Origin of the sequence: Citrobacter sp. CK188, from assembly GCF_030333525.1 — a bacterium.
GTDB lineage: Bacteria > Pseudomonadota > Gammaproteobacteria > Enterobacterales > Enterobacteriaceae > Citrobacter_B > Citrobacter_B koseri.
Genome location: NZ_JAOWFU010000001.1, coordinates 230,686 through 288,356, shown reverse-complemented (window position 1 = coordinate 288,356; position 57,671 = coordinate 230,686). Strand labels below are relative to the sequence as shown.

43 protein-coding genes and 1 riboswitch (2 of these 44 only partly in view) are annotated in these 57,671 nt (G+C 56.2%); of the genes, 21 read left to right on the top strand and 22 right to left on the bottom strand.

Annotated features, from left to right (window positions below; translation table 11 throughout):
• The 3 genes in view from nikD to nikR are tightly spaced (at most 5 nt apart) and all read left to right on the top strand, a layout consistent with a single transcriptional unit that may run on beyond the window.
• Window positions 1-568, top strand: partial view of a nickel import ATP-binding protein NikD gene (gene nikD / locus OGV67_RS01290; protein WP_115181015.1) — the 3' portion only. The gene continues 197 nt to the left of window position 1, outside the view; the window shows 568 of its 765 coding nt (coding positions 198-765); its start codon lies off the left edge, out of view; its stop codon occupies window positions 566-568.
• A complete protein-coding gene (gene nikE, locus OGV67_RS01285; protein WP_012135615.1) occupies window positions 565-1,371 on the top strand; it encodes a nickel import ATP-binding protein NikE in 807 nt (268 codons plus the stop codon). Before nikD ends, nikE begins: the two co-directional genes overlap by 4 nt.
• 5 nt (window positions 1,372-1,376) lie before the next feature.
• Window positions 1,377-1,778 carry a nickel-responsive transcriptional regulator NikR gene (nikR, locus tag OGV67_RS01280; RefSeq protein ID WP_012135616.1) on the top strand — a complete coding sequence of 134 codons (402 nt, stop codon included), beginning with the start codon at window positions 1,377-1,379 and terminating at the stop codon, window positions 1,776-1,778.
• Between the two features lie 103 nt (window positions 1,779-1,881).
• On the opposite strand, the gene OGV67_RS01275 is transcribed toward nikR, so the two are convergent.
• From OGV67_RS01275 to OGV67_RS01265, 3 genes are read right to left on the bottom strand one after another with little or no spacing between them, the layout of a single operon-like run.
• Window positions 1,882-3,006, bottom strand: coding sequence for an ABC transporter permease (locus OGV67_RS01275; protein ID WP_115614335.1), 1,125 nt, complete (start codon window positions 3,004-3,006; stop codon window positions 1,882-1,884).
• Window positions 3,006-5,753, bottom strand: coding sequence for a ribosome-associated ATPase/putative transporter RbbA (rbbA, locus tag OGV67_RS01270; RefSeq protein WP_115614334.1), 2,748 nt, complete (start codon window positions 5,751-5,753; stop codon window positions 3,006-3,008). The genes OGV67_RS01275 and rbbA overlap by 1 nt, the downstream gene beginning before the upstream one ends.
• On the bottom strand, window positions 5,750-6,817 hold the full coding sequence (locus OGV67_RS01265; protein ID WP_012135621.1) for an HlyD family secretion protein: 1,068 nt from the start codon (window positions 6,815-6,817) through the stop codon (window positions 5,750-5,752). Before OGV67_RS01265 ends, rbbA begins: the two co-directional genes overlap by 4 nt.
• Before the next feature lie 414 nt (window positions 6,818-7,231).
• A riboswitch (M-box (ykoK) riboswitch) is annotated at window positions 7,232-7,415 on the top strand.
• A 56-nt stretch (window positions 7,416-7,471) separates the two neighbouring features.
• Here OGV67_RS01265 and OGV67_RS01260 point away from each other — a divergent pair.
• Window positions 7,472-8,485, top strand: a complete 1,014-nt coding sequence (locus OGV67_RS01260; RefSeq protein ID WP_104868068.1) for a magnesium transporter — start codon at window positions 7,472-7,474, stop codon at window positions 8,483-8,485.
• Between the two features lie 37 nt (window positions 8,486-8,522).
• Here the strand turns inward: OGV67_RS01260 and OGV67_RS01255 are convergent, their stop codons facing one another.
• Entirely contained in the window at window positions 8,523-9,716 is a 1,194-nt protein-coding gene (locus tag OGV67_RS01255; RefSeq protein WP_047460455.1) for a BaiN/RdsA family NAD(P)/FAD-dependent oxidoreductase, read from the bottom strand.
• A gap of 230 nt (window positions 9,717-9,946) precedes the next feature.
• Here OGV67_RS01255 and pitA point away from each other — a divergent pair, with 230 nt between their 5' ends.
• A complete protein-coding gene (gene pitA / locus OGV67_RS01250; protein WP_012135626.1) occupies window positions 9,947-11,443 on the top strand; it encodes an inorganic phosphate transporter PitA in 1,497 nt (498 codons plus the stop codon).
• A 142-nt stretch (window positions 11,444-11,585) separates the two neighbouring features.
• Here the strand turns inward: pitA and uspB are convergent, their stop codons facing one another.
• Complete coding sequence (gene uspB, locus OGV67_RS01245; protein WP_012135627.1) at window positions 11,586-11,921, bottom strand: universal stress protein UspB; 336 nt, start codon at window positions 11,919-11,921, stop codon at window positions 11,586-11,588.
• Window positions 11,922-12,312: 391 nt separating this feature from the next.
• Between uspB and uspA the strand changes: the two genes are divergently transcribed.
• From uspA to nadS, 4 genes are all read left to right on the top strand, one after another.
• Window positions 12,313-12,747 (top strand): universal stress protein UspA, encoded by a 435-nt coding sequence (gene uspA, locus OGV67_RS01240; RefSeq protein WP_000323571.1) that lies wholly within the window; start codon window positions 12,313-12,315, stop codon window positions 12,745-12,747.
• Between the two features lie 298 nt (window positions 12,748-13,045).
• The gene (dtpB, locus tag OGV67_RS01235; RefSeq protein ID WP_012135629.1) at window positions 13,046-14,518 is read left to right on the top strand and encodes a dipeptide/tripeptide permease DtpB; all 1,473 of its coding nucleotides are present in this window, start codon (window positions 13,046-13,048) and stop codon (window positions 14,516-14,518) included.
• 111 nt (window positions 14,519-14,629) lie between these two features.
• A complete protein-coding gene (locus OGV67_RS01230) occupies window positions 14,630-14,971 on the top strand; it encodes a type II toxin-antitoxin system RelE/ParE family toxin (RefSeq protein ID WP_048902455.1) in 342 nt (113 codons plus the stop codon).
• Window positions 14,968-15,255, top strand: a complete 288-nt coding sequence (gene nadS / locus OGV67_RS01225; RefSeq protein ID WP_058668245.1) for a NadS family protein — start codon at window positions 14,968-14,970, stop codon at window positions 15,253-15,255. Before OGV67_RS01230 ends, nadS begins: the two co-directional genes overlap by 4 nt.
• Before the next feature lie 65 nt (window positions 15,256-15,320).
• Here the strand turns inward: nadS and OGV67_RS01220 are convergent, their stop codons facing one another.
• Window positions 15,321-15,824 carry an RrF2 family transcriptional regulator gene (locus tag OGV67_RS01220; protein WP_012135633.1) on the bottom strand — a complete coding sequence of 168 codons (504 nt, stop codon included), beginning with the start codon at window positions 15,822-15,824 and terminating at the stop codon, window positions 15,321-15,323.
• A gap of 233 nt (window positions 15,825-16,057) precedes the next feature.
• On the opposite strand from OGV67_RS01220, the gene OGV67_RS01215 reads away from it, so the two are divergent.
• The gene (locus OGV67_RS01215) at window positions 16,058-17,260 is read left to right on the top strand and encodes an NAD(P)/FAD-dependent oxidoreductase (protein WP_012135635.1); all 1,203 of its coding nucleotides are present in this window, start codon (window positions 16,058-16,060) and stop codon (window positions 17,258-17,260) included.
• A gap of 74 nt (window positions 17,261-17,334) precedes the next feature.
• Here the strand turns inward: OGV67_RS01215 and rsmJ are convergent, their stop codons facing one another.
• Window positions 17,335-18,093: a 16S rRNA (guanine(1516)-N(2))-methyltransferase RsmJ gene (rsmJ, locus tag OGV67_RS01210; RefSeq protein WP_071259284.1), complete on the bottom strand. Its 759-nt coding sequence runs from the start codon at window positions 18,091-18,093 to the stop codon at window positions 17,335-17,337.
• A gap of 8 nt (window positions 18,094-18,101) precedes the next feature.
• The gene (gene prlC, locus OGV67_RS01205; protein WP_115614333.1) at window positions 18,102-20,144 is read right to left on the bottom strand and encodes an oligopeptidase A; all 2,043 of its coding nucleotides are present in this window, start codon (window positions 20,142-20,144) and stop codon (window positions 18,102-18,104) included.
• A 206-nt stretch (window positions 20,145-20,350) separates the two neighbouring features.
• Between prlC and OGV67_RS01200 the strand changes: the two genes are divergently transcribed.
• Together OGV67_RS01200 and gorA are read left to right on the top strand one after the other, a co-directional pair.
• A complete protein-coding gene (locus OGV67_RS01200; protein ID WP_012135639.1) occupies window positions 20,351-21,193 on the top strand; it encodes a 23S rRNA (adenine(2030)-N(6))-methyltransferase RlmJ in 843 nt (280 codons plus the stop codon).
• 104 nt (window positions 21,194-21,297) lie between these two features.
• Window positions 21,298-22,650, top strand: a complete 1,353-nt coding sequence (gene gorA / locus OGV67_RS01195; protein WP_047460436.1) for a glutathione-disulfide reductase — start codon at window positions 21,298-21,300, stop codon at window positions 22,648-22,650.
• 157 nt (window positions 22,651-22,807) lie between these two features.
• Here the strand turns inward: gorA and OGV67_RS01190 are convergent, their stop codons facing one another.
• Complete coding sequence (locus tag OGV67_RS01190) at window positions 22,808-24,202, bottom strand: cytochrome-c peroxidase (protein ID WP_115614332.1); 1,395 nt, start codon at window positions 24,200-24,202, stop codon at window positions 22,808-22,810.
• A gap of 427 nt (window positions 24,203-24,629) precedes the next feature.
• Here OGV67_RS01190 and OGV67_RS01185 point away from each other — a divergent pair, with 427 nt between their 5' ends.
• On the top strand, window positions 24,630-26,279 hold the full coding sequence (locus OGV67_RS01185) for an alpha,alpha-trehalase (RefSeq protein ID WP_012135642.1): 1,650 nt from the start codon (window positions 24,630-24,632) through the stop codon (window positions 26,277-26,279).
• A 5-nt stretch (window positions 26,280-26,284) separates the two neighbouring features.
• Here the strand turns inward: OGV67_RS01185 and OGV67_RS01180 are convergent, their stop codons facing one another.
• Entirely contained in the window at window positions 26,285-27,874 is a 1,590-nt protein-coding gene (locus OGV67_RS01180) for an STY4199 family HEPN domain-containing protein (RefSeq protein WP_114848091.1), read from the bottom strand.
• Window positions 27,875-28,158: 284 nt separating this feature from the next.
• A complete protein-coding gene (locus OGV67_RS01175; RefSeq protein WP_104868063.1) occupies window positions 28,159-28,917 on the bottom strand; it encodes an SDR family NAD(P)-dependent oxidoreductase in 759 nt (252 codons plus the stop codon).
• Window positions 28,918-29,036: 119 nt separating this feature from the next.
• Here OGV67_RS01175 and OGV67_RS01170 point away from each other — a divergent pair, with 119 nt between their 5' ends.
• The 3 genes from OGV67_RS01170 to OGV67_RS01160 all read left to right on the top strand — a co-directional run bounded on the left by OGV67_RS01170 (window position 29,037) and on the right by OGV67_RS01160 (window position 32,637).
• A complete protein-coding gene (locus OGV67_RS01170) occupies window positions 29,037-29,936 on the top strand; it encodes a LysR family transcriptional regulator (protein WP_115614331.1) in 900 nt (299 codons plus the stop codon).
• A 47-nt stretch (window positions 29,937-29,983) separates the two neighbouring features.
• On the top strand, window positions 29,984-31,012 hold the full coding sequence (gene yhjD / locus OGV67_RS01165) for an inner membrane protein YhjD (protein WP_012135646.1): 1,029 nt from the start codon (window positions 29,984-29,986) through the stop codon (window positions 31,010-31,012).
• A gap of 302 nt (window positions 31,013-31,314) precedes the next feature.
• Window positions 31,315-32,637 carry an MFS transporter gene (locus tag OGV67_RS01160; RefSeq protein ID WP_049011539.1) on the top strand — a complete coding sequence of 441 codons (1,323 nt, stop codon included), beginning with the start codon at window positions 31,315-31,317 and terminating at the stop codon, window positions 32,635-32,637.
• Window positions 32,638-32,696: 59 nt separating this feature from the next.
• Here OGV67_RS01160 and OGV67_RS01155 read toward each other — a convergent pair whose 3' ends face one another.
• Both OGV67_RS01155 and pdeH read right to left on the bottom strand, forming a co-directional pair.
• A complete protein-coding gene (locus OGV67_RS01155) occupies window positions 32,697-34,754 on the bottom strand; it encodes an AsmA family protein (protein ID WP_115614330.1) in 2,058 nt (685 codons plus the stop codon).
• 121 nt (window positions 34,755-34,875) lie between these two features.
• The gene (gene pdeH, locus OGV67_RS01150; RefSeq protein ID WP_012135651.1) at window positions 34,876-35,643 is read right to left on the bottom strand and encodes a cyclic-guanylate-specific phosphodiesterase; all 768 of its coding nucleotides are present in this window, start codon (window positions 35,641-35,643) and stop codon (window positions 34,876-34,878) included.
• Between the two features lie 232 nt (window positions 35,644-35,875).
• Between pdeH and kdgK the strand changes: the two genes are divergently transcribed.
• Window positions 35,876-36,805 (top strand): 2-dehydro-3-deoxygluconokinase, encoded by a 930-nt coding sequence (gene kdgK / locus OGV67_RS01145; RefSeq protein WP_012135652.1) that lies wholly within the window; start codon window positions 35,876-35,878, stop codon window positions 36,803-36,805.
• A gap of 85 nt (window positions 36,806-36,890) precedes the next feature.
• On the opposite strand, the gene OGV67_RS01140 is transcribed toward kdgK, so the two are convergent.
• The 9 genes from OGV67_RS01140 to bcsR form a co-directional block, all read right to left on the bottom strand.
• The gene (locus OGV67_RS01140) at window positions 36,891-38,384 is read right to left on the bottom strand and encodes a M16 family metallopeptidase (protein ID WP_115614328.1); all 1,494 of its coding nucleotides are present in this window, start codon (window positions 38,382-38,384) and stop codon (window positions 36,891-36,893) included.
• A gap of 219 nt (window positions 38,385-38,603) precedes the next feature.
• On the bottom strand, window positions 38,604-39,890 hold the full coding sequence (dctA, locus tag OGV67_RS01135; RefSeq protein ID WP_012135654.1) for a C4-dicarboxylate transporter DctC: 1,287 nt from the start codon (window positions 39,888-39,890) through the stop codon (window positions 38,604-38,606).
• 157 nt (window positions 39,891-40,047) lie between these two features.
• The gene (gene hmsP / locus OGV67_RS01130; RefSeq protein WP_024131042.1) at window positions 40,048-42,054 is read right to left on the bottom strand and encodes a biofilm formation regulator HmsP; all 2,007 of its coding nucleotides are present in this window, start codon (window positions 42,052-42,054) and stop codon (window positions 40,048-40,050) included.
• 277 nt (window positions 42,055-42,331) lie between these two features.
• Window positions 42,332-45,916: a cellulose synthase complex outer membrane protein BcsC gene (gene bcsC, locus OGV67_RS01125; RefSeq protein WP_115614327.1), complete on the bottom strand. Its 3,585-nt coding sequence runs from the start codon at window positions 45,914-45,916 to the stop codon at window positions 42,332-42,334.
• Entirely contained in the window at window positions 45,898-47,007 is a 1,110-nt protein-coding gene (gene bcsZ, locus OGV67_RS01120; protein WP_080750344.1) for a cellulose synthase complex periplasmic endoglucanase BcsZ, read from the bottom strand. The genes bcsC and bcsZ overlap by 19 nt, the downstream gene beginning before the upstream one ends.
• 3 nt (window positions 47,008-47,010) lie before the next feature.
• Window positions 47,011-49,362 (bottom strand): cellulose biosynthesis cyclic di-GMP-binding regulatory protein BcsB, encoded by a 2,352-nt coding sequence (bcsB, locus tag OGV67_RS01115; RefSeq protein WP_286464845.1) that lies wholly within the window; start codon window positions 49,360-49,362, stop codon window positions 47,011-47,013.
• Between the two features lie 10 nt (window positions 49,363-49,372).
• Entirely contained in the window at window positions 49,373-51,979 is a 2,607-nt protein-coding gene (gene bcsA / locus OGV67_RS01110) for a UDP-forming cellulose synthase catalytic subunit (RefSeq protein ID WP_012135661.1), read from the bottom strand.
• Complete coding sequence (gene bcsQ / locus OGV67_RS01105) at window positions 51,976-52,728, bottom strand: cellulose biosynthesis protein BcsQ (RefSeq protein ID WP_012135662.1); 753 nt, start codon at window positions 52,726-52,728, stop codon at window positions 51,976-51,978. The genes bcsA and bcsQ overlap by 4 nt, the downstream gene beginning before the upstream one ends.
• 11 nt (window positions 52,729-52,739) lie before the next feature.
• A complete protein-coding gene (gene bcsR, locus OGV67_RS01100) occupies window positions 52,740-52,934 on the bottom strand; it encodes a cellulose biosynthesis protein BcsR (RefSeq protein ID WP_012135663.1) in 195 nt (64 codons plus the stop codon).
• Between the two features lie 290 nt (window positions 52,935-53,224).
• Here bcsR and bcsE point away from each other — a divergent pair, with 290 nt between their 5' ends.
• The 4 genes from bcsE to megL form a co-directional block, all read left to right on the top strand.
• The gene (bcsE, locus tag OGV67_RS01095; RefSeq protein ID WP_049009737.1) at window positions 53,225-54,784 is read left to right on the top strand and encodes a cellulose biosynthesis c-di-GMP-binding protein BcsE; all 1,560 of its coding nucleotides are present in this window, start codon (window positions 53,225-53,227) and stop codon (window positions 54,782-54,784) included.
• Complete coding sequence (gene bcsF / locus OGV67_RS01090; RefSeq protein WP_012135666.1) at window positions 54,781-54,972, top strand: cellulose biosynthesis protein BcsF; 192 nt, start codon at window positions 54,781-54,783, stop codon at window positions 54,970-54,972. The genes bcsE and bcsF overlap by 4 nt, the downstream gene beginning before the upstream one ends.
• Window positions 54,969-56,648, top strand: a complete 1,680-nt coding sequence (gene bcsG / locus OGV67_RS01085; RefSeq protein ID WP_115614326.1) for a cellulose biosynthesis protein BcsG — start codon at window positions 54,969-54,971, stop codon at window positions 56,646-56,648. Before bcsF ends, bcsG begins: the two co-directional genes overlap by 4 nt.
• Window positions 56,649-56,930: 282 nt before the next feature.
• Window positions 56,931-57,671, top strand: the 5' portion of a protein-coding gene (gene megL, locus OGV67_RS01080) for a methionine gamma-lyase (protein WP_012135669.1). The gene runs 456 nt beyond the window's last position; the window shows 741 of its 1,197 coding nt (coding positions 1-741); it begins with the start codon at window positions 56,931-56,933; its stop codon lies beyond the right edge, outside the window.

Here is a 57,671-nt window from a genome sequence, read left to right as displayed (position 1 = left end):
CGATGGTCAGCCGATTTCCCCCTGCAAGCTGCGTGGAATTAAGGTCGCGACCATCATGCAGAACCCGCGCAGCGCCTTTAATCCGCTGCACACGATGGCGGCCCACGCAAAAGAAACCTGCCTGGCGGCAGGTAAACCGGCGGATGACGCCACGCTTATCGCGGCGCTGGAGGCGGTAGGTCTGGAAAATGCCGCGCGGGTGCTGAAGCTTTACCCGTTCGAGATGAGCGGCGGCATGCTGCAACGCATGATGATTGCGATGGCGCTGCTGTGTGACGCGCCGTTCATCATCGCGGACGAACCAACAACCGACCTGGATGTGGTCGCCCAGGCACGAATCCTCGATCTCCTGGAAAGCATTATGCGTAGCCGCGCGCCCGGTATGTTGCTGGTCACTCATGATATGGGCGTCGTCGCGCGACTGGCGGACGATGTGGCAGTAATGGACAACGGCAAGATCGTAGAACTGGGTGACGTTGAAACGTTATTCCGCACCCCGCAGCATAGCGTGACGCGTAATCTGGTTTCGGCGCATCTCGCGCTGTACGGTATGGAGTTAGCCTCATGACGTTACTGACGGTAAGCGGTATTTCCCATCAATACGCGCACGCTAACCTCAGCGGCAAACATCAGCATCACACGGTGCTGAAAGAGGTGTCATTAAGCCTGAAAAGCGGCGAAACCGTGGCGTTATTGGGGCGTAGCGGCTGCGGGAAAAGCACGCTTGCCCGCCTGCTGGTCGGGCTGGAATCGCCGACGCAGGGCCGTGTCTGCTGGCAGGACGAGCCGCTCTCCACGCTTAACCGGGCCAGACAAAAAGCGTTTCGCCGTGATATCCAGATGGTGTTTCAGGACTCAATCAGCGCGGTAAACCCGCGTAAAACCGTACGCGAGATCCTGCGTGAACCGATGCGCCATTTGCTGTCGCTTTCCAGAGCCGAGCAAATCGCGCGCGCCAGCGAGATGCTGCGGGCGGTGGATCTGGACGACACGCTTCTGGATAAACGTCCGCCACAGCTGAGCGGCGGGCAATTACAACGCGTCTGCCTGGCGCGGGCGCTGGCGGTCGAACCCAAATTACTGATTCTGGATGAAGCGGTCTCCAACCTCGATCTGGTATTGCAGGCGGGCGTCATTCGTCTGCTCAAAAAGCTGCAACAGCAGTTCGGCACCGCCTGTCTGTTTATCACCCACGATTTACGTCTGGTGGAACGTTTTTGCCACCGGGTAATGGTGATGGATGAAGGGCAGATTGTTGAGACGCGAACCGTAGGTGACACATTAACCTTTTCCTCTGACGCCGGGCGTGTGTTACAAAATGCGGTACTTCCCGCATTTCCCGTGCGCCGTCGCGCGACAGAAAAGGTTTAATTCAGATGCAACGTGTCACTATTACTCTCGATGACGATTTACTCGAAACGCTGGATAGCCTGAGCCAGCGCCGGGGCTACAACAACCGCTCCGAAGCGATTCGTGACATTCTGCGCGGCGCGCTGGCGCAGGAGGCCACGCAGGAGCACGGCACCCAGGGCTTCGCGGTGCTCTCGTATGTTTATGAGCATGAGAAACGCGATTTAGCCAGCCGCATCGTTTCCACTCAGCATCATCACCATGATTTGTCGGTGGCGACGCTGCATGTACACATTAATCACGACGACTGTCTGGAGATCGCCGTACTGAAAGGCGACATGGGCGACGTTCAGCATTTTGCCGATGACGTCATCGCCCAGCGCGGCGTGCGCCACGGTCATTTGCAGTGTTTGCCGAAGGAAGAGTGATTGCCCGTTTCGTTGCCGGGGGCGCTTCGCTTGCCCGGCCTACATCGTTTCCGTTGGTAGTTCACAGGCCGGATAAGGCGCAGCCGCCATCCGGCAATAATGTTTACGCCATCGTGCCAATCGTCTTTCTGAAACGCAGTAGCGCTATCAGGAAGAAAGCGCTGCCGATCGCCAGCAGCGTCAGAAACTGCGGCCAGACGATGCCAAACCCGGCGCCGCGATAAAGTATCGCCTGCGCGAGGCTGACAAAGTGAGTGGTCGGCATCGTCAGCATGATGTCCTGCACCACCTGCGGCATACTTTCACGCGGCGTGGAACCGCCGGAGAGCATCTGCAACGGCAGCAGCACCAGAATCATCAGCAGCCCCAGTTGCGGCATCGAACGCGCCAGGGTGCCCATAAAAATGCCGATAGACGTGGTGGCGAACAGGCTTAACGCGACCCCCAGCATAAACAGCGGAATGGAGCCCTCAATCGGCACGCCGAGTGCCCCCTTCACCATCAGCATCAGCGACAGCCCGGAAACCACCAGCACCACCAGCCCCATCGACCAGACCTTCGCCATCATGATCTCAAACGGGGTGATCGGCATCACCAGCAGGTGTTCAATCGTCCCGTGCTCCCGCTCGCGGATCAGCGCCGAGCCGGTCAGCACAATCGCCAGCATGGTGATGTTATTAATAATCGCCATTACGCCGCCGAACCATGCCGGGTCCAGATTTGGGTTGAAGCGCATCCGGGTTTCCAGCGAGACCAGCGGCTCGCTATTGTCGCGGTAACGCGCCACAAAGCTGTTCACCTCGCCGCTGATAATGTTCTGGATATAGCTGTTGCCGGTAAACGCCTGACTCATGCGCGTCGCATCGACGTTCACCTGAATATCCGGCTGCCGCCCCGCCAGCACATCCCGTTGGAAATTGGGCGGAATATTGACGGCAAAGGTGTAACGTCCGGCATCCAGTCCGGCGTCCATCTCATCGGCGGTGATCATCTCCGGCGGCAGGAACCACGGGCGATAGAAGCTGTTCACAATGCGATTCGACAGCTGAGACTGGTCCATATCGGCAATCGCGATTGGCGCAAAGTGCAGCGAACCCGGCAGAACGGTGGCGGAGGAGTACACCGAAATCGTGAAGGCAAAGACAATCAGCGTCAGCATTGCCTTATCCCCCAGCAGGCTGCGTAGCTCTTTGATACCGAGGTTATAAATATTGCGTAATCGGCGCATCACCCCTCCTGTTTTTTCAGCAGCAATACGCTCAGGCCAATCACCAGCGGAATGGCGATCGCCAACGGCACGAACAGCGGCCAGAGATCCATCAGATCCAGCGCTTTCGAGAACGTCCCTCGCGCGATCGTCAGAAAATGGCTGGTCGGGTAGATCTCGCCGATCCATCTCCCCGGCCCTTCCAGCGACGCCACCGGGTCGATCATCCCGGAGAATTGCGTCGCCGGGATCAGCGTAATGATCGAGGTGCCGAAAATCGCGGCGATCTGGCTTTTCATAAACGTCGAAATCAGCAGCCCCATTCCGGTGGCGATGGTGACGTAGAGCAGCGCCGCCAGGGTGAGCGTCAGGAAGCTGCCCTTATGCGGCACGCCAAAAACGAACACCGACAGCGCGCAGAGCAACAGGAAGTTCAGCATCCCCAGCGCGATGTACGGCAACTGTTTACCGAGTAAAAATTCGCTGCGGGTGGTCGGCGTCACATACAAGTTGATAATCGATCCCAGCTCTTTTTCACGCACCACGCTCAGGGCGCTGAGCATCGACGGGATCATCATCAACAGCAGCGGAATCACCGCCGGCACAATCGCTGGCAGGCTTTTCACATCCGGGTTGTAGCGATAGCGCGTTTCAATGGTCATCAGCCCGCCCTGGCTGCTGGCATTCGGCTGACGGCTCGCCACATCCTGTAGCCAGCTCTGGTGCATCGCCTGTACGTATCCCCTTACCGTTTCGGCGCGACTGGGCATTGCGCCATCTACCCACACGCCAATCTGCACCGGCGTGCCGCGGGCGATATCCCGTCCAAAATTGGGCGGAAGTTCTATCGCGACCGCCACCTCGCCCGAGCGCATACGTCGGTCAAGATCGTCATAGCTGGTGAGCGGCGACTGCTCGATAAAATAGCGAGACCCCGCCAGGTTCAACGACCAGGCCTGGCTGCTGACGGTCCGATCGCGATCGAGCACGGCAAAGCGCAGATTTTCCACATCCATGCTGATACCGTAGCCCATGATCAGCATCAAAATGACCGTCCCCAGCAAGGCCAGCGTTGACCGCACCGGATCGCGACGCAGCTCCAGCGCTTCACGGCGGCTGTAGCTGAACAGGCGTCGCAGACTAAAGCCCTGGCGCGGCGGTTTACTCGTTTTATGCGCGTCTGGCGCGTCCGCTGGCGGCAGCGGTGATACTGGCGCAGGCCCTGCGGCTTCCTGTAACCAGGAGATAAACGCCTCTTCAAGACTGGCAGCGCCCCGCCGTTCTACCAGTTCCTGCGGCGTGCCGCTGGCAAGCACCTTTCCGGCGTGCATCAGCGACATACGGTCACAGCGTTCCGCTTCGTTCATAAAGTGGGTGGAGATAAAAATGGTCACCTTATCCTGGCGCGACAGATCCACCATCAACTGCCAGAACATATCCCTGGCGACCGGGTCCACGCCGGAGGTCGGCTCATCCAGAATCAGCATTTCCGGGCGATGGATCACCGCCACCGCCAGCGACAAGCGCTGGCGAATACCGAGCGGCAGCGCCTCCGGCAGCATATCTTCGACGTCAGAGAGCATAAAACGCTCGCTCATCTGCGCTACGCGCTGCGGAATCTCTGCGTCCGGGATGTGGAACAGGCGGGCATGTAGCTCCAGGTTTTGCCGCACGGTCAGCTCGCTGTAGAGTGAAAACGCCTGCGACATGTAACCCACCCGGCGGCGGGTTTCGATATCCTTCGGGTCAACCGACTGTCCGAACAGCCAGGCTCCCCCTTCGCTGGCAGGCAGCAGCCCGGTGAGCATTTTCATGGTGGTGGACTTGCCGCAGCCGTTCGATCCCAGAAAACCAAAAATCTCTCCGCGCGGGATGCGGAAATTGACGTGATCGACGGCGACGAAATTGCCAAACCGCATGGTCAGATCTTTCGCCTCAATAGCGATCTCTTCCTGCGTCGCATCATAAGGCGGGATAACAACGGGTTTGTGCGCCTGGCGCTGCGCCTCTGGCAACAGGGCGATAAACGCCTGCTCCAGCGTGGCGCTGCCGGTTTTGTCCCGCAGTTCTTGCGCACTGCCCGTCGCCATCACTTCACCTGCGTTCATCGCCACCAGCCAGTCGAAACGCTCGGCTTCTTCCATATAGGCCGTGGCAACCAGCACGCTCATGTTAGTCTGCCGCTGACGAATGCTGTCGATCAACGCCCAGAACTGGGCGCGGGAAAGCGGGTCAACCCCGGTGGTAGGCTCATCAAGAATCAGCAGTTCCGGGTCATGGATCAGCGCGCAGCACAGCCCCAGTTTTTGTTTCATGCCGCCCGAGAGCTTCCCCGCCGGGCGATCGCGAAACGGCGCCAGCCCGGTGCTGTTCAGCAGATCGGTAATTCGCGCTTCACGCTCCGCTTTATCATGCCCGAAGAGACGCGCGAAGAAATCGACGTTCTCATACACCGACAGCGTATGGTAGAGGTTCTTTCCCAGCCCCTGCGGCATCCAGGCTATCCGTGGGCAGACATCGCGGCGGTGCGTCGCGTCGCGCATGTCGCCGCCCAGCACCCGCACATTGCCCTGCTCGATAACGCGCGCGCCGGAGATAAGCGACAGCAGGCTCGACTTACCGACGCCATCCGGGCCAATCAGCCCCACCATACAGCGAGCGGGGATATCCAGCGTGATGTTGTTCAGCGCCACCGTTGCCCCGTAATGCTGACTCACGCCGTCAAGGTGCGCCACGGTAGGAATGGGAAGACGCGCCAGGTTCGTCATTGCGGCAGCCTCACCGCCAGATCGTCAGGCCAGGGGCGCTGTTCATCCAGCCGCACCCATGCCATACCCGGCAAACCGGTTTTAACGTATTCCAGATGCTGCTGTAACAGCGCTGGCGGGATACGCGCCTTCACGCGGAACATCAGCTTCAGCCGTTCATCGCTGGTTTCGACGGTTTTCGGCGTGAACTGCGCAACACTGGCGACAAAACTGATGGTGGCCGGAATGCGCAGGCTGGGCGCGGCATCCAGCACCAGGCGCGCTTCTCCGCCAATTTTCAGCAGGCCGGCCTGCTCGGTCGGCAGGAAGAAGGTCATGTAGACATCGCTGAGATCGACCATATTCAGCACCCGGCCGCCCGCAGACAGCACCTCTCCCGGTTCGGCAACGCGGTACTGGACGCGGCCATCTCGCGGCGCTTTTAATTCACTGTCATCGATGTCCGCCACAATGCGTCGTTCGGTAGCCTGCGCCGCGTCTACGCGGGTCTGCGCCTGAATAATGCTGGTGCGGGCCGCTTCAATCGCCGCTTTCGTCGCAGAGACCTGGGCTTTGGCGGATTCCAGCGCGGCGCGAGCGCTTTCGGCAGCGGCGCGATCGTCATCCAGCTGTTGAGCGGAAACCGCACCGCGCTGCGACAGCGAGCGGGAACGCACATGACGTTTGGAGACCGAATCCAGCTCGGCTTCACGCTGCTTCACCACCGACTGGGCGGCGCGCGTTTCGCTCTGGCGTTGCTCCAGCAGGGCGCGCGCGGCGGCAACCGCGCTTTCAGCCTCTTTGATTTGCGCGATGGCTTCCAGCCGCTGTTCCTGCAACACGCGGGTGTCCATCTTCGCCAGCACCTCGCCCTGGCGCACAAATTGCCCTTCCGACACCAGAATGGTGTCAATTCGACCGGCGATTTTGGTGGCAATATCGACTTCTGTTGCCTCAATTCTGCCGTTGCTGGCGGCAAAGCCATCCGGTACGCCAGCAGGACGTAGCATCCACCACGCTACGGCTGCTATTGCCACCAGGATGCCAACACTCCACCACACCAGATGACGCTTTATTTTGTCCATATCCGACCCGCCGTGATCCCTGTTAGCCAACAATGCGTGTCACAACCCCCCCCGAACACATGTTCAGCGGGATATTCCATCCGGGATAAGAAGGAAAAAAAGAAAATGGCCAGACGGCATGCAGGCGTCAGCGCGGCGCTCGCCGTAAAGGAAAGTGAATGACGGAAATGCTCGAAAAACGGGTACTAATGTTGTCATCATCAGCGTTCCTGGCCGTAAATGAAACACGCATACTCATATGTACTATCAATGAAATACTAACACCAATACCCGTTATGTCTATTCACTTCATTCTTTAATGGGTTTCGCTGGCTTTTATTGGCAGAGAGACGATGTGGTATATCAACCGTTGATAAACCATCTAAATTATAAACATTGTGAATGGTTAACATTCTCTATACTGGCGGCTCATTTTATCGATCTCGTTATGGCGAGGCTCCTGCACAAATATAAGTTACCGCCCTGCTGGTATCGAGAGAGACCACTCAGGGAAATACAGGCATCCATCGAATCAAGGTGTTGCCAAGGTAACTTCTGACGGCGTAAACACCGGACAGATACGTTGTGCAGTGCTAAAACCAGGACGTAGGGATCTGCCTGTGCTCATCCTGTCTTGTTCGCCCCTATGAGAGCTTTTTATAGGGAATTACATCAATGTCATCCATCCACGTTTGCAACGCACATCACCCGGCTCCGGCTTTTGACGGCGATGCTATCGCGCAATATATGCGTACCGATTTTATTACGCTGCCGGATCATCTCAGCGTTCATGAGGCGCGTGAATTCTTTGTGTCGCAACTCACCTCAGATGATATTCCCGGCCAGGTGTTTGTGGTTGCGGAAAAACAGCTGCGCGGGGTTTTATCCATCAAGAAACTTTTACAGGCAAGCGACACGGCGCAATCTATCCACGCCTTAATGGACAGTTGCCTGTTTCGCGTCAAACCCGACGACGAACGTCCACACATCATTGCCGAGCTGACCGAACGCCAGCTCGATCTGGTGCCGGTCGTCGATAAAGGCGAGCTGGTCGGCTGCCTGATGGAAAAAGAGATTGCCCATCTTCTGGAAGATGACGTCACTGAAGACGTGCAGCGCCAGGGGGCGACGCTGCCGCTGGAGAAACCGTATCTGGACATCAGCCCGTGGACGCTGTGGAAGAAACGTTCTGTGTGGCTACTGCTGCTGTTTGTGGCGGAAGCCTATACCAGTAGCGTACTGCAACATTTCGAAGAGGCGCTGGAGTCAGCGATTGCGCTGGCCTTCTTCATCCCCCTGCTGATTGGCACCGGCGGCAACAGCGGCACGCAAATAACCTCTACGCTGGTGCGCGCAATGGCACTGGGCGAAGTGCGGCTGCGCGACATGGGGCGGGTCATTCGCAAAGAGGCATCGACCTCGCTGCTGATCGCCATAACGCTGGGCCTGGCGGGTTGTCTGCGCGCCTGGATGATGGGTATCGGCGTGGAAATCACGCTGATCGTCAGCCTGACGCTGGTATGCATTACGCTGTGGAGCGCGGTGGTGTCATCGGTGATCCCGATGGTGCTCAAGCGCATCGGCATCGACCCTGCGGTGGTCTCTGCGCCGTTTATCGCCACGCTGATCGACGGCACCGGACTGATTATCTATTTTAAAATCGCCCAGTATTTTCTTGGCCTGAACTGACGACTGCGCCCGACCGCTCTCTGGTCGGGCAAACCCGTTATCCTTCGCTCAGCGCCTGCGCACATGCCCACGCGCTCGACCAGGCCCACTGGAAGTTATAGCCCCCCAGCCAACCGGTGACATCCATCACCTCGCCGATAAAATAAAGTCCCGGCACTTTTCGGGCCTCCATCGTGCGCGAAGAAAGTTCATCGGTGTTCACGCCGCCAAGCGTCACTTCCGCCGTGCGATAGCCTTCCGTACCGTTAGGCTGTACGCGCCATTCGGTCAGCGTTTCAATCAGCGCTTGCTGCTCGCGTGCGTTCAACTGTTTCAGGGAAACATCCGGGATCTGCCCAAGCTGCTGTAAACATTCCACCAGGCGCTTCGGCAACTGCATCGCCAGCGTATTTTTCAGGCTTTGATTCGGGTGCGCGCAACGTTGTTCATTGAGGAAATCATCAGGATCGACCTCCGGCAGCAAATTGATGCTGACAAATTCGCCGGGCTGCCAGAAACTCGAAATCTGTAAAACCGCCGGGCCTGACAGCCCACGGTGGGTAAAGAGCAGATTTTCACGGAATACCGTACCGTCCTGCGCCGCGATCACCGCAGGCACCGAAACGCCGGATAACACCTGAAGCTGCTCCAGCAGCGGTTTATGCAACGTGAAGGGCACCAGCCCGGCGCGGGTCGGCAGGACATCCAGACCAAACTGTTCAGCAATTTTATAACCCAACGGCGACGCGCCCAGACCCGGCATGGAGAGACCGCCCGTGGCGATCACCACTTTTTTCGCCGCGACCGTCATGCCGTTCAGTTCCAGGGTAAACCCTTCGTCATCACGCGCAATGCTGAGCACTTCGCTGCGCAGGCGCATCGTCACGTTGCCCTTTGCGCATTCCGCCACCAGCATATCGACAATTTGCTGCGCAGAGTCGTCGCAGAACAGCTGGCCGAGCGTCTTTTCATGCCAGGCGATGCCGTGTTTGCCCACCAGATCGATAAAGTCCCACTGGGTGTAACGCGCCAGCGCCGATTTGCAGAAATGGGGGTTCTGGCTCAGATAGGCAGCAGGTTCGACATACAGATTCGTGAAGTTGCAGCGCCCGCCGCCGGACATCAGGATCTTACGCCCCGGTTTTTTACCATTATCGATGAGCAGCACGCGGCGCCCCGCCTGACCGGCCTGCGCCGCACAGAACATACCCGCCGCGCCAGCGCCTATAATAACGGCATCAAACCTTTCCACTTTGCGATCCTCTCTGAAAACAGGGCGTGAATTGTAAAGATTCCTCAGTGGTCGCACCAGCGCCAAAATCGATGGATATGAGTATTTAATTGAATTCTATAAGATAATTCTTTAGTGGCATGACATTAAGCAGGCGTTATATCAAAAAAAGTCTATATTTCACTTTGCCCGCGCCGCGAAAGTCACTGATAATGCGCCGCGTTCATGTCCTCAAAATGGCGTAACGTCCTATGCTACATTTGTTTGCTGGCCTGGATTTACATACCGGGCTTTTATTATTGCTTGCTCTGGCTTTTGTGCTGTTCTACGAAGCGATTAACGGCTTCCATGATACAGCCAACGCAGTGGCAACCGTGATTTATACCCGTGCGATGCGTTCGCAACTGGCGGTTGTTATGGCTGCGGTCTTTAACTTCTTTGGCGTTCTACTGGGCGGTCTGAGTGTAGCCTATGCCATCGTGCATATGTTGCCTACGGATTTGCTGCTTAACATGGGTTCCGCACATGGCCTCGCTATGGTGTTCTCTATGTTGCTGGCGGCCATTATCTGGAACCTCGGTACATGGTACTTTGGTCTGCCTGCCTCCAGTTCCCATACGCTGATTGGCGCCATCATTGGTATCGGTTTAACCAATGCAATGATGACCGGCACTTCAGTGGTGGATGCGCTAAATATACCTAAAGTTATCAATATCTTTGGGTCATTGATTGTCTCCCCTATCGTAGGCCTGGTGTTTGCTGGCGGTCTGATCTTTTTGCTGCGTCGCTACTGGAGCGGCACTAAAAAGCGCGCACGTATCCACCTGACCCCTGCTGAACGTGAAAAGAAAGACGGTAAGAAAAAGCCGCCATTCTGGACGCGTATCGCACTTATCCTCTCGGCTATCGGCGTGGCGTTCTCTCATGGCGCTAACGATGGTCAGAAAGGCATTGGTCTGGTCATGCTGGTTCTGATTGGCGTGGCGCCTGCGGGCTTCGTCGTCAATATGAACGCATCCGGCTATGAAATTACCCGTACCCGCGACGCCATCAACAACGTCGAAACGTACTTCCAGCAGCACCCTGATCTGCTGAAAAAAGTCACCGGCGTGGATCAGCTGATTCCCGCACCGGAACCGGGCGCGACAGAACCCGCAGAGTTCCATTGCCACCCGGCGAATACCATCAATGCGCTTGATCGCGCGAAAGGTATGCTGGCGAATCTGGAAAGCTACGACACGTTAAGCGTTGACCAGCGTAGCCAGCTGCGTCGCATTATGCTGTGCATCTCCGACACGACCGATAAAGTCGTGAAGCTGCCTGGCGTAAGCAATGACGACCAGCGTCTGCTGAAAAAACTGAAAACCGATATGCTGAGCACCATTGAGTACGCGCCGATCTGGATAATCATGGCCGTCGCGCTGGCGCTGGGTATTGGCACCATGATCGGCTGGCGCCGCGTGGCGACTACCATCGGTGAGAAGATTGGTAAGAAAGGCATGACCTATGCGCAAGGGATGTCGGCGCAGATGACGGCCGCAGTCTCTATCGGTCTCGCCAGCTACACCGGTATGCCGGTATCCACCACGCACGTCCTTTCTTCCTCCGTCGCGGGGACAATGGTTGTGGACGGTGGCGGTCTACAGCGCAAAACGGTCACCAGCATTCTGATGGCCTGGGTGTTTACCCTGCCAGCGGCGATTATTCTGTCCGGCGTGCTGTACTGGATCTCGCTGAAGATTATCTAAGCGCGACCGTGCCGGATGGCGGCGATGCCTTATCCGGCCTACAAAAACGCAGCACGTAGGCCTTAAAGCGACGCGCCATCAGGCAAAGGAATGCAGAATCAACCGTATTGAGCGGGTCAGGAAACTGACCCGCTTTTTTTGCTCAGTGCCAAATCAACAGCGCAACCATACTGATCAGCACCAGACCGCATAATGCGCTGGTGAGGATGAACTGGCCGCGAACACGTTCACAACGGCGGATGAATTCATCATCGTGGTGATCGCGATAACGTTGCGCGTAGATATACCACACCAGACGCATCTGTTTGTTGGGTTGACCATGCGAGGTAAAGAAGCCACCTCCATCCACATATTGGTAGAGCAATGGATCGCAACCACGCAGTACCACTAACAGCGCGCGTAACGATGAGAAATAGCGCGCCATATTAACAATGCAAACGACACATAAAGCCCAGAATAATGCGACGGTGCTTATCATACCTCCTCCCCGGCGACCCGCCCACGGAGCTCCTCTCCGGGACTACCGCTCCCCCGATACTCAGCCAGACAGTTCAGTGAAAGAGTCCTGCTAAACCGTTCACGCCAGTGCCCTGCATCCGAACGGCTCTATTAAATAGTGTAGGAGATCAGTTAATTTTTTTGCCAGAAGGTTAACCGCTATCAATGCAATTAACTGAAAATTTTGTTTAACTGATTGGCAAGCAAGGCGGATTGACGGATTATCCAGGTCGCTATAATGTAAGGATAGTCTTTACATTCACTTCTCGGCTGGGCTAGCCCCGCGCTGTAGTTCGCAGGACGCGGGTGACGCGGCGGCACAAGAAACGCTAGCTGGCTAGTCATCGACAACTTATGGAAGGAGTAACACTATGGCTTACAAACACATTCTCATCGCGGTTGACCTTTCCCCGGAAAGTAAAGTTCTGGTAGAAAAAGCGGTTTCAATGGCGCGTCCTTACAACGCGAAAGTCTCTCTTATCCACGTTGATGTCAATTACTCTGACCTGTACACCGGCCTGATCGACGTGAATCTGGGCGATATGCAAAAACGCATCTCTGAAGAAACACACCATGCGCTGACCGAACTTTCCACCAATGCCGGTTATCCTATCACCGAAACCCTGAGCGGCAGCGGCGATCTGGGTCAGGTACTGGTTGACGCGATCAAAAAATACGATATGGATCTGGTCGTTTGCGGTCATCATCAGGACTTCTGGAGCAAACTGATGTCTTCAGCACGCCAGCTGATTAATACCGTGCATGTCGACATGCTGATTGTTCCGCTGCGCGACGAAGAAGAGTAAGTTCTGTTGTGCCGGATGGCGGCTGACGCCTTATCCGGCCAGGCATTCATCAGCCCGATATACACAGCGCCCGCCAATGCGGGCGTTTTTGTTTATGCCTTCCCTCGAACACATTCCAGTACAACATTCCAGACCACAAATCATAATTAGTGTGATCAACTAATTAGATCGAAAACCATCTCTATAATAATCTATTCATTCGGTTAATGACCGCAGTCTATAACAGAGTCAGACTTTTTCGGCGCGTTTTGGCATACGCGTTCATACTTTTCGGGATGGCATTGAAAGGCGAAGGAATATGAATACAACTGCACCTACGGGCTTGCTACAGCAACCCCGTCCGTTCTTCATGATCTTTTTTGTAGAATTATGGGAGCGATTCGGCTATTACGGCGTCCAGGGCATCCTGGCAGTTTTCTTTGTTAAACAGCTTGGCTTCTCTCAGGAACAGGCATTTATCACCTTTGGCGCATTTGCCGCACTGGTGTACGGCCTGATATCCATTGGCGGCTACGTTGGCGATCACCTGCTGGGAACTAAGCGTACCCTGGTACTGGGGGCGATTGTCCTGGCGATCGGCTACTTCATGACCGGATTATCGTTACTGAAACCGAGCCTGATTTTTATCGCGCTGGGGACGATTGCCGTCGGTAACGGGCTGTTTAAAGCCAACCCTGCGAGCCTGCTGTCCAAGTGTTACCTGCCCAAAGACCCCCGTCTGGACGGCGCGTTCACCCTGTTTTATATGTCGATTAACATCGGGTCGCTGCTGTCGCTCTCCCTCGCCCCGGTCATCGCCGACAAATTCGGCTATGCCGTTACCTATAACCTGTGCGGCGCCGGGCTGATTGTCGCGCTGCTGGTCTACTTCGCCTGTCGCGGCATGGTGAAAGATATCGGTTCAGAGCCAGACCATAAGCCGCTGAGCTTCCGTAATCTGCTCGCCGTACTGATCGGCACCGTCGCCATGATTTTCCTCTGCGCCTGGCTGATGCATAACGTAAAAATCGCCAACCTGGTGCTGATCGTCCTGTCGATTGTGGTCATCATTTTCTTCTTCCGTGAAGCGTTTCGTCTGGATAAAACCGGACGCAACAAAATGTTCGTCGCTTTTATCCTGATGCTTGAAGCGGTGCTGTTTTATATTCTGTACGCACAGATGCCTACATCGCTGAATTTCTTCGCAATCAATAACGTACATCACGATATTCTCGGTTTTACCATTAACCCGGTCAGCTTCCAGGCGCTGAACCCGTTCTGGGTGGTGGTTGCCAGCCCGGTACTGGCGGCGATTTACACGCGTCTGGGGAGCAAAGGCAAAGATCTGACCATGCCGATGAAGTTTACGCTGGGCATGTTCCTCTGTTCGCTGGGCTTTTTGACCGCCGCCGCCGCAGGCATGTGGTTCGCCGATGCGCAGGGGCTGACTTCACCGTGGTTTATTGTGCTGGTGTACCTGTTCCAGAGTCTGGGTGAGTTGCTGATTAGCGCCCTGGGGCTGGCAATGGTTGCCGCGCTGGTGCCTCAGCACCTGATGGGCTTTATTCTCGGGATGTGGTTCCTGACGCAGGCGGCGGCTTTCCTGCTGGGCGGCTATGTCGCAACCTTCACCGCCGTACCGGAAAACATCACCGACCCGCTCCAGACGCTGCCTATCTACACCGGCGTGTTCAGCAAAATAGGCCTCGTCACACTGGCGGTCACCGTTGTGATGGCGATTATGGTGCCGTGGTTGAACCGGATGATTAATACGCCGGATAGCAGTAAATAAGCGTCAACTTTTAGTTCTGACCGCGAGTAACATCGCGGTTTTTTTATCTGTTAACTCTTACTATGTAAGAGTATAATTTAAACAAACAGGTCATCATGGACGGACATGACCATGAACTACATTGAATTTATTGAGACTTCTGTCTTTGCCCGCCAGCGGGAAGCTCTGCTCACCGAGGATGAATATCGCGCATTTCAGGAAATGCTCATTATAAACCCGCTGGAAGGTGATTTAATTCAGGGTACAGGTGGTTGCAGGAAAGTTCGTTTTGCTCCAGCAAGCCACTGTAAGGGAAAAAGCGGCGGGATTCGTAGTATTTACTATTTTCAAAATAGCGAAGGGCGTATCTGGCTTTTCATGGCTTACCCTAAGAACAAAAAGGATAGTCTGAGCGGCGAAGAAAAAAACGCCCTCAAATCCATCATTCACCAACTAAAAGAGGGCTCGTTATGAACGATTTCTTTAAAGATCTGATGGAATCTGCAAGCGAGGCCGTTGAAATCAGCCAGGGTCGCAAACCTGCTGCCCGAATCACCCGATATGAACTTCCAGATGTCAAAGCTATCAGGAAGAAAGCCAATATGAAGCAGAATGAGTTTGCACAGGCAATAGGCGTCTCATCTTCCCTGATTCAGGCCTGGGAGCAGAAGAGGCGTATCCCTACCGGAACTTATCTTAAGGTTCTTCGGGTGATAGAGCGTAATCCAGAGATGGTTAATCTTTTCAAAACAGTCTAATCGCAACATAGTCCGATAAGCACAGCGCTATCGGACATAGCCGCATCCGGCCTGCGTTCGGGCATTTACCCTTTACGCGCGTCAATCCATTCCTGCACTTCAACCACAAAGGTCTCTGGCGCTTTGCGGTACATCTTACGCGCCAGATCGAGAATGGTATGCTGCCCTAACGCTTCTTCCATACGCTGCTGCGCCATGTCCATTACCGAGCGCACGCCGCAGATACCTTCGCAGGCCCACGCCGGAGGTTGCTCATCAAAAACAGCCAGACGCTGGCGAATTTCACGGCATTCAAAGATGCGCTTGTCACCGTCAATGGCGTTGACCACATCCAGCACCGTGATGTGTTCGGCAGGCCTGGCGAGCTGAAAACCACCGCCTTTGCCTTCGATGCTGCGCACCAGGCCCGCTTTCGACAGACGGGTAAAAATCTTGGCCAGATAGTCGTAGGGCACGCTTTGCAGGTCAGCAATTTCGCGAACGCTCATATCGCGGGCGTCGCCTTTGCTGTCCACCATACACATCAGGCTATGGATGCCGTACTCAACCCCGGAACTGTAGAATGCCATGCTCTTATCTCAGCCAAAATAATTCTGAGTTATTGTAGCTTTTTCGACAGGCGCTTGCCAGACAGAGAACCACAGCACATCAGGAATTAAAATTTAATTCATTATTTATCATAATGATAACCAACAGATCTGGATCATTTTCCACTGGATCGCACAAATGACATTGCATTCATTAACTACGACCAATAAAATCCGAGTAAATAACTTCATCGTTAACATTGAGTGCAACCTAAATGCGTAAACAAATTCTGATCGTTGGTGCAGGTTTTTCCGGGATGTGGGCCGCGCTGAGCGCCGCCCGTCTGGCAGATAAACACCAGAATGACACAATTGATATCACCGTTATCGCCCCACAACCCGAACTTCGCGTACGCCCTCGCTTTTATGAAAATGCCGTCCAGACGCTGGTCGCTCCCCTGCAACCGCTGTTCGACGAAACCGGCGTCAACTTCCTGCGCGGGACGGTTGCGCAGATCCTTCCCGACTCAAAAGAGGTGAGCTGGGCAGATGCCTCCGGCAAAACGCACTTACATCGCTACGACCGTTTGATTCTGGCAAGCGGCAGCCACGTTAACCGTTCACTCGTAACGGGCGCAGATGCGCATGCGTTCGATCTGGATCAACTGGAAAGCGCCGCCGTACTGGAGCAGCACCTGAAGGATCTGGCGAACAAAGAAGAAAGCGACGCGCGCAATACCGTTGTTGTTTGCGGCGGCGGCTTTACCGGGATCGAGATGGCGCTGGAGTTGCCTGGCCGTTTACGTGATATTCTCGGCGCTGATGCTAAGACCAGAGTAGTCGTAGTTGAACGCGGCCCGCAGCCTGGCGCTCGCTACAGCGAAGAACTGCGCAACGTGATTATCGAAGCGTCGGCAGAGCTGGGCGTGGAGTGGCTGGTGAATACGGAAGTGGAAAGCGTGGACGCAACGGGCATCACGCTGAAAGACGGGCAAACCATCGCGTCGCAAACCGTCATCTGGACCGTCGGCGTTCAGGCGAACGATCTGACCGGGCAGATTGACGCTCCACGCGACCGTCAGGGGCGTTTACATGTGAATGCTCAGCTTCAGGTGGTGGGTCACGATGACATTTATGCCACTGGCGATGTGGCGTACGCCGCAACCGATGACAAAGGCAATCATGCGTTAATGACCTGCCAGCACGCTATTCTGCTGGGCAAGTTTGCCGGGAATAACGCGGCCGCTGACCTGCTGGAGGTCGCTCCTCTGCCGTATCGTCAGGAAAACTATGTCACCTGTCTGGATCTTGGCGCATGGGGCGCGGTCTACACCGAAGGCTGGGATCAGCAGGTAAAACTGACGCGTGCGGAAGCGAAAAAACTCAAGCTGTCGATTGTCAGCGAGCTGATCTATCCACCGAAGGCCGACAGAGCCGTGGCGTTTGAGATTGCCGATCCGCTGGCGCCGTTTGTTTAGTCAGCCTTGCCGGATGGCGGCGTACCCTGCACTGAACCGTAGGCCCGATAAGCGAAGCGCCATCGGGCAATTCGTTACTCCACCAACGCCGTACCGGCATAAATATCAAACCGGTGGCCTTTGGTGACAACCGCGTTCGGCGTGGCGACATCCGCTAACGGTGGCGCGTAATCCGGGCGCTTCACCACGACCCGTTTGGTCGCCAGCTGGCGCGCTGGCGCCAGCAAACCATCGGCATCAAGATCCGGCCCGACCAGCGACTGAAACACCCGCATCTCTTTTTTCACCAATGCGCTTTTCTGCTTATGCGGGAACATCGGATCGAGATAAACCACCTGCGGGCGCGGCGTGATATCCGTCAGCGCCGTCAGGCTGGAGGCATGGATCAACTGCAAGCGCTCCTGCAACCACGGGCCGATTTCCGGGTCAGCATACCCGCGCGCCAGACCGTCATCCAGCAACGCCGCGACCACCGGGTTGCGCTCCAGCATGCGCACTCGACACCCCACGGAAGCCAGCACAAAAGCATCGCGCCCCAGTCCCGCCGTCGCATCGACCACATCCGGCAGGTAATCGCCTTTAATGCCGACCGCTTTCGCGACCGCTTCGCCACGACCGCCGCCGAACTTGCGGCGATGGGCCATCGCCCCGCCGACAAAATCGACAAAGATGCCGCCAAGCTTCGGCTCATCGCGCTTACGCAGCTCCAGATGCGCAGTCGTCAGCACCAGCGCCATCGGGTTGTTTTCGTCATGCTCTAACCCCCAGCGGGCGGCAAGAACAGATAAGGCGCCGTCTCTGGCGCCTGTTTCATCAACTAAGCAGATCTTCACGTACGCTATCAGCCTTTAATGCCGTAGTGCGTCAGCATCGCGTCCAGCTGCGGTTCACGACCACGGAAGCGCTTGAACAGCTCCATCGGCTCTTCCGAACCGCCGCGAGTCAGGATGTTGTCGAGGAACGACTGCCCGGTATCGCGGTTGAAAATGCCTTCTTCCTCAAAGCGCGAGAAGGCATCCGCCGCCAGTACATCGGCCCACAGATAGCTGTAGTAACCTGCCGCATACCCCCCAGCGAAAATATGGCTGAAGGCGTGCGGGAAGCGGCCCCATGACGGCCCCGGCACCACGGCGACCTGTTTTTTGATCTCAGAAAGCGTCTCCAGAATTTTCGCCCCTTGTTCCGGGTTAAATTCCGCATGCAGACGAAAGTCGAACAGGCCAAACTCCAGCTGACGCAGAATAAACAGCGCCGCCTGGTAGTTCTTCGCCGCCAGCATTTTATCCAGCAGTTCCTTCGGCAGCGGTTCGCCGGTCTCGTAGTGACCGGAGATAAACGCCAGCGCGTCCGGCTCCCAGCACCAGTTTTCCATAAACTGGCTCGGCAGTTCGACCGCATCCCACGGCACGCCGCTGATGCCGGAAACGCCCGCCGTTTCGATGCGGGTCAGCATGTGGTGCAGACCGTGGCCGAACTCGTGGAACAGGGTGATCACTTCATCATGCGTGAACAGCGCCGGTTTACCGTTAACCGGACGGTTAAAGTTACAGGTCAGGTAGGCGACCGGTTTTTGCAGCGAGCCATCGGCTTTGCGCATCTGGCCGACGCAGTCATCCATCCACGCCCCGCCACGCTTGTGCTCACGCGCATACAGATCGAGGTAGAAGCTGCCGCGCAGTTCGTTGTTTTCGTCATACAGCTCGAAGAAGCGCACGTCGGGATGCCAGACATCCACATCGTTACGCTCTCTGGCCGTAATGCCGTAAATGCGTTGTACCACTTCAAACAGGCCGTTCACGGCTTTGTTTTCCGGGAAGTACGGGCGCAGTTGCTCATCGCTGATGCTGTAAAGGTGCTGCTTCTGTTTCTCGCTGTAGTACGCGATATCCCACGGTTGCAGTTCATCGACGCCGAACGTCGCTTTCACGAAAGCGCGCAGTTGCGCCAGCTCTTTCTCGCCCTGCGGACGCGCGCGTTTCGCCAGATCGGTTAAGAAATCCAGCACCTGCTGCGGGTTTTCCGCCATTTTGGTGGCGAGCGATTTAAAGGCATAGCTGTCGAAACCCAGCAGTTGCGCCAGTTCATGACGCAGCGCGAGGATCTCTTCCATCACCGGGCTGTTGTCCCATTTACCCGCGTTCGGCCCCTGATCGGAGGCGCGCGTCACATAGGCGCGATACATCTCTTCACGCAATGCCGGGTTGTCGCAGTAGGTCATCACCGGCAGATAGCTTGGAATATCCAGAGTCAGCAGCCAGCCTTCCTGCTCTTTCGCTTCCGCCTGCGCTTTCGCGGCGGCCAGAGCGCTTTCCGGCATGCCCGCCAGTTCCGCGTCGTCAGTCACTAACTTCGTCCAGCCCATCGTAGCGTCGAGCACGTTGTTGCTGTACTGATTACCCAGCTCGGACAGGCGAGTGGCGATTTCACCATAGCGCTGCTGTTTTTCCTTCGGCAGACCAATACCGGAAAGCTCAAAATCGCGCAGCGCGTTATCAACCGCTTTTTTCTGCGCGAGGTTCAGGGTCGCGTAATGGTCGCCGTCGCGCAGGTCGCGGTACGCATTGTACAGACCCTCGTGCTGACCAACCCAGGTGCTGTATTCAGACAGCAGCGGCAGCGTCTGCTCATAGGCTTCGCGCAGTTCCGGGCTGTTTTTAACGGAATTCAGGTGGCTGACCGGAGAGAAAATGCGCCCCAGCACGTCGTCCACTTCCGCCAGCGGCTGGCAGAGATTTTCCCAGGTGTACGGCGCGCCCTGCGCCACTACCCGCTCCACGTTTTCACGGCAGTCATTCAGCGCCTTTGTCACGGCAGGCACCACATGCTCAGGCTGGATTTGGGAAAACGGCGGTAGCGAGAAAGGCGTCAGTAATGGATTGGTCATAAGCGCTGTCCTGTTGAATGAGGTGAATGAAGCGCGCATCCGGCGCTGTGCATATTTGTTTCAGATGGGGGTAAGTGTAGTGAATTTCAATGGCGAGCGTAGCGGAAAAATACCCGGTAGCGCTGCGCTTACCGGCCTACGGGTAATCTGCCCTTTTCTGCTGTAAACTGTGACAAATCGTCTATTTCAGCGGAATTTAATTACCCATGCTCAGTTATCGCCACAGCTTTCACGCTGGCAACCACGCCGACGTCCTCAAACACACTGTTCAGAGCCTGATTATCGAGTCGCTCAAAGAGAAAGAGAAACCGTTTCTTTATCTGGACACGCACGCTGGCGCTGGCCGTTATCAGCTGAGCGGCGAACACGCCGAACGCACCGGTGAATATATGGAAGGGATCGCCCGCATCTGGCAGCAGGACGATTTACCGGCCGAGCTGGAGCCTTATATCGGCGTGGTAGAGCACTTTAACCGTAACGGGCAACTGCGTTACTACCCGGGTTCCCCGCTCATCGCCCGCCAGCTGCTGCGTGAGCAGGACAGCCTGCAACTGACGGAGCTGCATTCAAGCGATTTTCCGCTGCTGCGTTCTGAGTTTCAAAAAGACAGCCGCGCCCGCGTGGAGCGTGCCGACGGCTATATGCAGCTGAAGTCCAAACTGCCGCCGGTTTCGCGTCGCGGCCTGATCCTCATCGACCCGCCTTACGAAATGAAAACCGATTATCAGGCGGTCGTCAGCGGCATCAGCGAAGGGTATAAGCGCTTTGCCACCGGCACCTATGCGCTGTGGTATCCGGTGGTGTTACGCCAGCAAATTAAACGCATGATTCACGACCTGGAAGACACCGGAATCCGCAAAATCCTGCAAATTGAGCTGGCAGTACGCCCGGACAGCGACCAGCGCGGCATGACCGCCTCTGGCATGATCGTCATTAACCCGCCGTGGAAGCTGGAACAGCAGATGAACAACGTGCTGCCGTGGCTGCACAGCAAGCTGGTTCCAGCGGGCACCGGGCACGCGTCCGTCAGCTGGATCGTGCCAGAGTAATCACAGCCATCGGTGGAACCTTTTAATTCCAGGTATACAATCGCGAATATTTTGGCGAATGGCATTGCGCTCATTCGCCCTACAATGAACATGAAGGAGCGGTCATGACCAAACACTATGATTACATCGCGATCGGCGGCGGAAGCGGCGGTATTGCCTCGATTAACCGTGCCGCTATGTACGGTCAGAAATGTGCGTTGATTGAAGCCAAAGAGCTGGGCGGCACCTGCGTCAACGTCGGTTGCGTCCCTAAAAAAGTGATGTGGCATGCCGCGCAGATTCGCGAAGCGATCCATATGTACGGCCCGGACTACGGCTTTGACACCACCATCAACGCGTTCAACTGGGACACGCTGATTGCCAGCCGCACGGCCTATATCGACCGTATTCACACCTCGTACGACAACGTGCTGGGTAAAAATAACGTGGATGTGATCAAAGGCTTCGCCCGCTTCGTGGATGCCAGAACCCTTGAAGTGAATGGGGAAACGATCACCGCCGATCACATTCTGATCGCCACCGGCGGTCGCCCGAGCCATCCGTCCATTCCGGGTACGGAATACGGTATCGACTCCGACGGTTTCTTTGCGCTGCCTGCGCTGCCGGAGCGCGTTGCGGTGGTCGGCGCGGGTTACATCGCCGTAGAACTGGCTGGCGTGATTAACGGCCTGGGCGCCCAAACGCACCTGTTCGTGCGTAAACACGCGCCGCTGCGCAGCTTTGACCCGATGATCACCGAAACGCTGGTTGAAGTGATGAACACGGAAGGCCCGACGCTTCACACCCACGCGATCCCGAAAGCGGTGGTGAAAAACGCCGACGGCAGCCTGACCCTGCAACTGGAAGACGGTCGCAGCGAAACGGTGGATTGCCTGATTTGGGCGATTGGCCGCGAACCGGCAACCGACAACGTTAACCTTGCCGCCACCGGCGTGAAAACCAACGAAAAAGGGTACATCGTCGTCGATAAATTCCAGAATACCAGCGTGGAAGGTATTTATGCGGTGGGCGATAACACCGGAGCGGTTGAGCTGACGCCAGTCGCCGTGGCGGCGGGTCGTCGTCTCTCCGAACGTTTGTTCAACAACAAGCCGAACGAGCATCTGGACTACAGCAATATTCCGACCGTGGTCTTTAGCCACCCGCCGATTGGCACCGTGGGCCTGACCGAACCACAGGCGCGCGAACAGTACGGCGACGACCAGGTGAAAGTGTACAAATCATCGTTCACAGCCATGTACACTGCGGTGACGTCTCACCGTCAGCCCTGCCGCATGAAGCTGGTGTGCGTCGGCGAAGACGAGAAGATTGTCGGTATTCACGGCATCGGCTTCGGGATGGATGAAATGTTGCAGGGCTTCGCGGTCGCACTGAAAATGGGCGCCACCAAGAAAGACTTCGACAACACCGTGGCGATTCACCCAACGGCGGCGGAAGAGTTCGTGACAATGCGTTAATCGTCGATAAGCGCCGGATGGTGTGACGATCCTGTCGGCCGGATAAGGCGTTTACGTCGCCATCTGGCACCATGCCCGATGGCGCTATGCTTATCGGGCCTACGCGTGCGGTTTTCCGTAGGCCCGATAGGAACCTCAGCCGTCATCCGGCATTCTTTTATTTTCCTTGCATATACGGCGTATACACCCCGTTCAGGCTTTCCAGGAATGCGACGATATCATCAATATCTTTCTGCGGAATCTCTTTCCCCACCTGATAACGCAACATCAGTTTCACCGCTCCGTCGAGGGTTGGCACATCCCCACGGTGGAAATACGGCGCGGTCAGCGCAACGTTACGTAATCCGGGCACTTTCTGACGCAATTTATCGCGAACTTCATTGGTGACGTTCATACGTCCAATGTCCGCAGCGGTAATTTCGCCGAAATTAAAGTCTTTCTTCAGACCCAACGGCTCGAAGGAACGCCCACCGAGAATAATACCGCCGTGACAGGTCGCACATTTATTCTCTTTGAACAGCTCATAGCCATGTTTCTGCTGCGCCGTCAGCGCATTTTCATCCCCTCGTAACCACTTATCGAAAGGCGAATTTGGCGTAATCAGCGTCTTCTCAAACTCGGCAATGGCATCCGTAATCGTTTCTCCGCTGAAGCCCTGCGGATATATCGCCGTGAACTGCTGTTTTAGCACCGGATCTTTATCGAGTTTCCCAATGATTTCATCCCAGGATTTAGAGGCCATTTCAATCGGGTTTAACGGCGGCCCACCAGCCTGCGCCTGCAACGTCGGCGCGCGACCATCCCAGAATTGCTCAACGTTAAAGATCGAGTTGAACACCGTTGGCGCGTTGATTGGCCCTACCGCGCCGCCCACGCCGATGGAGGTTTTCCTGCCGTCCACGCCGCCCGCATTCAGCGCATGGCAATGCGCGCAGGAGATGGTGCTGTCACCCGATAAACGGGCATCGTGATAGAGGGTAAAACCCAGTGCGACTTTTTGATCGTCAACCGGCAGTTTTTCGGGGACAGGCTGAACCGGCTCATTGCGGTGCGCCGCCGCCGTATCCGCGCTGGCGTAGTAACGCTCGCGCTGTTTAGCGATCCAGCCGAGAATCTCCTCCCGCTCCGTATCACTGACCTTACCGGCCCAGTGCAGCGCGGTATAGCGCGTTGGCGGCATTGTTTCGTACTGCATCACCCATTCAATCTTATTCAGATCGCTTTGCGTGACGGGTTTATCCGCGACCAACGCGGCGCGTACTGCTTCAAGGTTGAAAGATTTATAGCCCAGTTGAATGTCATAATTCATCAACTGCTTAGCAACGGGAAAAGAGGAATAAAAAGGCAGTTCAGCAGAGGGGGTATGACAATAATCGCATCCCTTTTTCCGCAAAAAACCCAGGATTTTATTATTGTCTTCCAGCGTTGAGGCTTGCACATCAGCTTCTTTACTACGTTGATTATCGTGATACCAGACGTAACCAGATAATCCTAAATAACAAATCGCAATGCCTGCTATGGCTATCGCGGTAAGACGGGTAATGATTTTCATTATTTTACCCTCACTATAGTGAGATATTATGACCCAGAAGATGAACATAAATCAGGCGTATGTCTTTATTAGACATAGCCATCATAGGAAATACAGGCGAAGGGTTTTTGATAAGTATCAAGCAATTACATGGGGATAAACTATCGATAAGATAGCTTTTCCCTATTATAAGAAGGGTCTTTCGGCGTCGGTATTCATAACTCGTTGCAATCGAATGTTCTGAAAGTGAAAATCTTCCTGTTACGGCTATTCCATATTTTTTATATTATTATCAGTAATCTATATTTAAAGACTCTTTTTCATGCATTAACAAAGCGTGATCTATCGCACAGTTTGCACCTCATATACCGAAGCGAATGTCTACGCTTAATAGACAGCCGGGCAACACCCGTATCATTTACGACGCAATCCGGAGGTCCTTCTCATTATGCTCAACCAGAAATTACACCCCGCCCCATCCGACGAATTAACGATCGAAATCGATCTGCTTTATGAAACGGATCCGTGCGAGTTAAAGCTGGATGAAATGATCGAGGCAGAACCGGAACCTGAGATGATTGAGGGGCTACCCGCCTCCGACGCCCTTACCCCAGCCGATCGCTATCTTGAGCTGTTCGAGCATGTGCAATCATCCCGGCTTTTTGCCGACAGTAAAACTTTCCCCGACTGCGCGCCGAAAATGGACCCGCTGGATATTCTGATCCGCTACCGTAAGGTCAGACGACACCGCGACTTTGACCTGCTGCGCTTTGTTGAAAATCACTTCTGGCTACCGGAAACCTGGTCCAGCGAATATGTCTCCAACCCGGAAAATTCACTGAAAGAGCATATTGATCAGCTCTGGCCGGTGCTGACGCGTGAGCCGCAGGATCACATTCCCTGGTCCTCGCTGCTGGCGCTGCCGCAATCCTATATCGTGCCGGGCGGACGTTTTAGCGAAACCTACTACTGGGACTCCTATTTCACCATGCTGGGCCTGGCGGAAAGCGGCCGGGAAGACCTGCTGAAATGTATGGCGGACAACTTCGCGTGGATGATTGAGAATTACGGCCACATTCCCAACGGAAACCGTACATATTATTTGAGCCGCTCTCAGCCGCCGGTCTTTGCGCTGATGGTCGAACTGTTCGAAGAGGATGGCGTGCGCGGGGCGCGGCGCTATCTGGATCATCTGAAAATGGAGTACGCTTTCTGGATGGACGGCGCGGAATCTCTGGTGCTCAACCAGGCCTATCGCCACGTCATCAGAATGCCGGACGGTTCCCTGCTCAACCGCTACTGGGACGATCGCGACACCCCCCGCGACGAATCGTGGCTGGAGGATGTGGAAACCGCCAAACATTCGGGTCGCCCGGCCAATGAGGTATACCGGGATCTCCGTGCCGGTGCGGCCTCAGGTTGGGATTACTCATCACGCTGGCTGCGCGATGCAAGCCGACTGGCCAGCATCCGCACAACCCAGTTCATCCCCATCGACCTGAACGCTTTCCTCTACAAACTGGAGAGCGCGATTGCCAACATTTCCGCCCTGAAAGGCGACCGTGAAACCGAAGCGGCATTTCGCCAGAAAGCCAGCGATCGCCGCGCCGCCGTAAACCGCTATCTGTGGGATGACGAGAATGGCTGCTATCGGGATTACGACTGGCGGCGCGAGCAAATGGCGCTCTTTTCCGCCGCCAGTATCGTGCCGCTGTACGTCGGCATGGCGACTCACGAGCAGGCAGACCGCCTCGCTAACGCCGTTCGCAGCCGCCTGCTGACGCCTGGCGGGATCATGGCGACGGAGTATGAAACCGGCGAGCAATGGGATAAGCCTAACGGCTGGGCGCCGCTACAGTGGATGGCAATCCAGGGCTTCAAGCTGTACGGCGACGATATGCTGGGGGATGAAATTGCCCGCAACTGGTTAAAAACCGTCAATATTTTTTACCAGCAGCACCATAAACTGATCGAAAAGTACCATATTGCCTGCGGCACGCCGCGTGAAGGGGGCGGCGGGGAATATCCGTTGCAGGATGGGTTTGGCTGGACCAATGGCGTGGTTCGCCGTTTGATTGGTTTATACGGCGAACCATAGCGGCGTTACCGAATCACGTTATAAATGGCGGTCTGAATCTTTAACCATTTTTTGTTTTCCACGCTGGGCTCGGCCTGAACACGCAGCCGGGCCTGCTCCATATCATGCTGCTGGCGCATCACCACCGCCGGAACGGTACAAAAACTTTGCAGATACTTTTTATGCAGCGACGTCAGCGACGCTCCGTTCAGCATGGCGTGGCTCAGCGACGTCAGGAAGCGTCGGCAGGGTTTTACCTCATCCATCAGCGAAGGGTAGCGCAGCAGCAGTTGCAGCACATCGGCGTTGCCCGTCGAAAACGCCTGTTCGGTCCAGGCCAGCTGCCAGTTCATCCCGCCCTGTAAGAACAACGCCGTAACGCGCGTATCATTACGGTCGATCGCCGAGCGCATATTAAACGGGTCCCAGGTGATCCCCATGCGGCTCATGGTTTCCCGCGCGGAGGGCGCCTCAAGCCGGGCGTCATCCTGCATGACCTCGTCGCGTTGTACGGGCGCGGCAGAAGGAGGTGGCGAGCTGAACAACCAAAACGCCCCCACCAGGATCGCCAGCACCATTGCGCCAACCCCGCCCCACAACACCCCGGAAATCAGCTGCTCACGCTCTTCAGCCGTCCGCTGCTGTCGCTTGTGAGGCGGTTCAATACTCTCGCCAATTTCCTGGTTATCTCCCCCCGCCAGCGCGTCTTTTTCTCGCGCCTCCTCCCAGAATTTCTCCACCACGCCCTCATCGGACGCCATAAACGAAGCCGGGTTTATGCGGGTGCGTTTTTCATTAAACGCCCGCTGTACCGAGCGGGTGATCTGGCGGAACTGACAATCCAGTAGCGACAACTGCACGGAACTGAGCGGCTGCCCGGCGATGATGCCGTTACGCGCCTGACGGCAATCCTCAAGGAACATACGCAGGGTCGTACGCGGCTCAACAAACAGCGTCAGCGCAGACGCGTCTTTGAAAAATGCGGAATAGTGACGGGCAAACGACTTTTTATCGACCACCATCAATGCCAGCTCGCTGAACAGCATCGCGCTGAGCGCATCCTGTCCTTCGCTGAGTTTTAACCAGCCTCGCAGACGATCGGCGCCAAAATGCAGCTTCAGGTAGCTATTCAACTGATGACGATCCGGCCACACCTGCGAAATAAGCGCTTTCAGCGTGAGTTCAATCGCCCGCAGCTGACGCCGGGCCTGTATTTGCGCGTCCTGATTGCCTGCATCAATATCAGTCTGATAAGTGAGAAGCGGCTGCCGCTGGCGCAGTTGTTCCAACGACGCCACAAAACGCAGGGCGGCAAGCAGTTGGTTTTCACTGACATCCTTCCCGCTGTCATATTGCGGAACATACTGCTGGAGATGTCGCAAATGCAGCATAAACTGGCTCAGTTGCGCATCGTTTATATGTAATTTTTTTGCCACCACGCTCCAGCCGCCTAAATTAAGGCGGGCTTGATCCAGTTGTTCCATAAACCAGCGCGGTTCTTTTCCTTCCGCAACATGTACGCCCAGCAGCAGCAGGATCTCCACTGACGCCTGACGGATGATGCCCAGACAGTGTTCAAAAGGCGAATGCATCGCCTGCGAAGCGTTATTCGTCATGATCGTCCCTAAAAAAGCCCCTCCATCATAAAGAAGGCTTTTAATATTATTTTAATTATCTGTTTTGATAGATATAACAGATTTTTTTGGCATTACAGTGACTATAACGCAAAGGTTGAGAAATTTATTGTGGGCGGCGAGGGAAATAAAGAGAAGTCGATGAACAGTCATCGCGAAATATTAAAATTAACGTCAGGAATAAAACAGCGTTCCTGAAATAAGTTTATCCTTAATCTAAATTAATGTTGCGGGTGTAAACCACCCGCTTAATATTATCATCCTGATTATAAGAACATGCCGCCCGACACTTCGATACGCTGCGCGGTCATCCAGCCCAGTTCATCGCTGAGCAACGCGGCGATGGCATCACCAATATCGTCCGGCAAACCGACCCGTCCCAGGGCGGTTTGTGACGCGATATACGCATTCAGTTGTTCATTGTCCCGCACATTGCCGCCGCCAAAATCAGTTTCAATGGCTCCCGGCGCAATAATGTTCACGGTAATGCCGCGTTCGCCCAGCTCTTTTGCCTGATAACGCGTCAGCACTTCCATCGCCCCCTTCATCGCGGCATAAGCGCTGTAGCCAGGCAACGCAAAACGGGCCAGCCCCGTCGACACATTGAGGATCCTGCCGCCATTCTTCAGCAGGGGTAACAGCCCCTGAGTCAGGAAAAACGGCCCTTTAAACTGAATGTTCAAAAGCTGGTCAAACTGCGCTTCAGTGAAGGTCGAATACGGCGCGTTGATGCCGATTCCGGCATTGTTCAATAAATAATCAAACGAATCACGTTGCCACTCCGTTTTCAGGGTTTCCCGCACCTTTTCAACAAACGCCGGGAATCCCGAAATATCCCCGACATTCAACTGCAATGCTGCGGCTTTCCCGCCTGATTGCGTAATTTCATGCACGACCTGCTGCGCCTCTTTTTCATTGCTGTTCCACGTCAGAATGATCCCGATTCCTTTGCTCGCCAGCTTAAGCGCCGCGTTTTTACCGAGCCCTCGGCTGCCGCCGGTCACTAATGCGATACGTTGCGTCATAAGAAACCTCATTTCAGGTGTTGTGAAGATTGAGAAAGAGCTTATTAGGTGTTAGAAAAACAATAAATATAGCGAAATGCGCTTCACTGTTTCATTCAGAACAACACCGGGACCTCGCGATGGATAAAATTCACGCAATGCAGTTGTTCATTCGCGTCGCGGAACTGGAGAGTTTTTCCCGCGCCGCCGAAACATCAGGCCTTCCTAAAGGTAGCGTATCCCGCCAGATACAGGCGCTGGAAAACCACCTCGGCACGCAGTTGCTGCACCGCACCACCCGGCGGGTTCAGCTTACTCAGGACGGAATGGTGTATTACGAACGTGCGAAAGATCTGCTGACGAACCTGGACGAGCTGGACGGTTTGTTCCAGCACGACCCGGCCAGCATCAGCGGCAAGCTGCGGGTCGATATGCCGGTTGGGGTCGCTAAGAATCTGGTGATACCGCGCCTGCCCGCGTTTTTACAGCAGTATCCGGGTATTGAGCTGGAACTCAGCAGCAGCGATCGCCTGGTGGATTTGATACGGGAAGGGTTCGACTGCGTGGTGCGGGTCGGGGTGCTAAAAGATTCCGGGTTGATCGCCCGCCCGTTGGGAAAGCTGTCGGTCATTAACTGCGCCAGTCCGCAGTATCTGGCGCGTTTTGGCTACCCAGAAGGTCTGGACGATCTGGCTTCGCATGCGGTGGTTCATTATTCCGTCAATCTGGGCACGCGTCCGCAAGGCTTCGAAGTGGCAACGGCAAACGGCACGCAGTGGATTAAAACCGGCGGCATTCTGACGGTCAACAGCACCGAGACCTACCATGCCGCCTGCCTGGCGGGGCTGGGAATCATTCAGGTGCCGCGCATCGGCGTTCGTGAGGCATTGCGCGCCGGGACGCTCATCGAGATCCTGCCGCAGTATCGCGCTGACCCAATGCCGGTGTCCCTGCTCTACCCGCATCGCCGCAACCTCTCCCGCCGGGTGCACCTGTTTATGGAGTGGCTGACCGGCGTAATGAAAGACTACGTGGACTGACACGCTATACTGTTCTGAGAGTTAACAAAAGAAGGACTATCGACCTGATGACGCAGGAAAAAGACGTAAAACGCCCTATTCAGGAACTCGACCATGCGCCGGTGCCCAAAGTGGAGACGCACGATCGTGACGAACCAGAAACAAACAACAAGGCCACCCAGGCGCTCAAAACGGTCTCCACGACGGCAGCGAGAATCCAGCGTCAGCCGGTGATTGCCCACCTGATCCGCGCCGCAGAGCGTTTTAACGATCGGCTGGGCAACCAGTTTGGCGCCGCTATCACCTATTTCTCGTTTCTGTCGATGATCCCTGTCCTGATGGTGTCGTTTGCCGCCGCCGGTTTTATTCTCGCGTCACATCCCACGCTGTTAGAGGACATCTTCAATAAAATCCTGATGAACGTCAGCGATCCTACGCTGGCGTCCACGCTGAAAAGCACCATCAACACCGCCGTTCAGCAGCGAACCACCGTCGGCCTGGTGGGGCTGGGCATTGCGCTCTATTCCGGGATCAACTGGATGGGCAACCTGCGTGAAGCGATTCGCGCCCAGTCGCGGGACGTGTGGGAGCGCACCCCGCAGGATCAGGAAAAAATCTGGATAAAATACCTGCGCGATTTTGTCTCGCTGATTGGGCTGTTGGTTGCGCTGATTATCACGCTGTCCATTACCTCGATTGCCGGTTCTGCGCAGCAGATGATTATCTCCGCGCTGTATCTCGACAGCATTGAGTGGCTAAAACCCGCCTGGCGGTTGATTGGGCTGGCCATTTCGATTTTCGCCAACTACCTGCTGTTCTTCTGGATTTTCTGGCGGCTACCGCGCCACCGACCGCGCAAGAAGGCATTGATTCGCGGTACGTTTATCGCCGCGATCGGTTTTGAGGTGATCAAAATCATCATGACCTACACGCTGCCTTCCCTGGTGAAATCTCCGTCCGGCGCCGCATTCGGTTCCGTGCTTGGCCTGATGGCGTTCTTCTACTTCTTTGCCCGCCTGACGCTGTTTTGCGCGGCCTGGATAGCCACCGCCGAATACAAAGACGACCCGCGTATGCCAGGGAAAACCCACCGCTAGTTCATCATTTGATGCCGGATGGCGCGATGCTTATCCGGCCTACCGCCCGGCAGGTCGCTACGCCTTATACGGCACGCATTGCAGCATATAAATCCAGGCCGTAACTTTTATTTAACCTAAAACCAGTTTTATCCTCTAAGTTTAAAATTGTGTGAAGCATTTCATAGACGTGAAATCGCAGGTCTAAACATTATCCCCTTTTTGACCATTATTTGAGCAAAATCCCGCTTTGTTACAGATTGAAATGTCGCTTTTGCTGTGCGTAATATGGCCGTTCGTTCGCCAAAAAATAAGAAAATACTATGCAAGCAACCGCCACCACACTCGACAACGAACAGGAACACGTTCCGGTAAACTCGCGCAACAAAGTCGTTGTTGCCTCCCTCATCGGCACCGCCATTGAGTTCTTCGACTTCTACATTTACGCGACTGCCGCAGTAATCGTGTTCCCTCATATTTTCTTCCCGCAAGGCGATCCGGCAGCGGCAACGCTTCAGTCCCTCGCCACCTTCGCCATCGCCTTTGTCGCGCGTCCAATTGGCTCTGCGCTATTCGGCCACTTCGGCGACCGCGTCGGGCGTAAAGTGACGCTGGTGGCGTCATTGCTGACGATGGGGATCTCCACCGTCGTGATCGGCCTGCTGCCGGGCTATGCCACCATTGGCATTTTCGCCCCGCTGCTGCTGGCGCTGGCGCGCTTTGGCCAGGGTCTGGGTCTCGGCGGAGAATGGGGCGGCGCGGCGCTACTGGCGACCGAAAACGCCCCGCCGCGCAAGCGCGCGCTGTACGGCTCTTTCCCGCAGCTTGGCGCGCCTATCGGCTTCTTCTTCGCCAACGGCACGTTCCTGCTCCTCTCCTGGCTGCTGACCGATGAGCAGTTCATGACCTGGGGCTGGCGTTTACCGTTCATTTTCTCTGCGGTGCTGGTCATTATCGGCCTGTACGTCCGCGTCTCGCTGCATGAAACACCGGTATTCGCTAAGGTCGCCGCGGCGAAAAAGCAGGTGAAAATCCCGCTGGGCACCCTGCTGACCCGGCACGTACGCGTAACGGTACTCGGGACATTCATCATGCTGGCGACCTATACGCTGTTCTACATCATGACGGTCTATTCCATGACGTACAGTACCGCAGCCGCCCCTGCGGGGCTCGGTTTGCCGCGTAACGAAGTGTTGTGGATGTTGATGCTGGCGGTGATCGGCTTTGGCGTGATGGTGCCGGTTGCGGGCCTGCTGGCAGACGCTTTTGGTCGCCGTAAGAGCATGGTCATTATCACGACAATGATCATTCTGTTCGCGCTGTTTGCCTTTAAACCGTTGCTCGGTTCCGGTAATCCGGCATTGATATTCGTTTTCCTGCTGCTGGGGCTGAGTCTGATGGGGCTGACCTTCGGCCCGATGGGCGCGCTGTTGCCGGAGCTGTTCCCGACAGAAGTTCGCTACACCGGCGCGTCCTTCTCGTATAACGTGTCGTCAATTCTTGGCGCGTCCGTAGCGCCGTATATTGCCGCATGGTTGCAGGGGAACTACGGTCTGGCGGCGGTCGGCACCTATCTGGCGTCAATGGCCGCCCTGACGCTGATTGCGCTGCTGTTGACCCATGAAACGCGCCACCAGTCGTTGTGATTTGACCGCCATCACCCGTAGGCCGGATAAGGTGTTTACACCGCCATCCGGCACTATCATCATTTCTTCATCTGCGACAAAATCATCCGACACTGATTCGCATCGCCTTCTGACGGGGAAATCAACGCCAGAAGCGCGGCAGCTGGCGTGACTAACGTCGCCAGCGCCGCAGCGACCGCGCCTCGCGCGATCAGCGGCCCGGCTTTCACCCCCGCCTGCGGGTTTTTAAACGACCCGCGCACATACAGCGGCGAACGCAGCGTAATAATACGAATCCCTTTGCTCTCTGGATCGATAGTTAAATCCAGTTGCTCAGAGGCGAAACTCGCGGTTCCGGTGACGTTAACCAGCGCATTTTCCGTATCAAAAGCAAAGATTTGCGGGCGCGCAACGCCATTAACGATGTCAAGATTAGCCGCCGCGCAGTTGACCCGTACCTCATCGTCGCCAAATATCTGCCCGACAATAAAGTTACCCACGTTCAGGCCGACAATCTCCATCAGGTTGCGGCTGATCACGCCATCGTTCATCAGCAGCTTCAGGTTGCCATTACTGTTACCTAACAGCGCCGCCACTGAATTGCCGCTTCCCCGGATATCCGCGTCGCCGTTCATCTCGCCCAATGTTTTCTGCATCAGTTCGACATCCGGCATCAGCGCTTTCAGTTTAAGACGACGCGCCTGGATATTCGCCCTTCCCTGCATCGGCTTTTTATCCCCTTCCAGATGAATGCTGGAGACAATGCTGCCGCCAGCCAGGCCAAACTTCAGCGGCTGCAAACGTAAATCGGCATTTTTCAGGATGATATGGGTAGAGAGATCGCTGACCGGCAGGCTGCTGCCGTGCTCAATGCGCCCGCCCTTAAAGCGCACGTCGGCATCCATCACGTCCCATTTATCGGTTTCAAAGCGGTCATAAGGCAGCACTTTGTCGGCAGGCTGAATGCTCTTTTCGCCCTTGCTTTGCTCGGCGCGTTTCGACTGTTGCGCTCCCTTCCCGGAATCCACGCCGATCAACGGCCCCAGGTCAGCCAGGCGAAGCTGGCGCGACTCCACATCCCCTTCCAGTTTGGGGCGCGGCTTGCCGGTGGTGTAAGCAAGAGAGCCGTGAATATCGCTGTCGCCGATGCGGCCATTAAAATTGCGGTAGTCAAAAACTGAGGATGTCTCCGTATCGATTTTCGCCACCAGGCGACCGTCCGTTTCAAACGGCGGCGTGTCCGGCAGCAGTACGCCGGTCAGGTCGTACAATTCGCCCAGCGAGTCGCCGGAAAACTTAAGCTGGAGATCGACGCCGCCCATGTTCAGCGGATCGTTGACCACCCCGGCAAAGGCCACGCGAGTATTGCCCGAGCGGAAGTCAGCCTGCACCGGGAAAGGCGCGCCTTCGCTGCGTAACGCCAGCATACCGCCAATTTTGCCCGTGCCGGTCAGCGGTTCCCCGTTATAACGCCCCTGCGCCTTAAGGCCGAAAACATAATCCCCCACGTTGTTGTCGTTGTTGCTTTTGGCTCCCGTGACTTCGCTAAAAGGCAGTGGTTTACCCAGCGGATCAACCAGGATCTCGATATCGGCTTTGCTGACCTTATCGTCAATGGCGATACGCCCCTGATCGAACAAAATCGTATCCAGACGGAACGACCAGGCGGACGGCTGCGCATTGGGATCGTTTTTCTCGTCAGCCGCAAGAGTGAAGGTCCAGTTATTGTTTTTCTCCGAGAGGCGGATAAGGCGGGCGTCAGGCTTCACCAGTTTGATCCACGGCAGCCAGACGGTTTTGGTCAGCAACGCCAGCGGCGCCAGCGTGGCTTCAACGCGCGGGAGATGCACCATCGTGACTTCGGGGATATCCGGCGGATTGCCGAGGATAATGTCTTCGGCATGAACGTGCGGCCAGGGCACCCAGCTTCGCCAGCCGGTTTCCTGTTTTTGACGTTCCCACACCACGCCCAGATCGCCGCGAATGGCGAATGGCCGGTTGAGTTCTGTAGAGACTTTCTGGTTGATGGTCGGTTTGAGGCGATTCCAGTCAAATGTCGCAATCAGGACGATGAGTACGACGATCAACAACAACAAAGTCCCTGATACGGCAGCGGTTATTTTGCCTGCTTTCGTCATGTTTTACTTCCTCACTTCTTTCCTTGCCAGTCCTAAAGATAGTCCAGCAGACGGAAAAGGGAGGCAGGCTGCGTCCTGGAATACCGCGTGAAAGACGCGCCATTCCGGGAAACAGCGGGTATTACAGCATCAGGATCACCTGTTCAAGGTTCTCCAGCGGAACAGGACGCGACAGAAAATACCCCTGCGCCGCGAAAGCGGGCGAACGTTGTACATCGCGCCACTCTTCCAGCGTTTCCACGCCTTCGACGATAACGCCTCGGCAATAGCGGTTCATCAGTTGCAGCAGCAGCGTAAAGAGGTTTCGCCCTTCCGGCGTCTGGCGCAGCATCACAAACAGATCCCGCGCCACTTTGATGTAGTCGTAACGCACTTCGCTCAGGGCAGAGAAATTCGCCATGCCGGTGCCGAAATCATCCAACCAGAGCGGGCCGAATTCACACATTGAGGCGAACGAAGAGTCTTTCGGTAAACGAATATGTTCCACCAGTTCGAATCGCAGCCAGGGCAGGCGCTCAATCGTTTTCAATACCTCTGGCTGCTGACGCATCGCGATCAGCGTCGGGCCATCGACATTGACCGAGGCCAGCAGGTCATGACGCATGAAAAAATCGGCTTTCTGCTCCAGAAACTGGAGCTGTTCTTTCACCACATCCACGCGGTGTCTTACCGCCAGTTCGGCAAAATAGCGATCCGGGGCAACGCGCCGGGAAGGGTTATCCGGGTGTACCACAACCGTCAGCAGTTCCACGGCCATCAATCGCCCGTTGGTCTGGTAGATTGGCTGATAAGTGTAAGCACGTTCGCACTGCAACCAAAAGCGCCGCTCCTGCAAGCTTTCAATGCTTGCCTCAGGAATGCTTAGCTGCTGGATAACCTGCTTTATCATCTCAGATGTCCTGTTAATGAGAGTGTGACTGCCCGGACTCGTCAAAGGTTATCGGCGCTCTGGCAAAGAACTTTATGTTCAGCGCCCCGCAAAATAGAAACAGCATGACAAAAATCAACACAGAATACGCGTTGGCTCAAAAAAATAATGGAACGATGTTTTAATATAGTTGACCGCTGAATACACCACAGCGCACACTAACGCTAATTTTTTTCAGAGCAGGTTCACGACTATGTCCAAAAAGATTGCCGTGATTGGCGAATGCATGATTGAGCTGTCACAGAAAGGCGCAGACGTTCAGCGCGGTTTCGGTGGCGACACGTTGAATACATCCGTTTACATCGCCCGTCAGGTCGATTCTGCGGCCTTGTCCGTACACTACGTGACGGCGCTGGGCACTGACAGCTTCAGCCAGCAAATGCTGGATTCATGGCAAGGCGAAAATGTCGATACCTCCCTCACGCAGCGCATGGAAAACCGTCTACCGGGCCTCTATTACATCGAGACGGACAGCACTGGCGAACGCACTTTCTATTACTGGCGCAACGAGGCGGCAGCGAAATTCTGGCTGGAGAGCGAGCAGTCTGCGGCAATCTGCGAAGAGCTGGCGACCTTCGACTACCTCTACCTGAGCGGGATCAGCCTTGCCATTTTAAGCCCGTCCAGCCGCGATAAATTACTGTCGCTGCTGCGCGAATGCCGCGCCAACGGCGGGAAAGTCATTTTTGACAACAACTATCGCCCGCGCCTGTGGGCAAGCAAAGAAGAGACGCAGCAGGTATATCAGCAGATGCTGGAATGCACGGATATCGCGTTCCTGACGCTGGATGATGAAGACGCGTTGTGGGGTGAAAAGCCGGTTGCCGAGGTCATTGCCCGCACGCACGACGCAGGCGTCCAGGAAGTGGTGGTGAAACGCGGCGCAGATTCCTGCCTGGTTTCCATCAAAGGCGAAGAGGTGATTGACGTTCCGGCGGTGAAATTGCCAAAAGAGAAAGTGATCGACACCACCGCAGCGGGCGACTCCTTTAGCGCCGGGTATCTGGCAATACGTTTAACCGGCGGCGACGCTGCCGGGGCCGCACAGCGCGGGCACCTGACCGCCAGCACGGTCATTCAGCATCGCGGGGCAATTATCCCGCGCGATGCGATGCCGCAATAACCGCACTGTAGGCCGGATAAGCGTAGCGCCATCAGGCATGATATTCTCGCCGGATGGCGGCGTGACCGCCTTATCCGGCCTACTGCTACTGCGCAGCCGGGATATCCGTGACTTCCGGGTGGACATCATCGGTTTCTGCGCTTGTTGCTGCTGCTGTCACTGGCGCCATGATTTGATCCCACGTTGCCTGTAGGTCCTTCATATTCAGCTCCGGTTCGCCCTTCGGCTGAAGCAGAATCAACGCCATATCTTGCGATAGCTGCTGACGCAGGTTTTGATTCAACATCTCAACGGTCAGGTTATTCAGGAAGTCCTGCCGTAGACGCTGGTACTGTTCCGGGGCAATATCGACCACCTGATTTTGCAACGAGCGCATCCGTTGGCTGATCAAGATATCGGTATCGGTACGCGCATAAGTGGCGAACAGCTTCTGCAACTCCAGATTCTTCTGCGCCACCAGCGCGTTAAACTCCTCTTCCGGCAAGCCGTTATCACGGACTTTCGCCAGTTCACGCGCCACCAGCCCCAGGTTCAGATTCAGCTTATCGCCGGGAGATTCAACGTTGATCGCGCACTGCGCACGCAGGAACAGTACCCGGCAGTCAAAACCGAGACCAATCTCTTTGGCGTTGTTCTTGCTGAGCGCCTGCTGAACATGCCAGAACAGGGCCTCACGGGCTAAATCCGCCTGCCAGTAGCGCAGCAGCGCGGCGGACTCGCGAATGGGCTGCCACGGCGTATCCCACATGATGGAGAGACGATCCTGGCGCACGGCGTCAGTCATAATGCTGACAGCTTCGGCGCGCAGAGGGGAAAGCGTCGGCACTGGCGCAGGCGTTTCACGCTTGCCTTGCAACTCGCCGAAGGTTTTGTTGATCTGCTCAGAAACCGAACGCGCGTCCACGTTACCGACGATAATCAGCGTCATCGCGTCCGGGGTGTACCATTTCTGGTAAAACGCGTTAAGTTTCTCTACATCCACAGGCTGTTTCAGCGGCTCGGCCGGATCGTGGCCTAACAGCGCAGACCCTTTCAGACGATAGCGCCACCAGCCCTCTTTGGTGTCCATAGGCCAGGTGGCAACCATATCTTCACTATTGACTGCATGCGCAACCGTCTCTGGCGTGATGGACAGTTTGCCGGAGGTATGCGCCAGATAAGAGAGCGCCTCTTTTAGCAGATCGTTACGGGTGTTGGGCAGGCTGAGGTTATATAACGTGGAATCATAAGAAACGATAACGGGCGGCACAGGGCGTTTGGGGTCAAAGCCCTGCTGCCAGAGTGAACGTGCTTGCGCGGCGTCAAGGCCGCCGCTTTGCGTCAGCGCGATACGGGGAATGGCATGGCTGAAACCGCTCTGTTGCGTACTTTCGGTGAGCGAACCGGTATTGACCAGCAGACGAACCTCAATACGATCGCTTGGGCGCTGCGGGGTAGCTAATACTTGCCACTGTAATCCATTTGCCAGCGTCCCCTGTTGCCATGCCGGGTCAGGCTGGAGCGCATCTGCCTGCACATAGCCGACAGTAGCCATCATCAGCAGACTGCCCGCTAAGAGTCGAATTTTTGTGCCCTGCATGTAAACCCCTGATCAACAATCCTGGTAATAAAAAGACAGCCTGGAAGGCTTATCTGAATATGACGTTAAAAACACTTCGTGTTAGACCGCGCGAACATAAAAATGTCACGCCAGAAGTGAAAAAATCCCGAAGCCACATGTTGAGTGATTCGGGTGCAGGGGTCAATTATGCGCAAACACCCGCAGTCCTGGAAGGGACTGCGGGCATAAGAGGTGAGATTAAGAGGATAATTCGTGCGTTTTGCCATCAGGCGCACGATTATTCAGCACATCATCCAGCTTTTTGTGGTCCAGTTCTTTCACCCACTTCGCCACAACGACCGTTGCCACGCCGTTACCGACCAGGTTGGTCAGCGCGCGGGCTTCAGACATAAAGCGGTCGATACCGAGGATCAGCGCCAGACCCGCAACCGGTAAGTGGCCCACCGCAGAGATCGTCGCAGCCAGCACGATAAATCCGCTCCCCGTTACCCCGGCCGCCCCTTTCGAGGAGAGCAGCAGCACCACCAGCAGGGTTACCTGATGGAAGATATCCATATGACTGTTGGTCGCCTGGGCGATAAACACCGCCGCCATCGTCAGATAGATCGAGGTTCCGTCCAGGTTAAACGAGTAGCCTGTGGGAATAACCAGCCCCACCACCGACTTACGGCAGCCCAGCTTTTCCATCTTATCCAGCATACGCGGCAGCACGGATTCGGAGGAGGACGTCCCCAGCACAATCAGCAGCTCTTCACGGATGTAGCGAATAAATTTAAAAATGCTGAAGCCAGCTGCGCGGGCAATCGAGCCAAGCACCACCACCACGAACAGAATACAGGTGATGTAGAAGCAGACAATCAGCTGCCCCAACTGCACCAGCGTACCCACGCCGTATTTACCGATAGTAAAGGCCATCGCACCGAAAGCACCGATAGGCGCCAGGCGCATGATCATGTTGATGATGCCGAAAATGACCTGCGAGAAGCTTTCAATCACGTTGAAAATCAGCTGGCCTTTGCTGCCCAGACGATGCAGCGCAAAGCCGAACATCACCGCAAACAGCAGAACCTGTAGGATATTACCGCTGGCGAACGCGCCGATGACGCTGCCCGGGATGATATCCATCAGGAAGCCCACGATTCCCTGGTCTTTTGCTTGTTCGGCGTAGATCGCCACCGCTTTAGCATCCAGCGTCGCCGGATCGACGTTCATCCCGGAGCCAGGCTGAACGACGTTGACGATAATGAGACCAATGATCAGCGCAATCGTACTGACAATCTCAAAGTAAAGCAGCGCAACCGCACCGGTGCGGCCCACCGCTTTCATGCTTTCCATACCTGCAATGCCGGTAACGACAGTACAGAAGATAACCGGTGCGATGACCATCTTAATCAGCTTAACGAACGCGTCGCCAAGCGGTTTCATTTGTGCGCCTAATTCAGGGTAGTAATGGCCAAGGAGGATACCAATGGCAATTGCTGTCAGGACCTGAAAGTAAAGGCTTTTGAACAGAGAGGTTTTCATAGGGTGTCCTTGAAGTAAAAACCACAGGTCTTGTAAGGTTATGGTTAACCTGCGGCCTTAAAATAACACCCACACAACATGACAGAAATGCACCTGGATCATAATTGAAACAAAAATGTTAAAAACTTTGAGCTGGCTCGCACAAGTCTGACCTTTTTTAAGTTTTGTAATCAGGCTGCGCGTTCTTCAGATAACGTTCTTCAAACACATCCGGCGGAACCGCGCGGGCAAACAAGAAACCTTGCGCCACGTCCACCCCTGCCTGCGCCAGCCAGTCGCGCTGCGCTTCGGTCTCCACGCCTTCCGCGATCATTTTCAGGTTAAGGCTGCGCGCCATCAGGATAATCGCCGTGACCATGCTGTCATCCTCCGGCAATCCCTCAACAAACATTTTGTCGATTTTTAGTATATCGACCGGCAGCGATTTCATATGCTGAAGCTGACGCAACCCTGCGTATCCCATACCAAAGTCATCCAGCGCGATGCGTACGCCCGCGCTGCGCAGCGGGCGCAGGATGGCGACGGCGGCATGCGGGTCGTCGATACGTCGGCTTTCCGTCACTTCCAGAATCAATGTATCCGGCTGAATACGATAGCGGCTTAGCAGCTCCAGCAGATCCGACACCATATTCGGGTGCATGAGCTGCAATGCGGAAAGATTCACCGAGAGCGGCATCATCACGCCACGCTCCTGCCAGGCGGAAAGCTGGCGACAGGACTCTTCCAGCACCCAGTACCCGACCGTCACCATCAGACCGCAGGATTCGATACGGTCAATTAACCCTTCCGGGAGTTCCCAACTGCCATCCGGCTGCTGCACGCGTAATAATGCTTCTGCGCTCAGGACCTTACCGCTGGACATCTCCACCTGCGGTTGCAGCCAGATAGCGAACTGGTGGTTATCCAGCGCGTTGAGAATATCGCTCTCTTCCGTCAATCTCTGCTGCGCGGCTTCCATCTGCGCCGGGTCAAAGAACTGAATCTGATTTTTACCTTTGCGGCGGGCGGTAAAGGCGGCGGAGACGGCGCGACCATAAAGCGCCTCGGCCGTCAGGTCGCCGTAAAACATCGCCACCCCGATGCTGCAACTGGGGCGCAGCTGGATGCTTTCGATCGGCAGCCGTTCATTAATGACAGTGAGCACTTGCTGACCTAACGTAATCGCGTGCCACGGTTCTTTTACGCCGTGCGCGATGATGGCGAAATCAAAGCCGCTTACCTGCGTCAGCACCATTCGCGGCGCCAGCACCGATTTCAGTTTTTCCACCAGCGTAAGCAACAGGATTTCCCGCTGCGTCTCTTTGAGCACGCCTGCGGTATCGCGCAGCGTTTCACAGGTGACAATCATTAACGCCGTCGTCTGCTGACGCGTCACAACCTGTTCCAGAAGCCCCATCAGGAAAGCCTTGTTGGGAAGCTCGGAAACCGGAAAGCGCATCGCATGATCGTTTTGCTCAATGCTGTGACGCTGGGCAATCTGCTGATTCAGGTTGTAGCTACGCACCAGCATACCAATCTCATCGTCATGATGCAGACGCGGCAGCGCCAGCTGATGGCCTGTCAGCTCCTGCGGCGGGATATCGTTAAGCTCCCGGGCGATTTTGCGTAGAGGATGCACAATCAGGCGGTTCATACACCAGGTTATCGCCACCGTCAGCATCAGCGATAAAAGTAAGTAAATGGTCACTAACGTCGAGAGCGTGCTCATCACGAACTTATACATGCGGAACGAGTCCGCCTGGAGCACCAGATACGCCAGCGGCTGTGGGTTGGCTGGCCGTTCAAGGGAATAGACCGGCAGCGAGATCTGCACCGGCAGTTCAAACAGACGCGTCACCGTCACCGGGACGGAGCGCTCAGGAATAAAACTCATTCGTAGCGCCTGGAATTGGTTCGGCAGCACCACGTCGGCGCGGCTGACCACGCCCGCAGGCTGAATGCGCGCCAGGATGGTTTCCGCTTCAGGGATATCCGCTTTCAGGATTGCGGCGGACAGCGGTTCGCGGACAGAACGGGCGATACTTTCCAGTTGCGTAGCCGTGTTATAGCGGTTCTGCTGTACTAAATGAAACAGCAAAACGGTGCAAAAAATAAATACAAACACCAGGACAACGGCCGCAACCATTGCCATCTGCTTAATTGTTAACGAGCGGCTGACGCGCAAATTGACTCTCCATGACTATCCCCAGGCTGCCGCCAGAGTATACCCGATCGCGCAGACATAAAGAGAGGCCGTATCTGAAAAGGACTTTTCCGAATCATCAGTGCCGGATGGCGGCGTAACCGCCTTATCCGGCCTACAGAAAGCGCACACTGCCGGATGGCGGCGTAACCACCTTATCCGGCCTACGAAAGAGCGCCTTGCCGGATGACGGCGTGGCCGCAAGCGCGTGTTGTAGACCTGATAAGACGCGAATGCGTCGCCATCAGGCGTTCGGCGCTTACCAGTCCGCGTACGGCACCAGCGGCTGCGGCGGTAAATCCATATCGCCCTGCCATCCCGCAGCGGAATAACGCACATACAGCAGGAAATGGCTCGGCGTATAATCCTTCGCTTCCTGAATATCAATTGCCGTTCCGAGGAACCAGTTAGACGTCACCCGTCGCTCGATCAGCGCCCGCGCCGTATAACCAAAGCCCTGACTGCTGCTGCCGCCATTCGTCTGCGTGGCCGCCTCTTCGCGGTAATCCGTCGGGATCAGATTCATCAGCGGATAACGCGGCATGGTTTTGGTGCGTGAATGCGACCAGGATACCGAACCGCCCAGCTCCCACGACCAGTTTTCCGTACGCTGCCGCCACATCACCGGCACGGCGAACGACACATACTCCTGCGGACTGTAATAACCGCCATGCCCCAGCGAATACCCGCTCAGGTCTTTGTCGTAGTGCCAGATCATATTGTTCAGGCCGACGGTGACGCGACGGTTATTCTCATTGATGATTTTATAGTAATAGCCCGTCATCCAGCGCACGCGCCAGTTATCCGCGACGTTCTTACCAGTCAGTTGATCGCCGCTCAGCGAAGCCCAGACGCCGTTGGCTTCACCTTTGTCATAGCTCAGGCTCACACCGCCGCCGTCCGCACGCACGCCGCCCCATTTTGTGCCCGTGTTGCTCGGCGCGTCTTTCTGCCCGCCAAAGGCCAGCAGAGAGCTGGAGATTGGCCGACGGTGCGCGTTCAGCGTATAGCCCAGTGGCCCGATATCATTGCTGTAGCTCACGCCGCCAACCACATCGACAACGTTAAAGCCCATCGGCGTAGTCCCGATATCCCAGCTCCAGGTTTCGTTTTTCCAGCCGACCGCCACGCTCGTGCCGGTATCAGACTGGCTGCGGTTGCCGCTACAGTCATGCAGCGTACAGGTGCCCCAGTTCTTATCCCAGGTGCCGTCCGCACGGGTCGAGAAACTGCCGACATCCACGTTCACCAGGTCAGCACGGAAGAACATCCGGCCATCTGACAACGGCGCGTCAACCTGGAACATGGTGGTATGCGCTTTCAGATCGGAGTAGCCGCCGGTGCCGCTCGATCCCCAGTAATCATGCTCCAGCGTGACGTTCAGATCCTGCTGTCGGTATAAATCCGCCGCATCGCTGCGCACGCCGCGTTTTAGCCAGTCATCTTTCGCGTCATTACGGGTCAGGCGAGTAAAGGTGTCATTATCCTGCGGGCGGGTCGGCGTAATGCCGGAAGCCACCATCGCGTCTTTGTACGTCTCAAGCGCCTGCTGCGGTTCGCCGTTTTGCGCCTGAAAACCCGCCGCGTCGCGCAGCACCATCGCAGTTTCCATAGAAGGCGGCTGTGACTTCGCCTGTGGCACAATCGTGTTGAAGGTCTTCTGCGCCGCGACGGTATCGCCCAGTTGCGCCTGAGCCCGCGCCATACGGCGCTGCATATTGATGGACAGCGGCTCCCCGGTCGCCGGGGCGGGAAGTTTCGCCAGTTCCGCCCGCGCCGCCGCGTTATCGCCCTGCGCAATATAGACTTCCGTCAGGCCAAGTCGGGCATCGACATTACCCGGCTCCCGCGCCAGAACCGCATCATAGGCGGCGCGCGCCGAAGAATAATCGCGCCGCTGCTGCGCCCAGTCAGCAAGGGTTAAATCAATGCGCGTAGAGGCGGGCTGTTGGCGAAGCAGCGTTTCCGCTTCCCGCTCTTTGCCGCTATCACGCAGGCGGCTGGCGGTTTCCAGCACCTGATTATTTTGCAGCCTGTCCGCCAGTTCCTGAATATTGCTGTTCCACTGGCTACGCGGCAGATTATTGATATGCGCCATCGCCGCTCGATCCTGATCGTTGCCCGCGAGGTACAGCCCATAGGCATACACCTGATCCGGGTCGTTCGGTTTCTGACGCGCCAGCGCGCGCATGTGCGCATCGGCCTGGCTGCGCTGCCCGGCGTTCCACAGATCGCGGGACAAACGATACGTTACCCAGACGCTGCCGGGGTCCAGCGCCAGCCTGCGACGATGCAGTTCCGCCGCCTGCGCCCAGTTCCCCTGGTTTTCCAGCGCTTCGGCCTGCTGCGCCAGCCGGTCGTTTTCAAGGCTACGCTCAATATCATCAATACTTTGCCGCTGACGACTGGAGAGCGACGCGATAAACGCCGAGGCTTTCTCCGGGGACTGCTGACGATAGATATTCGCCAGGCCGCGCACGGCGTTGCTGTTGCCGCTGTCCATTCGCAGCGTCTGCTGATAGTAGCGCTCGGCGGCGGGATAATCTTTACGCGCCATCGCCACGTCGCCCAGCCCCAGCACGGCATAGCTGTCGGTATTGTCGATGCTCCTGGCCTGCCGGTAGAGGCGTTCCGCCTGGTCCGGGTTATTCGCTTTCAGCGCGGCGTCGCCCTGCTGAATCGCCAGCCAGTAGCGGTTTACCTTCAGCAGGCTTTCCCATTTGCCGCGACTGCTGCTGTTCGGGTCCATCGCAAGCGCTTTCTGGAACTGCGCCACCGCGCGGGCACGATCGCCGCGCTGCGAATAGGCCTGCCCCAGCGCGCCGACGGCTTCGCTGTCGCGGTGATCCGCGCTTACCGCCTGCTGCAATTCCGTTACGGCTTTGCCGCCCTGTCCGGCCTCCACCGCCGCCAGGCCTTGCGCTCTGGCTCTGAACGCCGGGTCGGAAAGCTGTTGCTGCTGTTCACTCAACTTGCTGCGCGCGGCATTGACGCTATCGCCTTCGCTAAACACCGTCAGGTATTTTTGCAGCGCTTTTACGCTGGCGTCGCTGGCAGGCAGATCTTTAATCTGCTGATACCAGAGAGCAGAAGCCGTCGTGCGCCCGTCGCTGGATTTCGCCATCTGCTCTAATACGGCAAATCCCTCATCGCGTCGCCCGCCGTCAAACAGCAACTGCGCCAGCGTGTTTTGCAGGGCAGTATTGCCCGGCGTACTGGCGTTAATTCTTTTAAGCTGATTAATCGCCTCGTTACGTCTCGCGGGAGATTTCGCCACCGTCGTCCAGTATTCCACCGCCAGATCGCCTTGCGGCGGATGACCTTTAAACAGCGCGTCGTAAGCGGCAATCGCTTCTTCGGTATGACCGGTGGTCGCCTGTAAACGCGCCTCCTGCAAGGACTGGCGTCCTTCCGGCGTGGAAAGCATCATCGTTGTGCGGGAGGACTGATACGCGCTGGAACTCGGCGCTAACTGGGAAAGCCTGTCGAGCTGTTTCTGCGCCCCGTCATTGTCGCCCTGGCGCAGCAGGTAGCGAAACCGGGCGGCGACCACTTCCGGGTTGTTCGGGTCGATCAGTTCCAGGCGATAAAGCGACTGGCGCACCAAATCCTCACGGTGCGAGGCTTCGCCTAACCGAACCTGTTGCAGCAACTGCTGTTGCGCGGAAGGCGCCGCCTCGGCGAACGGCATCCAGGCGATGCCGAGCGTCAGGCCGAGCACTGCCCGATGGCGACGCTTTAGCGTCTTATCCGGCCTACAATCAACGGCATCCCGTAGGCCGGATAAGGCGTTACCGCCACCCGGCAAAATGAGATGGATGAGACTTAGTTTGAACTTGCGCATTCCTGGCCCCAGTCAGGTAGTAATTCACCTTTAGCGGTGAAGCGAAAACGATGCTGATCCCATCCTTGTCCGAAAAGCGTTAGCACATAGCTATAGTAGGCATCGCTACCGGGAAAATTGTCCGCCACGCGCTGTCGCTGCACCGCCTGAGCATCGCGGTTTTGCAGGAAAGGCAATAAAGAAGCCGAAAAGCCCACCGGCCCGTCGCCCTGAGCTTTACCACTGGCGACATCCACCTTCTCTGGCGGAACGCCGTTTTTTGTCGTCAGCGTCGCCATCGGTTTCAGGCGCGTCAGCAGCCGCGCTTTTTGCGGATCGCCGTCGTGCATCATCCCCGCCCATAAATAAACGCGGATGGCATCGTAACTGCTGACCAGCGTTTTTTCCGGTTTCAGCTGCCAGCCTTTGTCTTTTTCATAGCGCACCCAGTCCGGCGAGAACCCTTTCGGGGCGGTTTCCATCAGCAAACGCATATTGGTTTCACGCAGCGTGGTCCAGGGCGCGCCAAAGCGGGTAAAATATTGCGCCAGTTGCGGGGGTAAATAGCTCGGGTTAAAGCGCCAGCGCGTCTTTTCCGCAAAACCCACGTTCCCCGGCAGCAGCATTGACCCCAGCCCCGGCACCGTTACCACCTCTTCACGCGCAATGCGTTTTAGCAGCGCGGCGCCAGTGTCGGTATAACGCGACGTTTTCCATAAGCGCCCGGCTTCCAGCAGCGACCAGGCCATCCAGATATCGCCGTCGGAAGCGGAGTTTGCATCCAGCACCTCCCAGGTCGAGGGGTCTTTCTGCCCCCACAGCCAGGCAGGCAGATGCGCCTGTAAGGAACCCTGCGCCAGGTTGTTTTGCGTCCAGTCGAGGATCAGGTCAAATGCCGGACGATCGTTGGCGGCGAGGGCAAAGAACAGCGCATAGCTTTGCCCTTCCGACGTCGTGATTTTGCGCGCGTCGCTGGGGTCAATCACCCGTCCTTCCTGACTGATATAGTCCTTTTTGAACTGTATCCATGCCGGCCACGTACAGGCCGCCTGCACGCTGACGGTCGCCAGCATCAGGGCAGTTAACATCCATCCACGCAGCGCGTTCATCATCGATTACTCGTTATCGGGATCGAGTCGACGACGGCTGATAATGCGCAGCAGACGCCACAGAACCCAGGCCAACAGCACGACGCTAACCGCCGCCAGTATCGCCAGCAGCACCGGATGATTCGATAACGCGTACCAGAGGCGTTCGAACCACGGTAAATGCCCTACGTAGTAAATATCGCCCACCCGCAGGCTGTTGACGCCAGACTCGCGGATCACCGACACGGAGCCAAACATAGCGGCGCGTTTTCCGCTGTCGTTCATCGCTTCGGTCAGCAGTTCATACCCGCGCGGGCTGTCTGCCAGCAGCGCCACCACGCTACGCTGGTCGTTGAACGGCGACTGGAAGCCCACTACCGCCGCCATCGCGCCAGCAGAGGTGATGGTGGATTTCGCATCCGGCGCGCGGTCGGCCTCATCCGGCATGATGCTCGGGAAGGTCGTCTGGCGCATCGGCGTGTTCACCCAACTTTGCGTCGCCTGTACCAGCAGGTCGATGCGTTTGTCATCTTTCAGTGCATCCGGGATTGTCCCGATCACCATAATATCCGCATCTTTACCCTGAATCTGGCGGCTATCGTCGGTGATGTTCAGGTTAATCGACGGGAAACCGGTCTGCGCGCCAATCGTCCCGGTCACATCCAGCAGCGTTTCCATCTGCGCTTCGTTCGGGTTTTTCGGCATCACGGCAATGGTTTCTGAAAGGTCAGCCATCCGGCTGAACGGGAAGCCCGCGTTGGCGAAGGCGCGCAGGTCCGGCATCGCGATAAAGTGATAATATTTCGAGAAATCAATGGTGGAGTCGTCGCCAATCACCACATGGTTTTGTACCGGCTGGAACGTCACGCAATTATCCACCGAGCCGCCCGGCATCGGGTTCATGTACTGGAAGTCAAAGCGCAGCTGGTTCATCGCCCCCAGCTTCAGCGCCGGGATCGACACGTCCGTTTTACCGTCAATCAGCCCCTGCAATACCGGCAAACGCAGCAGCAGGCGATTGCTTTCCTGGGTGCTGTTCAGGCTGAACGCTTGCAGGAACTGATCGTTCAGGCTGATATCCATACGCGAGCTGTCTTTGCTCGGCGGCGTGGTGTAGCGGTAGTTGAGGTTCATATCAATACCGTTGCTGCGCAGCAGATAGAGATCCGGCGGCAGATTCAGCGACAGCGAAATCGCCGCAGGTTCCAGCCCGGTGGACTGGAGCTGCTCTTTATAGGTTTTCAGCTCGCCGAACGTCACCGCACGGTCAGTACGTACCCAGTTCGGCGCATCATAAGGTTTACGCGCCAGCAGAGGCTTCACCTCATCCACCACCACGCTGTCGCCACGGAACAGGATATTCCCTTGCGCAATGCCTTTCGCCGCCTGCAACAGATCGTTATCGTCGCGGCCAAAGACCACCAGTAGCTTCACATATGGGTTGTCCGGGTGGCTGATCATCTCAATCACCGGCGCTTTTACCGGCGGATGATCGCGCAGGAAATCAGGGCGCTTGTCGTTCGTGGCAAAGACGATGGCATTACGATCCGGCAGCGTGTTGTACATCACCGGGAAATGCTGGCCGCGCCAGCCTGCGCGCGAACCGATCCATGAAGAGACAATGGATGCCGCCTGCTGCTGCATCAGATCCGGCGAACCGGCAAAGACCACAGGCAGCGTAACCTGGCGGTTGTCCCGCGGATCAAAGAATGGCACCGGGAAGTGCGACAGATCGTTTTTCACCGGCAGGGTCTGGTACGTCAGATCCAGCACGCTGCTGCGGCCAACATCCAGCCAGAGCGTACTGCTGGCCGGGTTTTCGCAGACATCGCGATAGTGCCCGACGAACTCCAGCCGCACACGGTTAAAATCGGTGATAAAGAGCGGGTTGATCGGCATCTGGGCCAACGTCTTTTTGCCCAGTTGCTCTTTCGTGACCGGCAACACGCCCATCAGCTCATCATTGAGGTAGACCTTCAGCTGCGACTGGATCGGCAGCAACGACGGCGACGGGGTGTATTCCAGGTTCAGCATCGCTTTCGACACCACCTCATCGCTGCGCATACCGAACTCAATGCTGCCATTCGGGTTCACGCCACGCAGCACCATGCTGCCCGGCGGCGGCGCGATTTGCGCGAAGGTCAGCTTCACATCGCGGGAAGGCCCGTTTTGCGCCACCACGGGCGCATCGGCGCCCGGCACGCCCGGCATTACCTGGCCGACCGGCTGCTCCGGCGTTTCTGGCGCAGGCGCTGTCGGCGCTTGCGCTGGCTCAGCATTGATCAATGGTTGCGTTGCAGGCGTCGCATTCGTCATGAAAGTGGGGAAAGCGCTTATCCCCATAGCCACTGCATAAACCCAGGAAAGTTTTCTTTTCATCGCGTTATCATCATTGTTGAGCCATCACCTGATCCGGCTGCCGCTCCGGGCGACGCGGAATAAACGACACAATCCAGGAAACCAGCGTCGTCAGAGAACGGAAAATTACTTTGACGGAAGACGGAGCAAATTCCGCAAGATGGCGGTAGCCACGGAAGCCCAGCTTCAGAATATCCAGCAGGCTTTCCAGCGGTTTGTCTTCCGGGAAGCTGTCCTGCCAGAGCGCCCACGTATCCGCGCGGGCAAATGTGCACTGCACAAAGTCGATATGTTGTTTCGTGGTCATCGGCAGCAATTGCAGCCCGACCTCATTGCCCAGCACGCGCACGACCTGAGTAGGAAAGACGTACTCTTGCTGGCCGCGTTTAAGCAATAAATTAACCTTTTGCCCTTCCAGCACCTGCGCCTGCCCGTTGATCCGAATCCCCAGGCCACCGTCGGAGAAGTCATGCACGGTGCATGAGAACAGGTGGCCATCTTCACGGGCAATGGCCGCCGGCATGGAGATTTCAACGCGGTGCGCCCGGCGTACCTGCTTACTTTCCACAGAGACCGCCACCGCGCCGCCCAGAATGATCAGGTTATAGAAAACCCACACCAGACTGACGATCACCGTGAGTATTTCGTTGGCGGGGCCGTAGTAGTAACGCCAGACGCCCACCACGACCCCCAGCAGGTTGAGCAGCACCAGGAAGATATAGGGCCGGGAAATCACCCAGTCGACATACTCTTCCTCTACCAGCCCGCCTTTCGCGGTAACGTTGAATTTCCCTTTATGCGGGTTGATCAGCGCCACCATCGTCGGCGGCGCGATATACCAGGCCAGCACCGTTTCGTAGATCTCACTCCAGAAGGAGTGGCGGTATTTCCCCTGAATCTTCGAGTTGGTGAGGCTGGCGTGAATCATGTGCGGCAACACAAACAGCGCAATCATCAGCGCGGGCGCATAGATGATATAGGCGTGCAGCAGCAGGAAAGCCAGCGGCGCCGTCAGGAAGATGAGCCGTGGAATACCCGATAAAAAGTGGAACATGGCGTTGACGTAACACAGACGCTGCGCCAGCTTTAAGCCTTTGCCGAACAGCGGGTTATCCAGACGGAAGATTTGCACCATGCCGCGCGCCCAGCGAATACGCTGCCCGATGTGCGCGGACAGGCTTTCCGTCGCCAGGCCTGCCGCCTGTGGAATGCGCATATAGGCCGAGGTGTAGCCACGACGGTGCAAGCGCAGCGAGGTATGCGCATCTTCGGTCACGGTCTCAACGGCAATGCCGCCAATCTCATCCAGCGGTTTACGGCGAATCACCGCGCACGATCCGCAGAAGAACGTCGCATCCCACATGTCGTTGCCATCCTGCACCAGCCCATAAAACAGCGTGCCTTCGTTCGGCGTTTTACGGAAACGACCGAGGTTGCGCTCAAACGGGTCCGGCGAGAAAAAGTGGTGTGGCGTCTGCATCATGGCGAGCTTTTTCTCTTTCAGGAACCAGCCCATCGTCATTTGCAGGAACGAGCGTGTCGGGACATGGTCGCAGTCAAAGATCGAGACAAACTCACCTTTCGCGTATTTCAGCGCGTTATTGATGTTGCCGGCCTTGGCGTGTTCATGCGTGGTACGGGCGATGTACTGTACGCCGACGGTCTGAGCAAACTGGCGGAACTCTTCGCGCCCACCGTCGTCAAGAATCCAGATGCTCAGCTTGTCTTTCGGCCAGTCGATGCCCAACGAGGCGTAAACGGTGTTTTTCACCACGCTGAGGTCTTCGTTGTAAGTCGGAATAAAAATGTCCACCGTCGGCCACTGCGCCATCTCTTTCGGTAGCGGCACGGGCTGGCGGTTAAGCGGCCAGACGACCTGGAAATACCCCAGCACCAGGACAATCCAGGCGTAGGTTTCCGCAAACAGCAAAATCAGCCCGCAAACCAGGCTCAGCGGGTCATCCCAGTTTAGCGTCGAGGTATAACGCCACCAGATATAACGGCATGACACCGTCAGCGACAGCACGATCAACATCAGGGCGGAGAAACGCCCCGGTATCCGCCGCACCAGCAGCGCGACGCCCCACAGCAGTATCAGGAAGATAAACTGCGACAGCGGGTTAAACGGCTGGGTAATACAGATGATCGCCAGAATCAGGGAAAAAGTGACGATGACGCCGAGGATAAAGCGGCGCACCCCGTTGCTAAGATGGCCCAGCTCTTTTTCGCTTTCCAGGTGCGTGGTCTTTTTACTGACGCGGTCGGGCAGCGTGTCCATCCACTGATGATAGCGACCGCGCACGCCCAGCAGGCGGGAGAGTGACCGCCAGCGCGGTTCGACCTTCTTCTCTTTACGCGGCGAGAAGGCCATCAACCAGAGCGTTTGAATGGCATAGCGGGCCGGGTCCAGCGGACGCGGTCGGTTGGCGTTAATGTGCGGATAGAGCGCTTTATGCTGCGCGCGAATGCGCTGCCAGCGCGGATGCTCAAGCGGAATAAAAGTCCACGCCAGAATCACCCACAGGCAGCCCAGCATCGCACTGAACGGCGACGCGCCATGACGGCGATACCCTTGATAGCGCTCGCTCAGGCGTGCGCCGACCGGCGGAATGAGAAGCCACCGGGTCAGGATGTTCATGATGCGCTCCCGGCAGGGGCGCGATTGCCCGCATAGTGCAGCAAACACCAGTTTGCCAGCGTCAGCACCTCTTCTGCCGCCAGCGAATCGCCACGGTACTCGCCCAGCGGCTGTTTCGAAGCCATACACTCCGCCATCGCTTCATCGCGATGGATCACCATCGGCAGCAAACGACGCTGGCTTTGCAGCCAGACCTGGTACAGATCGTCCTGCAACTGGCTGGCAATGCGTAAATCGTTAATCAGAATATGCGCGCCCGTGGGCAGCGCCTGTTGATGCAGCCGGATATGGCAATTGGTGTCCGCTTTTACCACCGCCAGCGTATGATCGCAGAGACTGACCAACTGTTGCGTCAGCGGTGAGACGCCGTGGGGAAGATCCAGCAAAATCCACGAATAGCGTCGGCTCTCTTTCAGTTCGCGCAGGCCAGCGCAAATAGCTCCCAGCTTTTCCGCCCATTCCTGAGGATTCTCCCGCTCTTCCACCGTAAGCTGTCCGAACGGCAGCAGATCGAGCTGGGTGGTATAACGCAGTCCGGCATCGCGCCAGTCTTTACCGTCCAGCAGCGCCCTGGCCCAGCCGTCGCGATGGGCAAAATCGACATTGAATGACATACGCAGCAGGTTATCGGGGCTGGCATCAACGACCAGCACATTTTCCCCGAGTATTTGCAGCGCCCAGGCGAGCGCCGAAGTGATTGATGTGGTGCCTACACCGCCGCGCACGCCCTGCAATCCCAGAATGGACATCCCTGACTCCCTTATGATGGTTGTTGCGCAAATTCAGCCAATAAAGGCCAACGTTTAATCGCCGCAGCCAGCTGTTCGCGTTGGGAAATATCGGTATAGTCTATTTCGGGCAAGGAGAAAGCCTGACTTAACGCCAGAAAATCATTTTGAAAGGTATAGCCCAATGCTGAATCAAACTGAGAGTCAGGTTCGTTGTTGTTATACATTCTGTATTGTGTCCCTTTTGAATATACTCACCATGCTTCAGACAATTTTTCTGGCAGCATCCCCCCCTCTTCACTGTTAATCTTCAATGCAGGGGATCGTTCATTTCTCGCCTTTCCGTTACGCAAACTGTAAGAGTAAAGAAAACACCATGACCGAGGTCGCAAGGCTTCCTGCCCGCCGAATTGATTCATATGCTAAATCTGATGTGTTTTAATTTCAATGTTAGGTTTATTTCTGAGCTTTCGCTAGTAAACTGATAAACAGATAAAATAGCGACAAGAGGGACGCTGTGGACCCCGTATTTTCTATCGGCATCTCATCATTATGGGATGAACTACGCCACATGCCTGCCGGCGGTGTCTGGTGGGTTGACGCTGATCGCAATGAAGATGCCATCAGCCTGGTGAATCAAACGATTGCCTCGCAGGCAGGGAACGCGAAAGTCGCGGTCATTTGTATGGGCAGCGATCCGGGTGAATTAATCAAATTAGATGAATCTCACGGCCCGGAAAAAATCCAGTTATTTTCAATGCCGGATTCTGAAAAGGGGTTATACTTTTTGCCCCGCGATTTGCTTTGTTCTGTTGATCCTACACATTACTTTTTCATTCTTCTTTGCGCGAATAACGCCTGGCAAAATATATCAGGGGAACGCCTTCATCAGTGGCTGGAAAAAATGAATAAATGGACCCGGTTCCATCACTGTTCGCTTCTGGTTATTAACCCTGGAAATAATAATGACAAACAGTTCTCCCTGTTGATGGGGGAGTATCGTTCGCTTTTCGGCCTTGCCAGCTTACGTTTTCAGGGCGACCAGCATCTGTTCGACATCGCGTTCTGGTGCAGCGAAAAAGGGGTCAGCGCCCGGCAACAACTGACGCTGCGCCATAAAGATGCGCACTGGGAGCTGGCCCACAAGGAAGAGGCGAACATTCAGCCGCGCAGCGACGAAAAACGCATCCTCAGCAATATCGCCGTTCTTGAAGGCGCTCCGCCGCTGTCGGAACACTGGGCGCTTTTTGATAATAACGAAACCTTGTTCAACGAGGCGCGAACTGCGCAGGCGGCGACGATCATCTTCTCCCTGACGCAAAATAGCCAAATCGAACCCATGGCGCGAAATATCCATACGCTGCGCCGCCAGCGCGGAAGCGCGCTGAAAATTATCGTCCGCGAAAATCTCGCCAGTTTGCGAGCGACCGACGAGCGACTGCTGTTAGGCTGCGGCGCGAATATGGTTATTCCGTGGAATGCGCCGCTTTCCCGCTGCCTGACGCTGATTGAAAGCGTGCAGGGACAGCAATTCAGCCGCTACGTCCCGGAAGAGATCGCCACACTCCTGTCGATGACGCAGCCCATGAAGCTGCGCGGTTTCCAGACATGGGACGTCTTCTGCGAAGCCGTACATAACATGATGAGCAACACGCTGCTGCCCGCTGACGGGAAAGGCGTGATGGTCGCATTGCGCCCGGTGCCGGGTATCCGCATCGAGCAGGCGCTGACGCTCTGCCGCCCAAACCGTACCGGCGATATCATGACTATCGGCGGCAACCGGCTGGTGCTGTTTTTATCATTCTGTCGGGTCAACGATCTGGACACTGCGCTGAACCATATCTTCCCGCTGCCGACCGGCGATATCTTTTCCAACCGCATGGTCTGGTTCGAAGATAACCAAATCAGCGCTGAACTCGTGCAAATGCGCCTGCTGTCGCCTGAACTGTGGGGCACACCGCTGCCGCTGACTCAGGGGCCGAACCCTGTGCTCAATGCCGAGCATGACGGGCGGGTCTGGCGACGTATTCCCGAACCCTTACGACTGCTGGATGACAGCGTGGAGCGCCCACAATGATGAACGTCAACGATATCATCCAGATCATCGTCTTTTGCGCGCTGATCTTTTTTCCTCTGGGCTATCTGGCGCGCCATTCGCTTCGCCGCATCCGTAACACAGCCCGACTGTTATTCGCCAGACCCCGTTATGTAAAACCCGCCGGAACCTTGCGCCGTGCAACAAACGTCAAGGCAGACAAAAAATGACTCAGCATACTCAAACCTCATCCATGCCTTCACCACTCTGGCAATACTGGCGCGGCCTTGCGGGCTGGAATTTCTACTTTCTGGTAAAGTTTGGCCTGCTCTGGGCGGGATATCTCAACTTCCATCCGTTGCAGAACCTGGTCTTCATGGCCTTTTTGTTAATGCCAGTCCCCAAACTCAGCCTGCACCGTCTGCGCCATTGGGTCGCTATCCCAATCGGCTTTGCGCTTTTCTGGCATGACACCTGGCTGCCTGGCCCACAAAGCATTATCAGTCAGGGCTCGCAGGTCGCGGGTTTTAGCGCGGACTATATGCTCGATCTGGTGACTCGCTTTATCAACTGGCAAATGATCGGCGCCGTGTTTGTGCTGCTCGTCGCCTGGCTGTTTTTATCGCAGTGGATTCGGGTCACTCTTTTTGTTGTCGCCATTATGATCTGGCTGAACGTGCTGACGCTGACAGGGCCAGTCTTTACACTGTGGCCTGGCGGCCAGCCGACCGACACGGTGACGACCACCGGCGGCTCTGCGGCGGCGACGGTCGCAACGGCAGGAGACACCCCGGTGGTCGGCGATATCCCGGCGCAGACCGCGCCTCCGACCTCAGCCAATCTGAACGCGTGGTTGAACACTTTCTATAACGCGGAAGAAAAACGAAAAACGCCGTTCCCGACGGCGCTGCCGGCCGATGCGCAGCCGTTTGAACTGCTGGTGATCAACATCTGTTCCCTCTCGTGGTCTGATGTTGAAGCCGCAGGCCTGATGTCACATCCGTTATGGTTGCATTTCGATATTCTGTTTAAGCACTTTAACTCCGCCACCTCCTACAGCGGCCCGGCGGCGATCCGCCTGCTGCGCGCCAGCTGCGGCCAGTCGTCGCACACGAATCTGTATCAACCGGCAGGCAACGACTGCTACCTGTTTGATAACCTGTCGAAGCTGGGCTTCACGCAGCATTTGATGATGGGTCATAACGGCGAATTCGGCGGCTTCCTGAAAGAAGTGCGTGAGAATGGCGGTATGCAGACGGAGCTGATGGATCAAAAAGGGCTGCCCGTCACGCTGCTGGGCTTTGACGGTTCTCCGGTTTATGACGACACCGCCGTGCTCAACCGCTGGCTGGAAACCACCGAGAAAGATCAGAACTCGCGTAGCGCAACGTTCTATAACACGCTGCCGCTGCACGACGGGAACCACTTCCCTGGCGTCAGCAAAACGGCGGATTACAAAATTCGCGCGCAAAAGCTGTTCGATGAGCTGGACGCCTTCTTTACCGAGCTGGAGAAATCGGGCCGTAAAGTGATGGTGGTGATGGTCCCGGAACACGGCGGCGCGCTCAAAGGCGACAGAATGCAGGTTTCCGGGCTACGCGACATCCCCAGCCCGTCTATCACCAACGTACCGGCAGCGGTGAAATTCTTCGGTATGAAAACGCCTCATCAGGGCGCATCGATTGAGATTGACCAGCCGAGCAGCTACCTGGCGATTTCCGAACTGGTGGTGCGCGCCCTTGACGGCAAATTGTTTGTCGAAGACAACGTCAACTGGGATCAGCTCACCCGTGGGTTGCCGCAGACCGCGCCGGTCGCTGAAAACGCCAACGCGGTGGTTATCCAGTATCAGGGTAAACCGTATGTGCGTCTGAACGGCGGCGACTGGGTGCCTTATCCGCAGTAAACGAAAAAGGCCTGATGGCGCTACGCTTATCAGGCCTACAGGTCAGGCACAATCTCCTGAAATTATGCCGATTTGTAGGCCGGATAAGACGCTTTCGTCGCCATCCGGCAAAACTCGCGCAAGCGCCGCAACACGCTGGAAAGATTCTTGCCAGCTGGCAACTTTTCTGACGACCCGTAAAAAACGAAACCCACTAACTCTTTGATATATAAAAACTCCTTTTCTGGCACAGCGATTGCTATTTGAGTGTGAGCTGTTCTGTTCCGAATCAAAGGAGATATCATGTCTGACTGTCGTACTTACGGATTCAACACCCAGATCGTTCACGCGGGGCAACAACCCGATCCTTCAACTGGCGCGCTCAGTACGCCAATCTTCCAGACGTCGACGTTTGTTTTCGACAGCGCCGAACAGGGGGCCGCCCGCTTTGCGCTCGAAGAGTCCGGGTACATTTACACCCGCCTGGGCAACCCCACGACGGACGCGCTGGAGAAAAAGCTGGCGGTACTGGAAAGAGGCGAAGCGGCGCTGGCGACCGCGTCCGGTATTTCCGCCATCACCACCACGCTGCTGACGCTCTGTGAGCAGGGCGATCACATTGTCTCAGCCAGCGCGATTTATGGCTGCACGCACGCATTTTTGTCGCACAGCATACCGAAGTTCGGTATTGACGTGAGTTTCGTTAATGCCGCCAACCCGGATGAGATCCGCGAAGCCATCCGCCCGGAAACCAAAGTGGTGTACATCGAAACGCCCGCCAACCCAACGCTCTCCCTGGTCGATATCGAAACGGTCGCCGGGATCGCCCATCAGCGGGGCGTGCTGTTGGTTGTGGATAACACCTTTATGTCGCCGTACTGCCAGCAACCCCTGCTCCAGGGAGCCGATATCGTGGTTCACAGCGTCACGAAATACATCAACGGACACGGGGATGTTATTGGCGGGGTCATCGTCGGCAAGCAGGAGTTTATCGATCAGGCGCGGTTTATCGGGCTGAAGGATATCACCGGCGGCTGCATGAGC

Excerpts from the sequence above, each read along its gene's own strand:
- OGV67_RS01140 (WP_115614328.1), bottom strand. The coding sequence starts at position 38,384 with ATGCAGGGCACAAAAATTCGACTCTTAGCGGGCAGTCTGCTGATGATG.
- dctA (WP_012135654.1), bottom strand. The coding sequence starts at position 39,890 with ATGAAAACCTCTCTGTTCAAAAGCCTTTACTTTCAGGTCCTGACAGCA.
- OGV67_RS01230 (WP_048902455.1), top strand. The coding sequence starts at position 14,630 with ATGAACTACATTGAATTTATTGAGACTTCTGTCTTTGCCCGCCAGCGG.
- OGV67_RS01170 (WP_115614331.1), top strand. The coding sequence starts at position 29,037 with ATGGATAAAATTCACGCAATGCAGTTGTTCATTCGCGTCGCGGAACTG.
- yhjD (WP_012135646.1), top strand. The coding sequence starts at position 29,984 with ATGACGCAGGAAAAAGACGTAAAACGCCCTATTCAGGAACTCGACCAT.
- uspB (WP_012135627.1), bottom strand. The coding sequence starts at position 11,921 with ATGATAAGCACCGTCGCATTATTCTGGGCTTTATGTGTCGTTTGCATT.
- OGV67_RS01215 (WP_012135635.1), top strand. The coding sequence starts at position 16,058 with ATGCGTAAACAAATTCTGATCGTTGGTGCAGGTTTTTCCGGGATGTGG.
- OGV67_RS01160 (WP_049011539.1), top strand. The coding sequence starts at position 31,315 with ATGCAAGCAACCGCCACCACACTCGACAACGAACAGGAACACGTTCCG.
- bcsA (WP_012135661.1), bottom strand. The coding sequence starts at position 51,979 with ATGAACATCCTGACCCGGTGGCTTCTCATTCCGCCGGTCGGCGCACGC.
- bcsF (WP_012135666.1), top strand. The coding sequence starts at position 54,781 with ATGATGAACGTCAACGATATCATCCAGATCATCGTCTTTTGCGCGCTG.
- OGV67_RS01200 (WP_012135639.1), top strand. The coding sequence starts at position 20,351 with ATGCTCAGTTATCGCCACAGCTTTCACGCTGGCAACCACGCCGACGTC.
- bcsQ (WP_012135662.1), bottom strand. The coding sequence starts at position 52,728 with ATGTCCATTCTGGGATTGCAGGGCGTGCGCGGCGGTGTAGGCACCACA.
- OGV67_RS01265 (WP_012135621.1), bottom strand. The coding sequence starts at position 6,817 with ATGGACAAAATAAAGCGTCATCTGGTGTGGTGGAGTGTTGGCATCCTG.
- OGV67_RS01190 (WP_115614332.1), bottom strand. The coding sequence starts at position 24,202 with ATGAAAATCATTACCCGTCTTACCGCGATAGCCATAGCAGGCATTGCG.
- bcsC (WP_115614327.1), bottom strand. The coding sequence starts at position 45,916 with ATGCGCAAGTTCAAACTAAGTCTCATCCATCTCATTTTGCCGGGTGGC.
- OGV67_RS01275 (WP_115614335.1), bottom strand. The coding sequence starts at position 3,006 with ATGCGCCGATTACGCAATATTTATAACCTCGGTATCAAAGAGCTACGC.
- OGV67_RS01175 (WP_104868063.1), bottom strand. The coding sequence starts at position 28,917 with ATGACGCAACGTATCGCATTAGTGACCGGCGGCAGCCGAGGGCTCGGT.
- bcsR (WP_012135663.1), bottom strand. The coding sequence starts at position 52,934 with ATGTATAACAACAACGAACCTGACTCTCAGTTTGATTCAGCATTGGGC.
- nikE (WP_012135615.1), top strand. The coding sequence starts at position 565 with ATGACGTTACTGACGGTAAGCGGTATTTCCCATCAATACGCGCACGCT.
- gorA (WP_047460436.1), top strand. The coding sequence starts at position 21,298 with ATGACCAAACACTATGATTACATCGCGATCGGCGGCGGAAGCGGCGGT.
- bcsZ (WP_080750344.1), bottom strand. The coding sequence starts at position 47,007 with ATGATGAACGCGCTGCGTGGATGGATGTTAACTGCCCTGATGCTGGCG.
- uspA (WP_000323571.1), top strand. The coding sequence starts at position 12,313 with ATGGCTTACAAACACATTCTCATCGCGGTTGACCTTTCCCCGGAAAGT.
- bcsG (WP_115614326.1), top strand. The coding sequence starts at position 54,969 with ATGACTCAGCATACTCAAACCTCATCCATGCCTTCACCACTCTGGCAA.
- nikR (WP_012135616.1), top strand. The coding sequence starts at position 1,377 with ATGCAACGTGTCACTATTACTCTCGATGACGATTTACTCGAAACGCTG.
- prlC (WP_115614333.1), bottom strand. The coding sequence starts at position 20,144 with ATGACCAATCCATTACTGACGCCTTTCTCGCTACCGCCGTTTTCCCAA.
- rbbA (WP_115614334.1), bottom strand. The coding sequence starts at position 5,753 with ATGACGAACCTGGCGCGTCTTCCCATTCCTACCGTGGCGCACCTTGAC.
- bcsB (WP_286464845.1), bottom strand. The coding sequence starts at position 49,362 with ATGAAAAGAAAACTTTCCTGGGTTTATGCAGTGGCTATGGGGATAAGC.
- OGV67_RS01220 (WP_012135633.1), bottom strand. The coding sequence starts at position 15,824 with ATGGCATTCTACAGTTCCGGGGTTGAGTACGGCATCCATAGCCTGATG.
- OGV67_RS01180 (WP_114848091.1), bottom strand. The coding sequence starts at position 27,874 with ATGACGAATAACGCTTCGCAGGCGATGCATTCGCCTTTTGAACACTGT.
- pitA (WP_012135626.1), top strand. The coding sequence starts at position 9,947 with ATGCTACATTTGTTTGCTGGCCTGGATTTACATACCGGGCTTTTATTA.
- kdgK (WP_012135652.1), top strand. The coding sequence starts at position 35,876 with ATGTCCAAAAAGATTGCCGTGATTGGCGAATGCATGATTGAGCTGTCA.
- OGV67_RS01260 (WP_104868068.1), top strand. The coding sequence starts at position 7,472 with ATGTCATCCATCCACGTTTGCAACGCACATCACCCGGCTCCGGCTTTT.
- nadS (WP_058668245.1), top strand. The coding sequence starts at position 14,968 with ATGAACGATTTCTTTAAAGATCTGATGGAATCTGCAAGCGAGGCCGTT.
- dtpB (WP_012135629.1), top strand. The coding sequence starts at position 13,046 with ATGAATACAACTGCACCTACGGGCTTGCTACAGCAACCCCGTCCGTTC.
- OGV67_RS01185 (WP_012135642.1), top strand. The coding sequence starts at position 24,630 with ATGCTCAACCAGAAATTACACCCCGCCCCATCCGACGAATTAACGATC.
- OGV67_RS01155 (WP_115614330.1), bottom strand. The coding sequence starts at position 34,754 with ATGACGAAAGCAGGCAAAATAACCGCTGCCGTATCAGGGACTTTGTTG.
- pdeH (WP_012135651.1), bottom strand. The coding sequence starts at position 35,643 with ATGATAAAGCAGGTTATCCAGCAGCTAAGCATTCCTGAGGCAAGCATT.